General features: G+C 29.5%; 60 protein-coding genes and 3 pseudogenes (2 of these 63 running past the window's edge). 28 read left to right on the top strand and 35 right to left on the bottom strand.

The genetic code is table 11. The annotated features are described in order from the left end of the window. Positions 1 to 1,236: the 5' portion of an MFS transporter gene (locus tag L8X36_RS02905; RefSeq protein WP_263682515.1), read on the bottom strand. It extends 120 nt beyond the left edge of the window; 1,236 of the gene's 1,356 nt are visible here — the first part of the coding sequence; it begins with the start codon at positions 1,234 to 1,236; the stop codon falls past the left edge of the window. 130 nt (positions 1,237 to 1,366) lie between these two features. Between L8X36_RS02905 and polA the strand changes: the two genes are divergently transcribed. Genes polA through motB form a run of 3 tightly spaced genes read left to right on the top strand, consistent with a single transcriptional unit; the run spans position 1,367 to position 5,543 of the window. Then, entirely contained in the window at positions 1,367 to 4,006 is a 2,640-nt protein-coding gene (polA, locus tag L8X36_RS02900; RefSeq protein ID WP_263682428.1) for a DNA polymerase I, read from the top strand. A 12-nt stretch (positions 4,007 to 4,018) separates the two neighbouring features. Further along, a complete protein-coding gene (gene motA / locus L8X36_RS02895; RefSeq protein ID WP_039619177.1) occupies positions 4,019 to 4,792 on the top strand; it encodes a flagellar motor stator protein MotA in 774 nt (257 codons plus the stop codon). 10 nt (positions 4,793 to 4,802) lie between these two features. Continuing rightward, complete coding sequence (gene motB / locus L8X36_RS02890) at positions 4,803 to 5,543, top strand: flagellar motor protein MotB (protein WP_263663936.1); 741 nt, start codon at positions 4,803 to 4,805, stop codon at positions 5,541 to 5,543. An 8-nt stretch (positions 5,544 to 5,551) separates the two neighbouring features. Here motB and L8X36_RS02885 read toward each other — a convergent pair whose 3' ends face one another. The 6 genes from L8X36_RS02885 to L8X36_RS02860 form a co-directional block, all read right to left on the bottom strand. After that, entirely contained in the window at positions 5,552 to 6,535 is a 984-nt protein-coding gene (locus tag L8X36_RS02885; protein WP_263682427.1) for a beta-ketoacyl-ACP synthase III, read from the bottom strand. Further along, positions 6,522 to 7,511, bottom strand: a complete 990-nt coding sequence (gene plsX, locus L8X36_RS02880; RefSeq protein WP_263663938.1) for a phosphate acyltransferase PlsX — start codon at positions 7,509 to 7,511, stop codon at positions 6,522 to 6,524. Before plsX ends, L8X36_RS02885 begins: the two co-directional genes overlap by 14 nt. 5 nt (positions 7,512 to 7,516) lie before the next feature. Then, positions 7,517 to 7,663, bottom strand: coding sequence for a 50S ribosomal protein L32 (rpmF, locus tag L8X36_RS02875; RefSeq protein ID WP_012662034.1), 147 nt, complete (start codon positions 7,661 to 7,663; stop codon positions 7,517 to 7,519). 14 nt (positions 7,664 to 7,677) lie between these two features. Then, positions 7,678 to 8,031, bottom strand: coding sequence for a DUF177 domain-containing protein (locus L8X36_RS02870; protein WP_257396532.1), 354 nt, complete (start codon positions 8,029 to 8,031; stop codon positions 7,678 to 7,680). Continuing rightward, positions 8,031 to 8,444 carry a nucleoside-diphosphate kinase gene (gene ndk, locus L8X36_RS02865; RefSeq protein ID WP_173786824.1) on the bottom strand — a complete coding sequence of 138 codons (414 nt, stop codon included), beginning with the start codon at positions 8,442 to 8,444 and terminating at the stop codon, positions 8,031 to 8,033. The genes L8X36_RS02870 and ndk overlap by 1 nt, the downstream gene beginning before the upstream one ends. A 140-nt stretch (positions 8,445 to 8,584) precedes the next feature. Next, positions 8,585 to 8,869: a DUF362 domain-containing protein gene (locus L8X36_RS02860; RefSeq protein WP_173786825.1), complete on the bottom strand. Its 285-nt coding sequence runs from the start codon at positions 8,867 to 8,869 to the stop codon at positions 8,585 to 8,587. A gap of 184 nt (positions 8,870 to 9,053) precedes the next feature. Here L8X36_RS02860 and L8X36_RS02855 point away from each other — a divergent pair, with 184 nt between their 5' ends. Further along, on the top strand, positions 9,054 to 9,650 hold the full coding sequence (locus L8X36_RS02855) for a peroxiredoxin (protein WP_263682426.1): 597 nt from the start codon (positions 9,054 to 9,056) through the stop codon (positions 9,648 to 9,650). A gap of 176 nt (positions 9,651 to 9,826) precedes the next feature. Beyond that, on the top strand, positions 9,827 to 10,903 hold the full coding sequence (gene flhB, locus L8X36_RS02850) for a flagellar biosynthesis protein FlhB (protein WP_214125024.1): 1,077 nt from the start codon (positions 9,827 to 9,829) through the stop codon (positions 10,901 to 10,903). Here the strand turns inward: flhB and L8X36_RS02845 are convergent. Then, positions 10,895 to 11,674, bottom strand: a complete 780-nt coding sequence (locus L8X36_RS02845; protein ID WP_214118291.1) for a sulfite exporter TauE/SafE family protein — start codon at positions 11,672 to 11,674, stop codon at positions 10,895 to 10,897. The genes flhB and L8X36_RS02845 overlap by 9 nt on opposite strands. Before the next feature lie 111 nt (positions 11,675 to 11,785). Between L8X36_RS02845 and L8X36_RS02840 the strand changes: the two genes are divergently transcribed. From L8X36_RS02840 to L8X36_RS02785, 12 genes are read left to right on the top strand one after another with little or no spacing between them, the layout of a single operon-like run. Continuing rightward, a complete protein-coding gene (locus tag L8X36_RS02840; RefSeq protein ID WP_263682425.1) occupies positions 11,786 to 12,922 on the top strand; it encodes an N-acetyl sugar amidotransferase in 1,137 nt (378 codons plus the stop codon). After that, positions 12,919 to 13,530 (top strand): imidazole glycerol phosphate synthase subunit HisH, encoded by a 612-nt coding sequence (gene hisH, locus L8X36_RS02835; RefSeq protein ID WP_263682424.1) that lies wholly within the window; start codon positions 12,919 to 12,921, stop codon positions 13,528 to 13,530. Before L8X36_RS02840 ends, hisH begins: the two co-directional genes overlap by 4 nt. 1 nt (position 13,531) lies before the next feature. After that, positions 13,532 to 14,269 carry a HisA/HisF-related TIM barrel protein gene (locus L8X36_RS02830; protein WP_263682423.1) on the top strand — a complete coding sequence of 246 codons (738 nt, stop codon included), beginning with the start codon at positions 13,532 to 13,534 and terminating at the stop codon, positions 14,267 to 14,269. Beyond that, the gene (locus tag L8X36_RS02825) at positions 14,269 to 15,336 is read left to right on the top strand and encodes a DegT/DnrJ/EryC1/StrS family aminotransferase (protein WP_263682422.1); all 1,068 of its coding nucleotides are present in this window, start codon (positions 14,269 to 14,271) and stop codon (positions 15,334 to 15,336) included. Before L8X36_RS02830 ends, L8X36_RS02825 begins: the two co-directional genes overlap by 1 nt. Further along, the gene (locus L8X36_RS02820) at positions 15,314 to 15,454 is read left to right on the top strand and encodes a hypothetical protein (RefSeq protein ID WP_263682421.1); all 141 of its coding nucleotides are present in this window, start codon (positions 15,314 to 15,316) and stop codon (positions 15,452 to 15,454) included. The genes L8X36_RS02825 and L8X36_RS02820 overlap by 23 nt, the downstream gene beginning before the upstream one ends. A 5-nt stretch (positions 15,455 to 15,459) precedes the next feature. After that, on the top strand, positions 15,460 to 16,404 hold the full coding sequence (locus L8X36_RS02815; protein WP_263682420.1) for a hypothetical protein: 945 nt from the start codon (positions 15,460 to 15,462) through the stop codon (positions 16,402 to 16,404). An 11-nt stretch (positions 16,405 to 16,415) separates the two neighbouring features. Beyond that, the gene (locus tag L8X36_RS02810; protein WP_318530086.1) at positions 16,416 to 17,102 is read left to right on the top strand and encodes a CDP-alcohol phosphatidyltransferase family protein; all 687 of its coding nucleotides are present in this window, start codon (positions 16,416 to 16,418) and stop codon (positions 17,100 to 17,102) included. Further along, positions 17,090 to 18,100, top strand: coding sequence for a radical SAM/SPASM domain-containing protein (locus L8X36_RS02805; RefSeq protein ID WP_263682419.1), 1,011 nt, complete (start codon positions 17,090 to 17,092; stop codon positions 18,098 to 18,100). The genes L8X36_RS02810 and L8X36_RS02805 overlap by 13 nt, the downstream gene beginning before the upstream one ends. Positions 18,101 to 18,103: 3 nt before the next feature. Next, on the top strand, positions 18,104 to 19,411 hold the full coding sequence (gene aepX / locus L8X36_RS02800) for a phosphoenolpyruvate mutase (protein ID WP_263682418.1): 1,308 nt from the start codon (positions 18,104 to 18,106) through the stop codon (positions 19,409 to 19,411). Continuing rightward, positions 19,408 to 20,499: a phosphonopyruvate decarboxylase gene (gene aepY, locus L8X36_RS02795; RefSeq protein WP_263682417.1), complete on the top strand. Its 1,092-nt coding sequence runs from the start codon at positions 19,408 to 19,410 to the stop codon at positions 20,497 to 20,499. The genes aepX and aepY overlap by 4 nt, the downstream gene beginning before the upstream one ends. Beyond that, positions 20,484 to 21,002 carry an adenylyl-sulfate kinase gene (locus L8X36_RS02790; protein WP_263682416.1) on the top strand — a complete coding sequence of 173 codons (519 nt, stop codon included), beginning with the start codon at positions 20,484 to 20,486 and terminating at the stop codon, positions 21,000 to 21,002. The genes aepY and L8X36_RS02790 overlap by 16 nt, the downstream gene beginning before the upstream one ends. Next, the gene (locus L8X36_RS02785; RefSeq protein ID WP_263682415.1) at positions 20,995 to 21,660 is read left to right on the top strand and encodes a class I SAM-dependent methyltransferase; all 666 of its coding nucleotides are present in this window, start codon (positions 20,995 to 20,997) and stop codon (positions 21,658 to 21,660) included. The genes L8X36_RS02790 and L8X36_RS02785 overlap by 8 nt, the downstream gene beginning before the upstream one ends. Here the strand turns inward: L8X36_RS02785 and L8X36_RS08085 are convergent. The 7 genes and pseudogenes from L8X36_RS08085 to pseF form a co-directional block, all read right to left on the bottom strand. After that, positions 21,649 to 22,491, bottom strand: a pseudogene (locus L8X36_RS08085) (ATP-grasp domain-containing protein); the annotation flags it as partial. The gene L8X36_RS02785 and the pseudogene L8X36_RS08085 sit on opposite strands and share 12 nt — an antisense overlap. A gap of 327 nt (positions 22,492 to 22,818) precedes the next feature. Beyond that, positions 22,819 to 23,247, bottom strand: a pseudogene (pseH, locus tag L8X36_RS08080) (UDP-4-amino-4,6-dideoxy-N-acetyl-beta-L-altrosamine N-acetyltransferase); the annotation flags it as partial. Beyond that, positions 23,244 to 23,912 (bottom strand): PIG-L deacetylase family protein, encoded by a 669-nt coding sequence (locus L8X36_RS02775; protein ID WP_263682413.1) that lies wholly within the window; start codon positions 23,910 to 23,912, stop codon positions 23,244 to 23,246. The pseudogene pseH and the gene L8X36_RS02775, both read right to left, overlap by 4 nt. After that, positions 23,902 to 24,588 carry a methionyl-tRNA formyltransferase gene (locus L8X36_RS02770; RefSeq protein ID WP_263682412.1) on the bottom strand — a complete coding sequence of 229 codons (687 nt, stop codon included), beginning with the start codon at positions 24,586 to 24,588 and terminating at the stop codon, positions 23,902 to 23,904. Before L8X36_RS02770 ends, L8X36_RS02775 begins: the two co-directional genes overlap by 11 nt. After that, the gene (pseG, locus tag L8X36_RS02765; protein ID WP_263682411.1) at positions 24,585 to 25,409 is read right to left on the bottom strand and encodes a UDP-2,4-diacetamido-2,4,6-trideoxy-beta-L-altropyranose hydrolase; all 825 of its coding nucleotides are present in this window, start codon (positions 25,407 to 25,409) and stop codon (positions 24,585 to 24,587) included. Before pseG ends, L8X36_RS02770 begins: the two co-directional genes overlap by 4 nt. Then, a complete protein-coding gene (locus tag L8X36_RS02760; protein ID WP_263682410.1) occupies positions 25,406 to 27,307 on the bottom strand; it encodes a motility associated factor glycosyltransferase family protein in 1,902 nt (633 codons plus the stop codon). Before L8X36_RS02760 ends, pseG begins: the two co-directional genes overlap by 4 nt. 46 nt (positions 27,308 to 27,353) lie before the next feature. Beyond that, the gene (gene pseF / locus L8X36_RS02755; RefSeq protein WP_263682409.1) at positions 27,354 to 28,076 is read right to left on the bottom strand and encodes a pseudaminic acid cytidylyltransferase; all 723 of its coding nucleotides are present in this window, start codon (positions 28,074 to 28,076) and stop codon (positions 27,354 to 27,356) included. Positions 28,077 to 28,138: 62 nt separating this feature from the next. On the opposite strand from pseF, the gene L8X36_RS02750 reads away from it, so the two are divergent. Next, positions 28,139 to 29,377 (top strand): DUF2920 family protein, encoded by a 1,239-nt coding sequence (locus L8X36_RS02750; RefSeq protein WP_263682408.1) that lies wholly within the window; start codon positions 28,139 to 28,141, stop codon positions 29,375 to 29,377. A gap of 13 nt (positions 29,378 to 29,390) precedes the next feature. Here the strand turns inward: L8X36_RS02750 and L8X36_RS02745 are convergent, their stop codons facing one another. The 11 genes and pseudogenes from L8X36_RS02745 to dcd form a co-directional block, all read right to left on the bottom strand. Continuing rightward, positions 29,391 to 29,609: an acyl carrier protein gene (locus L8X36_RS02745; RefSeq protein WP_214100219.1), complete on the bottom strand. Its 219-nt coding sequence runs from the start codon at positions 29,607 to 29,609 to the stop codon at positions 29,391 to 29,393. Then, entirely contained in the window at positions 29,602 to 30,669 is a 1,068-nt protein-coding gene (locus L8X36_RS02740; RefSeq protein WP_263682407.1) for a beta-ketoacyl-ACP synthase III, read from the bottom strand. The genes L8X36_RS02745 and L8X36_RS02740 overlap by 8 nt, the downstream gene beginning before the upstream one ends. Next, positions 30,659 to 32,182 carry an HAD-IIIC family phosphatase gene (locus tag L8X36_RS02735; protein ID WP_263682406.1) on the bottom strand — a complete coding sequence of 508 codons (1,524 nt, stop codon included), beginning with the start codon at positions 32,180 to 32,182 and terminating at the stop codon, positions 30,659 to 30,661. Before L8X36_RS02735 ends, L8X36_RS02740 begins: the two co-directional genes overlap by 11 nt. Next, entirely contained in the window at positions 32,179 to 32,583 is a 405-nt protein-coding gene (locus tag L8X36_RS02730) for a VOC family protein (protein WP_263682405.1), read from the bottom strand. The genes L8X36_RS02735 and L8X36_RS02730 overlap by 4 nt, the downstream gene beginning before the upstream one ends. Further along, positions 32,580 to 33,470 carry a class I SAM-dependent methyltransferase gene (locus tag L8X36_RS02725; protein ID WP_263682404.1) on the bottom strand — a complete coding sequence of 297 codons (891 nt, stop codon included), beginning with the start codon at positions 33,468 to 33,470 and terminating at the stop codon, positions 32,580 to 32,582. Before L8X36_RS02725 ends, L8X36_RS02730 begins: the two co-directional genes overlap by 4 nt. Next, positions 33,457 to 33,693, bottom strand: coding sequence for an acyl carrier protein (locus L8X36_RS02720; RefSeq protein ID WP_263682403.1), 237 nt, complete (start codon positions 33,691 to 33,693; stop codon positions 33,457 to 33,459). Before L8X36_RS02720 ends, L8X36_RS02725 begins: the two co-directional genes overlap by 14 nt. Before the next feature lie 2 nt (positions 33,694 to 33,695). Further along, entirely contained in the window at positions 33,696 to 34,478 is a 783-nt protein-coding gene (locus tag L8X36_RS02715) for an AAC(3) family N-acetyltransferase (protein WP_263682402.1), read from the bottom strand. Then, positions 34,475 to 35,733: pseudogene (locus L8X36_RS02710) on the bottom strand (DUF4910 domain-containing protein). Before L8X36_RS02710 ends, L8X36_RS02715 begins: the two are co-directional and overlap by 4 nt. A gap of 4 nt (positions 35,734 to 35,737) precedes the next feature. Beyond that, a complete protein-coding gene (pseC, locus tag L8X36_RS02705; protein ID WP_263682401.1) occupies positions 35,738 to 36,868 on the bottom strand; it encodes a UDP-4-amino-4,6-dideoxy-N-acetyl-beta-L-altrosamine transaminase in 1,131 nt (376 codons plus the stop codon). Beyond that, positions 36,865 to 37,872 (bottom strand): UDP-N-acetylglucosamine 4,6-dehydratase (inverting), encoded by a 1,008-nt coding sequence (pseB, locus tag L8X36_RS02700; RefSeq protein WP_263682400.1) that lies wholly within the window; start codon positions 37,870 to 37,872, stop codon positions 36,865 to 36,867. Before pseB ends, pseC begins: the two co-directional genes overlap by 4 nt. Positions 37,873 to 37,922: 50 nt before the next feature. After that, the gene (dcd, locus tag L8X36_RS02695; protein ID WP_012661997.1) at positions 37,923 to 38,483 is read right to left on the bottom strand and encodes a dCTP deaminase; all 561 of its coding nucleotides are present in this window, start codon (positions 38,481 to 38,483) and stop codon (positions 37,923 to 37,925) included. Positions 38,484 to 38,613: 130 nt separating this feature from the next. Here dcd and accB point away from each other — a divergent pair, with 130 nt between their 5' ends. Both accB and L8X36_RS02685 read left to right on the top strand, forming a co-directional pair. Next, entirely contained in the window at positions 38,614 to 39,063 is a 450-nt protein-coding gene (gene accB / locus L8X36_RS02690) for an acetyl-CoA carboxylase biotin carboxyl carrier protein (protein ID WP_039626958.1), read from the top strand. A gap of 1 nt (position 39,064) precedes the next feature. Continuing rightward, positions 39,065 to 40,396 (top strand): acetyl-CoA carboxylase biotin carboxylase subunit, encoded by a 1,332-nt coding sequence (locus tag L8X36_RS02685; protein WP_087685488.1) that lies wholly within the window; start codon positions 39,065 to 39,067, stop codon positions 40,394 to 40,396. Between the two features lie 18 nt (positions 40,397 to 40,414). Here the strand turns inward: L8X36_RS02685 and L8X36_RS02680 are convergent, their stop codons facing one another. Further along, positions 40,415 to 41,242 carry a peptidylprolyl isomerase gene (locus L8X36_RS02680; RefSeq protein WP_263682399.1) on the bottom strand — a complete coding sequence of 276 codons (828 nt, stop codon included), beginning with the start codon at positions 41,240 to 41,242 and terminating at the stop codon, positions 40,415 to 40,417. Between the two features lie 64 nt (positions 41,243 to 41,306). Here L8X36_RS02680 and gltX point away from each other — a divergent pair, with 64 nt between their 5' ends. The 4 genes from gltX to gdhA all read left to right on the top strand — a co-directional run bounded on the left by gltX (position 41,307) and on the right by gdhA (position 46,227). Next, entirely contained in the window at positions 41,307 to 42,698 is a 1,392-nt protein-coding gene (gltX, locus tag L8X36_RS02675; RefSeq protein WP_263682398.1) for a glutamate--tRNA ligase, read from the top strand. Continuing rightward, a complete protein-coding gene (locus L8X36_RS02670; RefSeq protein WP_263682397.1) occupies positions 42,698 to 43,933 on the top strand; it encodes a malic enzyme-like NAD(P)-binding protein in 1,236 nt (411 codons plus the stop codon). Before gltX ends, L8X36_RS02670 begins: the two co-directional genes overlap by 1 nt. Positions 43,934 to 44,181: 248 nt before the next feature. Next, a complete protein-coding gene (locus tag L8X36_RS02665) occupies positions 44,182 to 44,847 on the top strand; it encodes an MqnA/MqnD/SBP family protein (RefSeq protein ID WP_263682396.1) in 666 nt (221 codons plus the stop codon). A 12-nt stretch (positions 44,848 to 44,859) separates the two neighbouring features. Next, positions 44,860 to 46,227 carry an NADP-specific glutamate dehydrogenase gene (gene gdhA, locus L8X36_RS02660; protein WP_263663405.1) on the top strand — a complete coding sequence of 456 codons (1,368 nt, stop codon included), beginning with the start codon at positions 44,860 to 44,862 and terminating at the stop codon, positions 46,225 to 46,227. Positions 46,228 to 46,249: 22 nt separating this feature from the next. Here the strand turns inward: gdhA and L8X36_RS02655 are convergent, their stop codons facing one another. Genes L8X36_RS02655 through selA form a run of 4 tightly spaced genes read right to left on the bottom strand, consistent with a single transcriptional unit; the run spans position 46,250 to position 50,658 of the window. Beyond that, a complete protein-coding gene (locus L8X36_RS02655; RefSeq protein ID WP_126341070.1) occupies positions 46,250 to 46,777 on the bottom strand; it encodes a hypothetical protein in 528 nt (175 codons plus the stop codon). Next, positions 46,764 to 47,477, bottom strand: a complete 714-nt coding sequence (locus L8X36_RS02650; RefSeq protein WP_074692860.1) for a thioredoxin fold domain-containing protein — start codon at positions 47,475 to 47,477, stop codon at positions 46,764 to 46,766. Before L8X36_RS02650 ends, L8X36_RS02655 begins: the two co-directional genes overlap by 14 nt. 51 nt (positions 47,478 to 47,528) lie before the next feature. Further along, on the bottom strand, positions 47,529 to 49,334 hold the full coding sequence (gene selB, locus L8X36_RS02645) for a selenocysteine-specific translation elongation factor (protein ID WP_263682395.1): 1,806 nt from the start codon (positions 49,332 to 49,334) through the stop codon (positions 47,529 to 47,531). Continuing rightward, a complete protein-coding gene (selA, locus tag L8X36_RS02640) occupies positions 49,327 to 50,658 on the bottom strand; it encodes an L-seryl-tRNA(Sec) selenium transferase (RefSeq protein ID WP_263682394.1) in 1,332 nt (443 codons plus the stop codon). Before selA ends, selB begins: the two co-directional genes overlap by 8 nt. A gap of 88 nt (positions 50,659 to 50,746) precedes the next feature. On the opposite strand from selA, the gene L8X36_RS02635 reads away from it, so the two are divergent. After that, positions 50,747 to 52,399: a 4Fe-4S dicluster domain-containing protein gene (locus tag L8X36_RS02635; protein ID WP_263682393.1), complete on the top strand. Its 1,653-nt coding sequence runs from the start codon at positions 50,747 to 50,749 to the stop codon at positions 52,397 to 52,399. 10 nt (positions 52,400 to 52,409) lie between these two features. Here the strand turns inward: L8X36_RS02635 and L8X36_RS02630 are convergent, their stop codons facing one another. From L8X36_RS02630 to modA, 4 genes are all read right to left on the bottom strand, one after another. After that, positions 52,410 to 52,724, bottom strand: a complete 315-nt coding sequence (locus tag L8X36_RS02630; protein WP_147574684.1) for a DMT family transporter — start codon at positions 52,722 to 52,724, stop codon at positions 52,410 to 52,412. A gap of 190 nt (positions 52,725 to 52,914) precedes the next feature. Continuing rightward, on the bottom strand, positions 52,915 to 53,769 hold the full coding sequence (locus L8X36_RS02625; RefSeq protein ID WP_263682392.1) for a sulfate/molybdate ABC transporter ATP-binding protein: 855 nt from the start codon (positions 53,767 to 53,769) through the stop codon (positions 52,915 to 52,917). Beyond that, positions 53,763 to 54,152 (bottom strand): hypothetical protein, encoded by a 390-nt coding sequence (locus L8X36_RS02620; RefSeq protein WP_263660178.1) that lies wholly within the window; start codon positions 54,150 to 54,152, stop codon positions 53,763 to 53,765. The genes L8X36_RS02625 and L8X36_RS02620 overlap by 7 nt, the downstream gene beginning before the upstream one ends. After that, on the bottom strand, positions 54,149 to 54,895 hold the full coding sequence (gene modA, locus L8X36_RS02615; protein ID WP_263660179.1) for a molybdate ABC transporter substrate-binding protein: 747 nt from the start codon (positions 54,893 to 54,895) through the stop codon (positions 54,149 to 54,151). The genes L8X36_RS02620 and modA overlap by 4 nt, the downstream gene beginning before the upstream one ends. A 219-nt stretch (positions 54,896 to 55,114) precedes the next feature. Between modA and L8X36_RS02610 the strand changes: the two genes are divergently transcribed. The 3 genes in view from L8X36_RS02610 to L8X36_RS02600 are tightly spaced (at most 9 nt apart) and all read left to right on the top strand, a layout consistent with a single transcriptional unit that may run on beyond the window. Beyond that, complete coding sequence (locus tag L8X36_RS02610; protein ID WP_263682391.1) at positions 55,115 to 55,801, top strand: VacJ family lipoprotein; 687 nt, start codon at positions 55,115 to 55,117, stop codon at positions 55,799 to 55,801. A gap of 9 nt (positions 55,802 to 55,810) precedes the next feature. Continuing rightward, on the top strand, positions 55,811 to 56,380 hold the full coding sequence (locus tag L8X36_RS02605; protein ID WP_047208573.1) for an ABC transporter substrate-binding protein: 570 nt from the start codon (positions 55,811 to 55,813) through the stop codon (positions 56,378 to 56,380). Then, positions 56,380 to 56,829, top strand: the 5' portion of a protein-coding gene (locus L8X36_RS02600) for an efflux RND transporter permease subunit (protein ID WP_263682390.1). The gene runs 2,016 nt beyond the window's last position; only the first 450 of its 2,466 coding nucleotides appear in the window; the start codon lies at positions 56,380 to 56,382; the stop codon falls past the right edge of the window. Before L8X36_RS02605 ends, L8X36_RS02600 begins: the two co-directional genes overlap by 1 nt.

Below are 56,829 nucleotides of genomic sequence, written 5' to 3'. Positions count from 1 at the left end.
ATAATAAGCAAGCAAAGCTGAAGCTATCATAGGAGCAGTACCCCCTGAAAGTATAGAGCCAAATTCTTTTGCTAGCGCCATTTTGGTATAGCGATTTTTTGCTCCAAAAAGTTCTACACCCCACGCAGCTTGCACACCAAAAATCCCTAAAGATGCCAAAGACATACCTACGATGATAGTTAAAATTACAATAATTTCATTTTTACTATCAAGTAGCATAAAAGCAGGGAAGGCATAAAGCATTAAAAGTAAGCAAAAGGTTCTATAAGTAATACGTCTTCCAAATTTATCACTTAAATATCCTGCTAAAGGTATAACTAAAAATCCCACCAAAGAAGCGATAACAACAGCAGTTGTGGCTACTGATTTATCAAGAAGTAAAATTTTAGTTACATAGCCTACTATAAAGCCTTGTGCGAGATAAGATGGCCCATTTTCTCCTATTCTTATACCCACCATAGTCCAAAATGCACGACTTTTTTGCCAAAAAGTTCTTTCATCTTTTTTCATATGTACTTCATTTTCATGACGAATTTTTAGCATTAATTCTTTTTGTTTTTCAAAAACAGGAGTTTCTTTTACATTTAAACGCATATAAACAGCAAAAAGTGCTATAAAAATACTTCCTATAAAAGGAATTCTCCATCCCCATTCTTTAAAACTAGAATCATCCATGCTTGTAACTAAAAGCCACACAAAAGCTGCAAGCAAGGTTCCGCTATTTGATCCAAGAGCGATGATGGAAGAGATTAAACCTCTATGTTTGCTAGGAGCGTATTCTCCAAGCATGACAGTCCCACCTGAAAGCTCAGCACCTGCGCCAAAGCCTTGCATAAAACGCAAAATAACCAAACATATAGGAGCCCAAATTCCAATTACTGCATAACTTGGTATAAAACCAATTAAAGTAGTTGAAATACCCATTAATGCAATGGTGCTCATCAATACATTTTTTCTTCCGTATTTATCTCCTAAATATCCAAAAAATAAAGCTCCAATAGGTCTAGCAATAAAACCTATACCATAAGTAACAAAACTAAGCAATAATGCTATAACAGGAGTTTGCTCAGGAAAGAAAACTTCTGAAAAAACAGTAGCTGCAGCTAAGCCATAAAGTGCAAAATCTGCATATTCCATAGCAGTTCCTAGCCAACACGAAAACACAGCCTTTTTAAAGGCCTTTTTTCCTTGTGGAGTTTGAAAATTTTCATCCGCGATTGATTTTGTTTGCAAGATTAAACCTTTATTTGAAATTTCAAAATGATAATTTTATCTAAAATGCTTAAAATGGAAATTTAATACTTTTTACCGACTTTTAAATAATTTTGGGCGATAATTATTGTTATTTTTTATATATAGGAAAAAAATGAAAACTTTAACGATAATTGATACTTTTGGCTTTTTCTTTAGACTTTTTTATGCTTTAAAGGGTTTGAAAAATTCAAAAGGCGAAGCTAGTAATATGATTAGCGGTTTTGCTAATTTTATTTATAGTTTGAAAAATGATCATCCTAGTGATATGATTATTTTTGCTCTTGATAGTAAAGGAAAAACTTTTAGAAGTGAAATTGATCCAAATTATAAAATCAACCGCACTCCACCTCCACCTGATTTATTAGCTCAAATTCCAATTTGCATTCAAATGATAGAAAAAATGGGTTTTTCAAGTTTTTCTTGCGAAGGATATGAGGCTGATGATATCATCGCATCTTTGGTTAAAGAGTGTGAAAATAAGGATATTTTTATAAGAATTATTACTCAAGATAAAGATTTGTATCAACTTATAAAAGATGATAAAGTTAGTATTTATAGTCCTATTTCAAAAAATGATTATAATGAAGCAGGGTGTTTAGAAAAATATGGGGTAAAACCTAGCCAAATAAGAGATTTTTTAGCTCTATGTGGAGATAGCTCAGATAATATCCCAGGGGTAAAAGGAATTGGTGCTAAGGGAGCTAAGAATTTACTTGATGAGTTTGAAAGCATTGAGGGAATCTATGAAAACTTAACACTAGTGCGTAATGAAAGAAGTCGTAATTTATTGCTTGAGGGCAAAGAAAATGCCTTTTTAAGCAAAAAACTTGCTTCTTTGTATGAAAATTTAGATGTAAAAGATATGCTTTTAAATTGTAAGTATCCAAAAGATGAGCCCTTGCTTAAGATTATGGATATTTTGGAGCATTATGAATTAAATGCTTTATTAAAAAAACTACGTACTAATCCTACTAATAAAGATAAAAATTTAGGATTTAATGCAAGATTAATTTTAGATGAGAAAGAATTATTTGAAATTTTAGAAAAAATTGATGATCAAAGCATTGTTGCTTTTGACACTGAAACTACGGGCTTAGATACTAAAGAAGCAAAGATAGTAGGGTTTAGTTTTTGTTTTCATGAAAGTGAAGCTTTTTATGTGCCACTTGCACATGATTATTTAGGTGTTTGTAAGCAAATTTCTATGCAAGTAGCTAAAAAGGGTATAGAAAAAATCTATCAAAGCATGGTTATAGGTCATAATCTTAAATATGATTTTGAGATTATAAAAAACAATTTTAATTTACTTCCTCCAAAAAACTATGCTGATACTATGATACTTGCATGGCTTAAAGAGCCAAGTTTGCGTGTAAATATGGATGATTTAGCAAAAAGATTGTTTGATTATGAGACTTTGCATTTTGAAGACTTGGTAAAAAAAGGAGAAAGCTTTGCAGGGGTGGATATAGAAAAAGCTTGTAAATATGCAGCCGAGGATGCTTATGTTGCTTTAAGATTTTATTTGTATTTTTTAAAAAATTTAGAAAAGCCTTTGTTTGAGCTTGCGCAAAAAAGTGAGTTTGAATTTATCAAAGTGCTTATTATGATGGAAAATAATGGCATTAAACTTGATACTCAAAAGCTTGAAAGCCTAATGCAAAGTTTTAATCAAGATATAAAAATACTTAGTGAAAAAATATATGATTTAGCAGGTGAAAAATTTAATATTAATTCTCCAAAACAAGTAGGGGATATTTTATTTGAAAAACTAAAGCTACCAAGTGGTAAAAAAAGCAAAACAGGATATTCTACTGATGAAAAGGTTTTAAATGCTATTTTAGATGAACATCCGATTGTGAGAGAAATTTTAGCTTATAGAGAGCTTGCTAAATTAGTTTCCACTTATTGTGAACCTTTGTTGAAATTAGCTAAAAAAGATGAAAACTCAAGAATTTATTCAAGCTTTTTACAAACAGGAACAGCCACGGGACGCCTTTCATCAAAAGATCCAAATTTGCAAAATATCCCTGCGCATGGTCAATATGCTAAAGATTATAAATCTTGTTTTGTAGCAAAAGAAGGATTTAGTTTTATCTCGCTTGATTATTCACAAATTGAGCTTAGAATGCTAGCGCATTTTAGTGAAGATGAGAAATTATTAGAAGCGTTTTCAAACAATGAGGATATTCATGCAAAAACTGCTATTATGATTTTTAACCGTAGTGATTATGAGACAAGAAGTATTGCTAAAAGTATAAATTTTGGTCTTATTTATGGTATGGGTTATAAGACTTTGAGTCAAAATTTAAAAATAGAAGCAAAGTTGGCTAAAGAATATATTGAAAAATATTTTGAGAATTTTACTAGTATAAAAACTTATTTTGAAAAGGTAAAAAATGAAGCTAAGCAAAATGGTTTTATAAAGACTTTACTAGGCCGTAAGCGTTATTTTGACTTTGAAAATGCAAAGCCTATGCATGTGGCAATGTATGAAAGAGAGAGCATTAACTCTACACTTCAAGGTTCTGCTGCCGATATAATAAAACTTGCAATGATAGAAATTGCAAAAGATTTAGATGAGAATAAACGCTTGATTTTACAAATCCATGATGAGCTTATTTTTGAAGTAAAAGATGAACTTTGTGAGGAATTTGCAAAAAATGCTAGTGATATTATGGAAAATATTGTAAAATTAAAAGTTAAATTAAAAACTTCATCAAGTATTGCCAAAAATTGGGGCGCATTAAAATAAGGAGAATAATTAATGGATCTTTCAACCATACTTGGGATGGTATTAGCTGTTGTTAGTATTTCTGTGGGGGATATTTTAGAGGGTGGTAACCCTTTGCATGTTTTGCATTTAAGTTCATTTTTGATCGTGGTTCCAACTGCGGCTTTTTGTGCGATGACAGCAACTCATAAAAAATTTGTTAAAGCAGCTTATAAAGAATTAAAACTTGCCTTTAAAGGTGCGGGGGTAAATTTAAGTCAAAGGATAGCTGAGCTTGTAGAATACTCTATCATAGCAAGAAGAGATGGGCTTTTGGCTTTAGAGTCAAAAACTAATGAAATTGATAATGAGTTTTTAAAAGAAACCATGATGATGATGGTTGATGGTAAGAGCGTAGAAGAGATTAAAGAAAGTATGGAAATCCAAATAGAGGAAATGGAAGAATATTACAAAGAAACGGCAGAATACTGGATCCGTTTTGGTGAGACTTGTCCTACTATGGGACTTGTTGGTGCGGTTATGGGACTTATGCTTGCTTTGCAACTTTTAGATGATCCTCAAGCTATGGCAGCAGGTATTGCAGGAGCATTTACTGCAACGGTAACTGGGATTTTTGGTGCTTATGCTTTATTTGGACCTTGGGGTCATAAAATCAAAGCTAATGCTCATGAGCTCATTAAAGAAAGGATAGTGATCTCACATGCTATAGTAAGTATTGCAGAGGGAGCTAACCCTAGAGATTTAGAGGCTAAATTGTTTAATTACCTTGGACAAGGTGAGCCTAGAATTTCTCAATTTGATAAGTAAGAGTTAAAAAATGGGAAAAAAACATAAATGTCCAGAATGTCCAGCAGGTGAAAAATGGGCTGTGCCTTATGCAGACTTTTTAAGTTTGCTTTTGGCGCTTTTTATTGCTCTTTGGGCGATTTCTGAAAGTAACCCCGCTAAAACTGAGGCTTTAAAAACTGAATTTGTTAAAATTTTTGAATTTACTGCTTCAAATCCTTTAGAAAAAGAAAGTGAAGTGCATAATAAATACAGTGCACCATCTAATGCAAATGTTGAAGAGCTTGAAAAGCTTAAAAAATTAAGTATCACCCAACAAGAAAATATAGAAAAATTAAAAGCAGCATTAGATCAAAGAGAAAATAATATCGTTTTAAATTTGCCTGCAAGGGTTGAATTTGCTAGGGGTAGTACACAAATTGATTCAGCTGATGTGCAAGATTTTCTAAAACGTATTAGCGAAGTTTTAAAAAGAATGCCAAAACAAGCTCAAATAGAACTTAGAGGTTATACTGATGCAAGTGATAAAGATCCTAAAAGAAATTTTGATTTAGCAAGTAAAAGAGCTCAAGTTGTGGCTGATTATTTGATTACTAGAGGAATTAATCCAGCTCAACTTATAGTGGTTAGTTTTGGTGAAAATTATCCTTTGAGTGCAAACAAAGAAGATGAAATAAACAATAGAGTTGAATTTTATATCCGCGTAGATTCTTCAGATAATCAAACTAGAAAGTCAGTGTTAGATCAAATTGGAGCTTTTAATAACAAATAAGTTTTTACTTATTTGTTATTTTCTCCACCAAAACGAAATAATGCTGAACCCCAAGTGAAACCACCACCAAAAGCATCAAGCAATATTAAAGAACCTTGTTTTAAACGACCTTGTTCGTAAGCATCATTCATTGCCATAGGAATTGAAGCAGCTGAGGTATTGCCATATTTTTGGACAGTAACTACGCATTGTTCATCTGTAAAATTTAATTTTTCTTGTACGGCTTTGATAATTCTTAAATTAGCTTGATGAGGTATAAAAAGATCAATTTCTTCACTTTTTATATTGTTTTTTGCAAGAATTTCAATAACATCATTACTTAGAGTATTCACCGCGATTTTAAATACCTCATTTCCTTTCATTTGCATGGAAAGTGGAGAGCAGATACTGCTTTTTTGAGCTCTTTGAGTCATTAATAAATCTCCAAATTCCCCATCGCTTGCAGTATGAGTGTCTATAATAGGAAAATTATCATCTAAAGATACAATTCCAGCCCCAGCTCCATCGCCAAATAGCACGCAAATGCTTCTATCAGTATAATCCATAATAGAACTAATTTTTTCAGCTCCTATGATTAATACATTTTTTTTAGTACCACTTTCAACCATAGATTTTGCAAGCTCTAAAAGATAAATAAATCCTGAGCATGCGGCAGAAATATCAAAAGCGGTGATATTTTTTAAGCCCAAATTATGAGCGATTTTACATGCAGTTGATGGCATGGTAAAATAATCAGGGCTTAAAGTAGCTACGATGATCGCATCTATATCTTGAGGATTTAAATTAGCTCTTTGTATGGCTTTAATAGCTGCTTTAGTACCAAGATCGCTTGTATTCTCATCATCATTTGCTATGTGTCTTTGTTCTATACCAGTTCTTCTTAATATCCATTCATTACTAGTTTGAACCATTTTTTCTAAGTCAAAATTACTCAGAGTTTTTGTAGGGATATAAGAAGCTATACTTTTTAAGGAAGCTTTAGTTGATTTCATAATTAGAAAGTTCTTTTTCTATAGTTTGATTTATATTTGATTGTGTGAAATTTAATGCTTGAAAAATAGCATTTTTTATAGCTTTTGGACCACTTTTTCCATGACTTATAATGACACATTCTTTTACACCCAAAAGCGGAGCTCCACCGTATTCTTCATAGTCAATATGAGTTTTTAGTTCATTAAAAGCTGGTTTTGCTAAAAGATAGCCTAGTTTTGCTAAAAAAGATTTTTGAATTTCTTGTTTTAGAAGCTTTGTGATAACACTTGCTACACCTTCTCCTGTTTTAAGCAAAATATTCCCATTAAATCCATCACATACTAATACATCTATAGTACCATTAAAGATATCTCTACCTTCGGCATTTCCGACAAAATTTGGAAGTTGTTTTAAGAGTTGATGAGTTTCTTTGGTAAGCTCATTTCCCTTACATTCTTCTTCGCCATTTGATAGTAAAGCAACTCTAGGTTTGGCAATTTTTAAAATCTCTTTAGCATAGGCTTCACCCATAATAGCAAATTGAAATAAATGCTCACTTTTACAATCAACATTTGCTCCAACATCTAGTACAAGTGTTCTTGAATGGATATTTGGCATTAAAGTAGCAATTGCAGGTCTAGCAATATTTGCTAATCTTCCAAGCCTTAATGTAGCTAAACTCATAGTAGCTCCACTATGCCCAGCAGAAACAACAGCTTTTGCTTTTTGATTTCTTACTAAATCAATGGCTTTGTAAATAGTACTATCTTTTCTTTTTAGTGCATCTGTGGAATTTTCATCCATAGCAAACACATCAAAAGCTTCTTCGTATTCTATGTATGAGTTTAATTCTTGAGGAATCAAGGTTTTTAGTTTTTGAGGATCCCCTACCAAGATAGCTTTAAATTCACGCTCTTTTAGAGCTTGAATCACACCTTCTATGATAGGTTTTTCCCCAAAATCACCACCCATTGCATCAATAGCAATGCTTGTCATCGTTATTAATATTCCTTAGTTACTGGATTTACACGGTGAGGCATTTTATAGCTACCATCTTTGTCTTTTATAGGCATAGGTAAGGTAACTTTATAATGAGTTCTGCGTTTTGCTGCACGAGTTTTACTCACTCTTCTCTTAGGTACTGCCATTTTTTACTCCTTTATTAATTTAAACATTTATTACAATAAAAATAATCACTTAAATAAGATTGTAACTCACTTGTGGCAAGTTCTATTAAATCTATATGAGAGTCAAAAAACTCCATAGTATCACTTAAAGTATTATTTTCATCTTTAAAAATTCCATCGCTTGCAAAAAGCTCTATATTTTGATCGATTTCAAGCTCTATTTCATCGCCACATCGATCGCAGTTTCTATAAGTAAATCCTTTGAAATTAGCTTTTATTTTTGCTAATTTTGGATTAACTTTTGTAATAGTTCCTTCAAAAACTATATTATCAAGATCTAGCTTAAAAGGATAAGCCACAGAGCTAAGTTTTGCAAAGGCAATTTTCATTATAAAATTTCAGTTTTTGAAAAGAAAAATTCTATTTCAATTTTTGCATTTTCTAAGCTATCACTTCCATGAACTGCATTTGCATCAATACTATCTGCAAAATCTGCTCTAATAGTACCAGGAGCTGCTTCTTTTGGATTTGTAGCACCCATTAATTCTCTGTTTTTTAACACTGCATTTTCGCCTTCTAAAACAGAAACCACAACCGGACCGCTGATCATAAATTCAACTAAATCTTTAAAAAAAGGTCTGTCTTTGTGTACAGCATAAAATTCTTGCGCTTCTTTTTCTGAAAGCTGTATTTTTTTTGTTGCTGCTATTCTTAGACCATTGTTTTCAAAGCGTGTTAAAATTTGACCAATAACACCTTTTTTTACTGCATCAGGTTTAATAATAGAAAGTGTTTTTTCCAAAATCGTCCCCTTAATTTAAATAAGTTTTATATTTATAAAAGAGCTAATTATACCAAAAAATGCTTTAAATTTATATAAAAGTTTAGAGTTATTGAAGGGTTTGTAAGTAACTTGAAATCAAGATACTTACATTAAATTTATTAAGCAAATACTGGAGTTGAACCGTCTCTTAAATCACTACCGATGTTATCACGACTTGGTTGACCACCTACTACATCACTCCATACAATACAACCATCAGTTGGGCAAGCACTTGCACAGGCTGGTTGATCATTGTGTCCTACACATTCAACACATTTATCTGCATAAACATAATATCTGTCTTCGCCCTCAGGATTATTTGCATCATCTACGATAGCACTTACTGGGCATTCATCTATACAAGAACCACATGCTATACAAATATCAGTAATTTTAACTGCCATTTTTTACTCCTTAATATTAATGTTGAATGCAAGATTATCAAAATTGTGTTAATTTTATTCTTAAAATCTATTAATTTTGATAATAAAATTAAATTATGGATAATTTTACACAATTAATAAATTTTTAAATTTACAAATGATATTATTTTGTTACAAATAAAATTTATTAATTAGGAGATAAAAAATGATAGTTACTAAAAAAGCTATTGATTTTACAGCACCAGCTGTATTAGGAAATAACCAAATAGTTGAAGATTTTAATCTTTATAAAAATATAGGACCAAAAGGCACGGTAGTATTTTTCTATCCAAAAGACTTTACTTTTGTTTGCCCATCTGAAATCATTGCTTTTGATAAAAGATATCAAGATTTTAAAGATAGAGGTATTGAAGTAATCGGCGTATCTTGCGATAATGAATTTTCTCACTTTGCATGGAAAAATATGCCAGTAAATCAAGGTGGTATAGGTCAAGTTAAATTTCCTTTAGTAGCTGACTTAACTAAACAAATCGCTAGAAATTTTGATGTTTTATTTGAAGAGGCAGTTGCTTTAAGAGGTTCTTTCTTACTTGATGCTGATGGAACAATTCGTCATGCAGTGATCAATGACTTACCACTTGGAAGAAACATTGATGAGATGATTAGAATGGTTGATACTATGTTATTTACTAATGAACATGGTGAAGTTTGCCCAGCTGGCTGGAACAAAGGTGATGAAGGTATGAAAGCTGACCCTAAAGGTGTTGCTGATTATCTAAGCAAAAACGAAAGTAAACTATAAAAACTAAAAGCCTGCTTATGTAGGCTTTTAATATTTTATTTATTCTACTCATTTATTTTTATATTTAATACTTTTAAAATTTAAAATCAAAATTTTTAACAAATAAAATAGTTTAAATTTGTTGATACTTGTGGATTAAATGCTATAATTTTGCTTTAAAAATTTAAAGGTTTTTTATGGCTGCTGATGATCAAGAAAAAACAGAAGAACCCACGTCCAAGAAAATAGAAGATGCTCGTAAAGAGGGTAATGTTCCAAAAAGCCAAGATGCATCTGCTGTGGCTGTACTTGTTATAGCTGTGGTCGTGGTGTTGTTTATGCTACCTTTTATAGGTGAGAGAATTAGTGGTTTATATAGGTTTTATCAAAGCTTTATAGGTATAGAACTTGATTTAAAAATCTTGCAAAAAATTATTATAAAAACTATGATAGAAATGTTTATTATGGTTTTACCTATTACTTTAACGATTATGGTTGCAGGCGTGCTTGGGAATTTAATGCAATTTGGTTTTATTTTTACCACCAAGCCTATCACTCCAAATTTTAACAAAATTAACCCTATTAATGGTCTTAAAAATCTTTTTTCTTTGAAAAAAATCATTGAAGCTTTAAAAATTACTCTTAAAGTTGGAGTGGTTTTTGGAATAGCCTTTGTTTTTTTATTACAATTTATGAAAGAACTTCCTAGAGTGGAGCTTTATACGATTTATCCACAACTTTTATGGCTTAGGGATAAGGCTATTATACTTGCGGCTATTGTGATTATAGCTTTTTTGATTATTGGACTTTTAGATGTGCTTTTGGTAAGGTATCAGTACTTTAAAAATTTGCGTATGAGCAAACAAGAAATCAAAGATGAATACAAACAAAGCGAAGGAGATCCTTTGGTAAAAGGAAGAATTCGTCGTTTGCAAATGGAAGCAGCAAGACGCAGAATGGTGCAAGATGTCGCTAGTGCTGATGTGGTGATTACTAACCCTACTCACTATGCGGTTGCTTTGCGTTATGATAGCTCTAAGGAAGCTGCACCAAAAGTTTTAGCTAAAGGAGTGGACTTTTTAGCTTTGCGTATAAAAGATATGGCATATGAATATAATGTGATGATTTATGAAAATCCTCCTTTAGCAAGAGAACTTTATAAAGCATGTGAGGTAAATGATCTTATCCCACCAGAGCTTTTTAAAGCAGTGGCGGAAGTTTTAAGCTTTGTCTATACTTCTAATAGACAAAAATTTGCTGATAGATTAAAATAAATTTAGCTTTTTAATCAAGCTTATAATAGTCATAGTTATAGAAAGAGTGTAGATGCCCAAAAGTGCTATGCGGTGGGATTTAAGGTTGATTTTTTCCATGATTTTAATACCAAGATAAACCCCTAGCATAGAACTAAGTCCTACTAAGCTTCCATTTTGCAAGACTTCTTTATCAATGATGTCATTATATACAAAAGAACTAATTCCTGAAATGGAAGCAAAAATCACAAAAAACAAACTAAGTGGTACTACTTTTTTAGTATCATAGCCTAAAAAATAAGCTAGAATAGGGGTGATTAAAAGCCCACCGCCAATCCCTAAAGATATAGCAAAAATTCCTGTAAATACGCCACAAATTAGCAAAATAGAATTTTTTAAGATATTAGAGTGGTTAATGTTTCCAATGGTGCTTTTTTGATTAAAAGCAAATTTTAAAAAGAATACAATACTCACGCATAGAAAAATACTTGTTAAGGTTATATCTGAAAAATACGAGAGTAAAAGCCCGCTAAACATCGCACCTAAAAAGCCTCCAAAGCCTATGATAAGTCCATCTTTTAAGATTAAATTTTTCTTTTTATAGTTTAAATAGGAACCAAAAATAGAAGCAAAAATCATTTGTACAACAGAAATTGCAACAGCATGATGAGAGCTAAGTCCTAAAGTAAGCATGAAAGGAACGATAATCATACCACCACCTATGCCAAAAACCCCTGAAGCCATACCTGAAAAAATTCCTATAATCATATAAGGAAGTAAAGTTAAATCCATAATTTATAAACCTTTAAATAAAAAATATTGTAACAAAATAAAATTTATTTATCTTTAGAAAATATAATCATAGTCGATTTACGATGACTATAAAGATTTTTTGGAGTTAATATGAAATTTTGTAAAAAATGCGTTATGCCAGATACTAAGCCTGATTTGCATTTTAATGATGAGGGAATTTGTGATGCGTGTTGCTCGCAAGAAGCTAAAAATCATGAGATAAATTGGCAAGAGCGTGAAAAAGAATTTCTAGAACTCGTTAAAAAATATAAAAAACATCCTGTGTATGATTGTGTGATAGGAGTAAGTGGTGGTAAGGATTCTACCTTTCAAGTTTTAAAATGTCTTGAACTTGGACTCAATCCTTTGTGTGTTTGTTTTGAACCAAGTATTCCTACTAAAATAGGTAAAAAGAATTTAAAAAATTTAAATAATCTTGGTGTTGATTTAATCCATATCAAAAGAAATCCTTTGGTGTATAAAAAATTAGCCCGCGAAGCTTTTATAAGAACGGGTGATAATGAATGGCAAAACCATTTGGGGATTTTTACATGTGTTCCAAAAGTAGCTGTTGCTTTTGACATTCCTTTGATTATTTGGGGGGAAAGTCCGCAGATTGAATATGGTGGGCCAGCTAGTTCTAAAGAAAAAAATACTTTAGGTAGAGAGTGGCTTGAAGAATTTGGCGGACTTTTGGGTAATAGAATTTCTGATATGATTGGTGTTGATGGTATTAGAGAAAAGGATTTATATTTTTATACTTATCCAAGTGATGAAGAGCTTCAAAGAGTAGGAGTTACAGGGTTATTTTTGGGATATTATTTTAAATGGGATTATAAGTATAATTTAAAATTAGCCCAAGAAAATGGTTTTAAAACTAGTACAAAACCAGTTGAAACTACTTATGAGAATTTTGAAAATTTAGATTGTTATTCAAATCATGTGCATGATTATTTAAAATACTGCAAATATGGTTTTGGAAGAGCTACAGATAATGCGTGTTTGGATATAAGACTTGGCTATATTAGCCGTGAAGAGGGTGTGAGACTTGTAAATAAATATGATGGAAAGCCACCTAAAAAGGCTATTAAGAAGTATTTGGAATTTAGTGGTTTTAGTGAAAAAGAATTTGAAAAAATTGTAGATTCTTTTACTAATAAAAAGATATTTAAACGCGATGAAAATGGTAAATTCTTAAGAGATAGTGATGGGTCGTTGATAAAAAAAGATGAGTTTATTTTGAAATGATTTGTATTGTTGATTATCATCTTGGAAATTTTAAATCTGTTTTAAAAGCTTTTGAAAAACTTAATCAAGAAGTGATTATAAGTTCTAAAAAAGAAGATATAAAAAATGCTTCTAAATTAGTTTTGCCAGGCGTTGGATCTTTTAAACAAGGTATGGAAAATTTAAAAAAACTTGCACTAGATGAGCTTTTAAAAGAATGTGTTTTAAAAGATAAAAAGCCTATTTTGGGGATTTGCCTTGGTATGCAACTTTTTGCTAGTAAGGGATATGAGGGCGGAGAGTGTGAAGGGCTTGATTTTATAAAAGCAAAGGTTTTGAAATTTGATTTAAGTAAAGAAAAATTATTGCACAGTGGTTGGGATGATTTACAGTTTAGTGATAAAAAAAGCAAGCTTTTTGATGGAATTTTAGAAAAAAGTGATTTTTATTTTGTGCATTCTTATTATGTAGAGTGTTTAGAGAGAGTGGAGACTTCTTTTTGTGAGTATGAAAAACCTTTTTGTGTAAGTTTTGAAAAAGATAATATTTTTGCTGTGCAATTTCACCCTGAAAAAAGCCAAAATGTAGGTTTGAAACTTTTGGAAAATTTTGCAAATTTAAAGGTCTAGCATGCTTAAAACAAGAATCATACCTTGTGTGTTATTAAAAGATCATCAGCTTGTAAAAAGTATCAATTTTTCTTCTTTTAGGACTATAGGACATGTGGTAAGCACAGCTAGGATATATAATGCTAGAAATGTTGATGAGCTTATAGTTTTGGATATTAATAAAAACGGTGTTATAGATTTTGAAAGCTTAGAAGATATAGCTAATGAATGTTTTATGCCTTTAACTATTGGAGGTGGGATTAGAACTTTAGAAGATATTAGAAAAGTGTTAGATATAGGTGCTGATAAAATTAGTATTAATTCTATGGCTTTGCAAAACCCAGGTTTTGTCAAAAATGTAGCAAATGCTTTTGGAAGTTCTTGTGTAGTATGCTCGATTGATGTAAAAAAAGACAAAAATAAATTTAAAGTTTTTAATAATGAAATTTTAGATATTGATCCATTAGAACTTGCATTAAAATATGAGTATTTCGGAGCAGGGGAGATACTTTTAACAAGTGTTGATAAAGAAGGAAGTTCTTTGGGGTATGATTGGGAATTACTAGAGTATTTCAAAGGTAAATTAAAAATTCCACTTATTATCAATGGAGGACTTTCTAATCCTCAAGATGGGGTAAAAGCTATACAACTTGGTGCAAATGCATTAGCAGGTGCTTTTATATTTCATTTTAGTCAATATACTCCAAATGATATTAAAAATGAGCTTTTGAAAAATAATATCCCCGTGAGGATTTTTTGATGATTAAAAAATTAGAAAACAAGTTAGTTGGTAAATTTAAAGCAAAAGAATGTTTGTATACTTACTCTGGAACTAGTGCGTTATATGTTAGCTTTTTATATGCAAAATCATTAGGTAGAACAAAAATTTTGATTCCAAACATCATATGTCCTCAGGTAGTTATAGCAGCTATTAGGGCAGGATTAGAGTATGAGTTTTGTGATATTAATTTAGATGATTATGTAATGGACTTAAATAGCATAAAACAAATTTATAAAATTAATAATTTTGATATATTGTTACTAGCTCATGTTTATGGACATATTTGTAGTAATGATATTATTAGCTTTTGCAAATTTCATAATATATTTATTATTGAAGATTGTGCTCAAACATATAAATTTAACCCACTTTGTGATTTATCTATATTTAGCTTTGGTCATACAAAATTTTTAGATAATGATTTTATGGGGGGGGGGATATTAAGTATGAATGACCTGAGTAAGCTAAGATACATTAATAATACTCTTGCTAATCCTGTTTTTGAAGATTTGGATCATAATATACAAGAATATCGCAAAGAATTTTATAACTTAGACAAGTCAAATGATAATTATTTTACTAAATTTCAAGAGTTATTGTTGAAATATACAAAATTTTATAAAGTAGAGCGGTATAATTTTGTTTTATATAAGAAATTAGATCAACTAGAGCATATATGTAAAAATAGAATTAAAAAGATGCAAATATACAAGCAAGAAATGATTCATGATTTAATTATTCATCCAAAATTGTCACATGATAGTATTGCATGGAGGTATACCTTTAGATTTTTGGGTAATAGAGAAAAATTATTAGTAAATTTAAGAAAAAATAATATTGATTGTAGTTCTTGGTATATAGGATGTAATAAAATTTTTAAAAAAAAGGTATTGAAAAATAGTAGTATTTTGGAAAATCAAATAGTAAATTTATGGCTTGATGAAAAAACTAGTATGGAAAAAATTCAAGACAATATAAAAACAATAGTAAAAATAATTCACAAACTTTCTACAAAGGGAGATAATGAGTATGTATTTTTTAGATAAAGAAGAAGCAAAAAGAGTTTTTTCTATGTTTAGCAGTATAGAAATAAATACTCTAGAAATATATCATGAAAATAATAATATTTGTGATAGTGATTATGTAGTGGTTTTAGAAAAATGAAGACAATGTTAATATATACCAATGGAGGTTTTAAAATAGGACTTGGACATGTGATGAGAACTTTGTTATTGGCTTCAAAGATACAAAATTCTTTTAATATTCAGTTTGTTAGCTTAAATAACGATGATTTCATTTCAGGTCATAAGCTTATTGAAGATTCTTTGTTTAAATTAATTTTAATTGATGGAACTAAGAATCTTTTTGCTATTAAATCTGATTATTTATTGTGCGATGATTGTATGGTTGATGAAGAGTTTTTCAAAGATTGTAAAAAATATTTTAAAAAAATTATATGCATTGATGATGAGTGTGTATTAAAATACTATAATGTTGATGTTTTAATTAATCCAAATCCCTATGCAAAGGAACTAGCTTACAAAGTAAATACTGCAACAAAATTTTTATTTAATTATAAATTTTTACGAGATGAATTTTATACCAAAAAACCAATCAAAATTCGTAAAAATATAAATAATATTTTATTAACATTGGGTGGAAGTGATGATAAAAATCTAACTTATGAGATTATTTGTTCTATTTTGCCTTTTATAGAAAAACATAATATTAATTTAAACGTTGTTCTGGGCGGAGCATTTAAATATAAAACTGAATTATTAAAAATCCAGCATAGTAAATTAATTTTTTTTGAAAATCCAGTAATGTCTGATTTGATGATGAAAAATGATATGGGTATTTGCGCATGTGGGCAAACTGTATATGAGTTTTTATTCTTAAAAATTCCAATTATTGGTTTGGTTTTGAGTGAGGATCAAAAAAGGCTTGCTGAGTATGGAAGAGATAGGCGGTTGTTTTATTACGCTAAAAGTATTAAAGATATCAATTTATTTTTAGAAAATAGTAATTATAATAACAGACTTAGTATGCAACAAAGAATGAAAACGTACAAAAATTATAATAAGTTAGAAACAATAGCAAACGAATTGTTTTAAGTTGAAGAATTATGGATAGATTAAAAATAAAAAAACACCACCGGCTAGAAGGCAAAAGTATGTATATAATAGAGTATATATATAGGATAATAGTTATAAGCAGATTTTTACCTTTATTGGCCAAGATGAATGTGCATCCTGTAGCAATTACTTTTTTAAATACTTTGTTATTTCCCTTTATTTTATACTGTTTATTTTTTCAAAATTTTATATTAGCAGCACTGTTAATACAATGTTACGCTTTGATTGACCATACAGATGGTATGCTTGCAAGGTATACAAACAAAAGAACTTATATAGGTTCAAGGCTAGACCGACTGAATGATAATATTTTTTTTAATGCTATTTTTATCGTTTTAACTTTCTCAATGAATTTTTCATTGTTTTTTTTAATTTTGGTTCTTTGTTGTATGAATATCCATAATTTTTTTGGTATGTTTTATTTTTCTAGTAGGTTAAGGAGATTGAAAAAAATTCGAAGGTTTGGGATCAAAAAGTGGTTACTTGAGAGAAATTTTATTTTAGGAATGGACTGCTCATTGATGCTTTTTTTAGTGAGTGTTTTCTTGCTTTTTGGTAAAATTAAAATGATGTTTTGCGTTGTAGCATTTTTGTATGTTCTTGATTTGATTTATAGGTTAATAGAACTAAAAATTAATGAAAAAATAGAAAAAGAGGTAATAGAATGTCAGAAATAAAAACAGAATCAACTTCAGCAGGCAGAGTGGTTAATAATTCGAAAAAAGATATTGATGCTATTTTTGTTGAAAAATACGGAAGCAAATGGACTGAATATAGAAAAAAATGGAATGATGCATCTAATTATATTTTTCAAGATTTCCCTTTATTTGTAAGGTTCGAAAATCAATTTAAATGTAATGCTAGGTGTATTATGTGTGTACATGGACATGCAGATTTAAGAAATGATTATAAATATAAAGGGTATTTGCCTTTTGAAGTATTTAAAAGATTGGTAGATGAATGTGATGAACATCAGTGTCCTTCTGTTGGTGTTTCCCAAACAAATGAGCCTTTATTGGATCCTGATATTATCGAAAGATTGCAGTATGTTAGCAGTAAAAAAAATATAATTGATATTCATTTTAATACCAACGCTTCTTTGTTAACAGAAGAGGTGTCAAGAAAATTACTCGACACAAATATTACTAGAATGAATTTTAGTATAGATGCTTACACAGAAGAAACATATAATAAAATAAGACTTGGTTTGAATTTTAAAAATGTTATAAAAAACATAGAAAATTTTATAAATTTAAGAGAAAAATTAAATGTAAAGTTGCCCATTATAAGAGTAAGTTTTTTATTACAGGAAATAAACAAACATGAGCTGGAGGATTTTAAGCGCTATTGGGTAGATAAGGTAGATTATGTTTCAATTCAACGCTATGTCCCAATATCACCTTTTGATGATGATAGAAGTTTGGCTATTTCTGAATCTCCAATTTCTGGAAAACAAAAATGCTCTTATCCTTTTGAGTCGTTATTTATACATGGAGATGGATTAGTAGTTCCATGCGCAAGTCATCGTGCAAAGCATATATCTGTTGGAAATATTAACAATAATAGTATTTATGAAATATGGCATAGTGAAAAAATGAATGAGCTTCGAATGGCACATAAGAATGGTTGTTTAAAGTCAACAAAACTCTGTGACACTTGTTTGTTTAAAGGATAAAATTTGAAGAAAAAAATAGTTTATGTTCCAATGGCTGCTGATATTATACACCCAGGTCATTTAAACATCATTAAAGAGGCTTCTAAATTAGGGTATGTAATCGTCGGGCTTTTTTCTGATAAAGCTATTTCTAGTTACAAAAGAATTCCTTTGATGAGTTATGAGCAACGAAAAATGATTTTACAATCAATTAAAGGCGTTGATGAGGTGGTGTTGCAAGATCAGAAAGATTATGATATAAATTTACTAAAATATAGACCTGATTTTCTTGTTCATGGAGATGATTGGAGAAGCGGTCCTTTAAATTCTTCGCGTCAAAGAGCTATTGAATTAATGAAAACTTGGGGTGGTAAGGTTGTAGAACCTAAATATACGCAAGATATTTCTTCAAGTCTTTTGATTAAACAAATTAAAGAAACAGGTATACTCCCGCACGAAAGGTTAGGATCTTTAAGAAGGGCACTAGGAGTTAAGAGTCTTATTAAAGGTATAGAAGCACACAGTGGTTTGAGTGCAATGATTATTGAAGAGCTTACAGCAAAAGATAAATATGGCAATAAGCAATCTTTTGATTTTTTATGGCTAAGCTCTTTAACAGATTCTAGTTCAAAAGGAAAACCAGATAATGAATTTGTTGATTTGACTTCTAGAATAACTACAGTTAATGATATATTAGAGGTTTGTACAAAGCCTATTATTTACGATGGAGATACAGGATCGCAAATTCCGCATTTTGTGTTAACAGTTAAAAGATTAGAGCGACTTGGTGTAAGTGCAGTTGTTATTGAGGATAAAATTGGATTAAAACAGAATTCATTATGTGAATCTGATTTAAGACATACACAAGATACAATAGAGAATTTTTGCCTAAAAATAAAAAAGGGAAAGCAGGCTCAATTAAGTAAAGATTTTATGATTATAGCAAGAATAGAAAGTTTAATCTTGCAAAAAGGAATGGATGATGCTCTGGTTAGAGCTCGTGCATATATCAAGGCTGGTGCTGATGCTATTATGATACATTCTAGACAAAAAGATGGGCATGAAATTTTAGAGTTTTGCGATAAATATAAGCAATTTACTGATAAAAAACCTTTGATGGTTGTACCTACAAATTATCCCTCATTAAGTGAGAGTGACCTTGAAAAAGCTGGTGTAAATTTAGTTGTGTATGCAAACCAGTTGTTAAGATCGGCATATTCTTCCATGAAAGCAACTGCTACATCAATATTGCAAAATGGAAGAAGTTTGGAGGCTGATGAGCAGTATATTTCAGCATTAGACTTAATTAAACTAATAAAAGGAAATCAATGATTGATTCTTTAGAATTTGCTCATATTCTAAAGAGCCAATTTTCTTTTTTCGCTGGCGTTCCAGATAGTCTTTTAAAGCCGATTAATAACGCTTTGGAAGAAATTCTTCCAAAAGAACAGTTTTTTATCACGTCTAATGAGGGGCAAGCTATAGCCTTTGCTAGTGCGTATTATTTAGCAACAAAACAAATTGCATGTGTATATATGCAAAATTCCGGATTGGGAAATGCTATAAATCCGATTTTATCGCTTGCAGATCCTGAGGTTTATGCTATTCCGATGGTGCTGTTTATTGGTTTACGTGGGGGCAAGGATGATGAGCCACAACATGCAAAACAAGGAAAGGTAACTAAGGATATCCTTGATGCTTGTAAAATAGAAAATCATATTTTAGATAAAGATATTGCCATAGCAAAACAACAAATTTATAATGCAGTAAAAAAAAGTAAAAATGAAGCAAAAATTATAGCTTTTTTAATCGAGAAAAATACATTTAGCACTTATCATTTAAAACGCAAAACAAATACATATAAAATTATTAGAGAGCATGCTATTTCTTTGGTGCATGATGTATTTGCTGACGCAAAAATAGTCGCAACGACTGGATTTATTTCAAGAGAGTGTTATGAGTTGCGTGAAATAAAAAATCAAAAGCATTATAATGATTTTTTAGTTGTAGGATCTATGGGATATGCTAGTTCTTTAGCTTATATTTTATCAAAATATAGCCAAAAAAAAGTTGTATGTTTAGATGGTGATGGGGCTTTTATAATGCATATGGGTTCTATATTAAATTTTAAAGGTTCAAATTTCTTGCATATAGTTTTAAATAATGAAATCCATGATAGTGTAGGTGGTCAAAGTACAAATGCAAAAAATGCTTCATTTGTTAAATTAGCTAAATCATGTGGTTATGATTATTGCTTTAGTATTTCTAATATAAGCCAGCTAAAAAGAAAACTTAAAGAAATCAAAGAGCTTAAAGGTTTGATTTTTTTAGAGATCAAAGTCAAGCAGTATACAAGAAGTGACCTTGGGAGACCTAAGAATATATTGCGGTTAAAGGAAGATTTTTGCAAGGAGTTTTAGTTTTTATTACAGGATTGAGTGGGAGTGGAAAAACTACATTAGCTTATGCCTTGCAGGAATATCTTCAAAAAGAATATCATAAAAAATCGATTGTCTTAGATGGAGATGAATTGAGGGCTTGTGTTGAAAATTTTGAATATACCAAGAATTCTCGATTAAAAATGGCGAAATACTATATCAAACTGTCTCAAATTTTATATAAGCAAAATTTTATTGTTATACTTTCAACCATATCTATGTTTGATGAAATTAGAGATTATAATAGACAGAATTTTGCAAGATATTTGGAAATATTTCTTGATGTTTCTTTGGATATTAGAAAACAAAGAGATAGTAAAAATTTTTTCAAACAAAAAATAACAAATATCGCAGGTGTGGATCAGACTTTGGAGTTTCCAAAAACTAGCGATATAGTGCTAAAAGATAATTTTCAAATCCAAACCAATGTAAAAACAATAGCAAATATCATTGACAAACTCTCTATAAAGGAAAATAATGAATAATCAAGAAAAATGGTCGCAACTTCATGGAGATAGTAAGCATCATCCAATCTATCCTCATGAAATGTATGTAAAATGCGTATTTAAAAATTTTAAAAAAGGTTCTAAAATTTTGGATCTTGGTTGTGGTGCAGGTAGACATGTAAAATTCTTAGCAGAAAATAACTATATTACATATGGTTGTGATTATTCAAACAATGGAGTTGCGTATACAAAAAAATTACTAAATCATTATGGTTTAACGGCTCAAGTTGAACTAGCTAGTGTGAATAAACTTCCTTATGAAAATGAAATCTTTGATGGAATTTTATGTTGGGGCGTGTTATATTATAATGACCAGCAAATTATAGAAAAAGCAGCTCAAGAAATTTATAGGGTTTTAAAAAAAGAAGGAAAAGCTTTTATTTTAACCCGCAATTTAAATGATTATAGATATAAATACGGAATAAAAAGTGAAAATAAATATCGTATAATTATTCAAGAAAACAACCCAAAACGCTCAGCTTATGCTGAAAATGGAATGAATATGTATTTTTTTGATGAAGAAGAAGTAAAAAGAGTTTTTTCTATGTTTAAAAACATAGAAATAAACACCTTAGAAGTATATCATGAAAATAATACCATTTGTGATAGTGATTATGTAGTGGTTTTAGAAAAATGAAGCATTGATATAATCATCTGGATTTTCATTTTTAGGAATTTTAATGTAATAATAACCTTTAGAGTCTAGCAGCGAAGATGAATATTGAAATTCTGTTGAATTGTCTATTAGTACATGGTCTTTAACTATCATATCAGGTTTGTTTTGTTTTAAAAATTGATAAAATTGAAAATCTTGTTTGGTAAAAATCATTTTTACTAGGCAATAATAGTGTTTATTAATTTTGCAAAGCTGTAGGTTTTGTTTGAGAATGCTTTGTAAAATTAAAGCGTTATAGTCTAATCCTATGGAATGTTGTATTAGTACATTCCTCCAACCTCCAGCTCTACTAGCAATTTCAATTATTTTTACATTATTATTATTTAGTTTTAGCTCTATATGACATGCTCCATATTCAATTTTAAAAGCTTTTAAGGTTTTTAGTATGGTTTTTTTGATGAATTTTTCATCTTCTTTGGAAAGTCTAGCTGGAACAAGATGTTGGGTTTCTAGAAAGTCATCTTTGTTTTCATCATCTCGTAGATATTCTTCTGTGATAGCTAGAATTTGATGCTTTCCGTTAGAGGTGATGGTTTCTACACTATATTGTGATCCTTCCACTACTTCTTCTACTAAGACTATTTTGTTATAAGAAATTTTTTTTGCATTGATGTAAGCTTGTGTAAGTTCTTGTGTATTGTGTACTTTTACTACTCCTCTGCCAGCACTTCTATCGCTAGGTTTTACAACTAGGGGAAATTTGAGTTTGATGGTTTTTAGTTCATCAATGCTGTATATCTTTTCGTATTTTGCGGTTGGAATATGATGTTTTTTAAAAATATCTTTCATTCTTGATTTATCGGTGGTATTGAGTGCGACCTCGTAGGAGTTTAATCCTAAATTTAAATGCTCGCCCACATAGCAAGAGGTTATATTGCCTAATTCTGTTGCTACTGTACCTATACCTATGATATTGTATTGGCGAGCTAGTTTTAAAATTTTTTCTTTTTCGTGGATACTTATAAGGTGAAAGACATCTGCTTCTTTTTTTAAAAAACACTGCTTGTCATAATCAAACAAGTGTGTTATAAAGTATTTTTTTACTTCATATAAAAAATCTGCTTGAAGACTTCCACCACCTATCACAAAAAAATGTCTTTTGGTTTTAGCATCGTTATCAAGATAGTAAAATCCATCTTTATCTTTGATGATTTTAAATCCATGTCTTAGGTATAAATTTAGAGCTTTTATATTTTCTTTAAAAACACAAGCATTTAGGGTTTGAACTTTTAAAACATTAAAAGTATAGTTTTTAACTTCTTGCATTAAAAGTTCACCTGCGCCTTTTTGAATACCATAAAGCCCAAATTCACATGAATGGTTGGTTATATTGATAAAATATATTACTCCTATTTTTATACCGTCTTTTAATAATAAAAAATATTGTTGTTTGTTATTTTCTTTGAGTTTTTGTAAAAATAACTGATGTTCTTCTAGGCTAATATGTTGTGTTTTCATAAATTTAGAAACACGTGAAGAATTTCTTATATGAAAAATTTCTTTTTCTTCTTCTTTGCTAAGCTCTGTAAAATTTTTATAAGTAATCATTTTATTACCTTGATGCTTTTAAATGCTTCAGCATACTGAAGTCCAACTTTCATTCCTTGGTATTGTGCATTTATTTTTATTCCTTCTAAACTTCTTGGATGGGGATATTGTTTTAGTTCTGATTGGTAAAAAGACATAGCTTGTAGTTTTAGGTCTAATGATGAGCTGATATCAAAAAAAACATCGGGTTGAAAGCTTAATGGATAGTTCCATTCTGTGCTAGATAAAATTTCAAAACTATAAATTTCTTTAACGCTTTCTTCTGGTAGAGATCTTGTAGCAGTGATTGTTGCTTTGTATGTAATTTGATGATCTATATTGAGATCTTTTTCATAATGTGTAAAAATTATATTTGGTTTAATTTCATTTTTAATTTCTTCGATACTTTTGACTATTTCTAATAATGGTATTTTGTCAAAAGCATTATCAGGAAAAAACTTTCTAAAAACTTTTTTGATACCTAAAAAATTATTTGCTTTCAATAACTCATCTTCTAAAATTTCTTGTTCATTTTTGTTATTGGTTGATCTGCTTGTCTTGCCTTCTCCAAGTATTAAAGTATAAGCCTCATATCCTTTTTGAATGTATCTTGCTATAGTTCCAAAGCATCCTAAAACCTCATCATCTGGATGAGCTGCTATTATTAATATTTTTTTATTTTTCATAAAATATTACCTCTGCTTTTATTTTATTGTTGTATTTTTTTGCGTTTTGAAAAATCATTTTTATATTTTCAAATTCCAAAAAAGCTTTTGGATAATCAATAGCATCAAGCATGCGTATAAAATCGTATATTTTTATCAAATTTGGGTTTTCAAGTGTATTGATATTACTTTGTTCTTTTGTTCTTCTTTTGAAAACTACTACTTTTCCTTTTTGCGTGTGAGGGTTGATTTTTGTATGTAAAATTTTTGGTATCAATTTAAAGAATATGATTTTTGAAATTTTTTCATAAATTTGTTGTGCATTTGAAATTTTAAAACTAATATTATGTTTTAAATATATTTCTCCACCATCCAATACATCGCAAGCTTTTAAAGCGCAAATTTTACTCTTATATATCCCTCTTATGATTAAATTTTGTAAAGGTGAGCCTCCTCTTCCAAATGGTAAATTTCCAAGGTGGAAAATAATACATCGATAGTTATTGTAAATTTCTTGAGGTATATAGAAAGACCAATGCGGGAAGAATATGTAATCTGGATTTATTTTTGTTATTTTTTCTAAAGTAAGATCATCTTTTTTTGTTATGAGATAAAAAGTGTATGTTTTATATAATTCTTTTATTTTGTAGAAATTATTGATATTATGTTGTCTAAGAGTAGCAATAATTATTTTCATGTGAAATTCTCCACTTCATAACCTTTTTTAGCAAGCCAAGTTGCAATTTTTTCTTGATTTTTAGCATAAGCTATGGCTTTAAAATTTGCTTTTAAAATCAAAGCTTCATTGACTAATGAGCTTGCGCTAATGATGAGTTTTTTACTTTCATTCATTAATCTAGCAAGGCTAGGATGGTCTATTAGAATTTGTATATTAGGGTTTTTTTGGCTTAATTTTTGAAGTAAGTTTAGATGAGAATTTGCTTTTGTGGTAGCTATGATGACAGTTTTATTTTTATTAAGCTTGTTTGCTATATCAAAAGAAATATTTTTTGGATCGCTTCCCCCTATACAGATAAAATAATCATAAATTTTCTCTCTTTTTATCTTGCTTTCTTGACAAAACTCATCGCGTATTAGAGCATAGGAAAAACCACATCTTAATTCACAATACTTTGGCACTAAATTTTCATAATCACTTTCTTTAGCATAAGCATTGACATTTAACAATATGTCGCAAAAATGTTCTTTTATCTCATCATCAAAGCTAAGAATTTTAATTCCTGTTTCTAATTTAATGAGTTTTTCATCATCTGCAGTGATCTCATAATGATCAATGATTAAAAGATCAAATTTTTCCTTTTTGATGAGATTGATGAGTTCGTATATGCTAGCACTTGTTAGCTCATATACAGGATAAGGAATTTCATCTATTAAAGAGCCTTTTAGTGGTAAACAAGCAAAAGATACATCTTGGTATTGTTTAGCTAGTAAAAGATCTCTTTTGATATGTCCGTGTCCTATAGCGCTAGAACTATCGCTTCTAAAAAGAACTTTCATTTGATTTTATGACCATATCCTCTTTTTATAATAGCTTCTTGTAAAGGAATTACACCTCTATGTAGGGCTTGTTCGTGAGCTTTGATATGGGCAATAATTAACTCAAGCCAATCAATATGTTCTTTAATCCATAAGAGTGATTTATTATGTATATCATCTTCGTTAATAGGATTAAGAACATAAATTTTAGCCAGGTTAAATTCAAACTGAGCAAGCAATGGGCTTAAAGTTTCATGCAACTCTTTCATATCTTTTAGTTCTTCTATATATAGTTTGATTTCATCTATTTTTTTGAACGTATTTTCTATATTTTCTTTGGAGTGGGTATTTTGATAAGACCATTTTAAATGAGACAGATGATCTTTAATGGTATTGTTTAAAGTATGACAATTTGAAATACTTTTTTTTATTTTTACATATGCTTTAAGCATGAGTTCGATTTGTTTGTTTAAGGTTGGTTTTTCTAAAGGCGCAAAAGGTTTATCTAGTTCTTTCGTTAATAGCTCTTCACATGTTTCTTTAAAAGGTTTTTCTATAGCATTTTTGATTCTAGCTCCACCTTCTGTGCAGTTATATGTGGTTACTCCAAAATGTTTAAAAAAAACAATATCGCTTTCGAAATTTTGTCTAAATAAAGTCCATGCAGCTGAACTTTGCACAACTCCTTCCCCTCCATAAGCTTCACATTCATATTTTCCAAAATCTCTTTTATATGGTTTTTTAGTTATATAACTATCTGTAAGATAAGTATAATCACTAGAATGAGATACTCCAGTTTCGCTATAGGCTAAATCTTGCCCAATTAAAATAATATTTTTATGACTCAAATCAAACGCAAGATTTGAGGCCATATTTGCCACACTCCAACCTGTTCCAAGATAACCATAAGTGTGTAATTGCGTAAAATAAATAAATTTAGCATCAGTGGGAGAAATTAACATGTAGTTTCTGTTGTTATTTTCTAGATGTTGTATTGTTTTTGGATGAGTGTATGATTTTAGGGCAAAAATAATATTCTTATCAAAATCACCAAAGTTATTATTAAAATATTCACTTGTAGCTAATATTCTTTCTAGTGATAATACATAATCAGGTTTAATGTTGTGTTTGGCTAGTATAGGATAAGCGCTATCGGCGCAAAATATTGTTGCTTTGTTGATATATTTCTTTAGTAAAGGAAGTTGCTTAGAAAGACTAGGGCCGGTAGAGACAATTATGGCTGTATCACTTAAGTTTTTTCTTTTTTTTAAAAGTTCTTTATAATTTGGATGAGTTAACATTTTAGGAAGATTATAGGTAAATTGTTCTATACCTTGAAGTGCATCAAGTGGTAAATTTCCATATTTTAATACAGCTTTTTTTAAGTATTCTAGCATGTTGTTGTTGACTTTTAGTATGTCATCATGATATCTTTCATAGTAATCAGAATGTAATTCTAAAAAATAAGTTCTTGCAAAATTGAGCATAGGTTGTTGGCTGCACATTAGTTCATAATCTATCGTGTTTAGGCAATTGATATCAGCGATTACTAGTCTAGCTTCTTGTAATTCTTTGCTAAAATCTATTATGCTAAAGGCCGTGTGGATGATCTCTAAGTCTTTTTCAAAAACTATAATCACTTTATGGTGAGGATTTTGCAAAAGAGCTTTATATAAAATTCCGTTACCAAAACCAAAAAAATACAATACAGGATATAAATGATATTTTTCATTGTAATTTTTTAACATAATATTTAATTCATCTAAAGGATTTTTGTAAATTAAGGTATTATCTTGAGTATTTAAAAAATTAATATCTAAACTATCATTACTTTGAATAACTTGATATTTATTTTTTTTAATTGTTGATAAGGTTTGCCCTAGTTTGGTTTTTATACTTTTAATATTTTTTTGTAACATCTTTGTTCCTTATATTGCATAAATAATTATTATACTTTAAAATAACTTATATTTCATGATAGATTTTGAGATGTGCTTTGTTTGTATTGTGAAATTTATAAAGCATTTTAGCAAATTCTAAGTCTTCAAAGGTATCAATATCACAAATTTTATTTCTAGGTAGTAAAAAAGCTTTAGAGTGAGGTTTAAACATAAAATTTTTTTCTAGCCATGCTTCTTTTTTGCCAAAGTAAAATGCACCACCATCGTGATAAGCTTTAGTAAGATCTTGTGAGCGTTTGTGATAATTTGACTCATCAAACATATAAACTTTGTTTTGTTCATTAAGGTAAAAACCTCTTTGTATAGGGTATTCAAATTCACAAGCTGAAAATAAAAATTTGCACTCATCTTGAATAAATTGCTTAAAAGCTTTTTGTAAGATAAACTCATCTATAAGTGGTGCAGTAGCATATAAACAACATACATTTTCATAGATTTTATCTTGCATTTCTAGGGTAATGATAGCATCTTGGATTACAGCGGTTGAGCTTGCATAATCATCACTTAATTCTTTTTTACGCACAAAAGGAGCTTTAGCTCCGTATTTTAAAGCTACTTTGATGATCTCATCATCGTCGCTTGAGATAATCACATCATCAAAAATACCCGAATTTAAAGCACTTTCTATGCTATAAGCAATCAAAGGTTTTCCTAAAAAATCAATGATATTTTTTCTAGGAATTCTTTTTGAACCACCACGCGCTGGGATAATACAAAGATTTTTCATAAACTCTCTTTAATTTTTATAAAAAATAAGTATAATTAAATTTTAATTTTAAAAGGCTTAACATGCTTAAAAATGAAACTTATTTCATAGACTCTTGCGATGATGTAGAATTAAATATAAAAAGAGAAAGTAAATTAGAATTTAAATTAACTTATGATGATAGCAAAGAAATAGAGGCTATTGTTTGTATTATAAGTGGCATTGGTGGGGATATAAAAGATGATTTATATATAAGTGATTATTGTGCTAGAAATTATAATGTAGCAGTTTTAAATGTAAATTATCATTGCATAGGAAATCGTCCTCAAACTGGGGCTAAGATTTATCTTGATGATATTGATAGACTTATATTTGACACAAGTTTAAAGGCTATTGGTATAGAAATTCCTTATGATATATCAAAACTTAATTCTTTTGAAGAATTTCATCCTGCTATGGATTATCTTGATAAAGAAATTCAAAAAAATAAAAATAATTGGGAGATTGATAGGAATTATTATTTAGATTTAAGTGCAAGTTTACAGCCTACAAAGAATGAATATCAAAATTTTGGTATCATGCAAGCAACAGATATACTAAATGCTCTTTTATATATTAGAAAAAATTTCGCTTTTAAAGCTATGGGGGGGGGTATAAAGCATATTTTAGTTGGAGCATCTCATGGAGGATATTTAGCAAATTTATGTGCAAAATTAGCTCCTTGGCTTGTTGATGTTGTGGTGGATAATTCTTCCCATGTTAGCCTTACTGATTTATGGAGGGTTATAGGTTTTGGCAAAGAAGTTGATTTTACCGAGTATTATTCAGTTGCGACTTTTAATTTCTTTCAAAATATAAGATTATGCTGTTGTGATAAAACATTTTGGACTACAAATAAACAATCACATTATTATTTTTCACTTGCTAGAAAACTAATTAGAGAAACATTAAATAAAGATCATCTAAATATACAAGCAAAATATCCAAATCCGAAATACATTGCTTATCATTCTAAATTTGATGAATGGGTGTCTTTAGAAGAAAAAGAAGAATACGTTGATACTTTAAAAAAACATGGATTTGATGTTGAATTTATAAAAGTTATAGATGAAAAACAAATAGATGGTAAGTTTATTAAAAATCTAACTCATGGTATGGGTATACCTATGAAACTACTTATAAAAAAGCATTTACCACAAATTCTACAAGAATCTTTAAAAGATAAAACTTGTAAAAAAGAAATCTCATATAAATGTGATGATTTAATATATACCTTTAAAGAGGAAAATGAGCAGATTGCTTTAAGCGTGGAAAGGGTTTAAACAAATATTTTGTTTAAACACCAGCTAAAGCTAAAAGATCACTTACTTTTTCACATTTTTTAAGATCATCACCGCTAATTTGCTTGCCAAGTGAGTTTTTAAATAATACCATGATAGATACAAAAGCTAAGCTATCCCATTCATCAATATCATCTAAAATCATATCTTCTTTTAGTGTTTCATCCATATGCATAGCTTCGCTAATAGCTTCTAGTAATTCTTCTTTAGTCATTTTTTTCTCCTTTATAAATTGAAATTGTATCAGTTTTAAAGTTTTTATCAAAATTGATATAAGCACTCCCCCAGGCATATCCAGCGCCAAAAGCACTTAAAATGGCATTAAAATCATTTTTTTGTATTTCACAAAGTAAAGCAGGTAAAGAGCAAGCACTCAAATTAGCATATTTTGACATCAAAAAATTTGGTGTTTTAGAGTTATCAATACCCAAGTCATTTATAATAGAATCAACTAAAAATTGATTGGATTGATGCAATAAAAAATAATCCACTTCATCTTTACTTTTTTCACAAAAATCAAGCATTTCTTTTATGCTTTGGCTCTCAAGATTAAGTGCTTGGTTAAAAATTTCAGCCCCATCCATATAAAGATTATCTAGGTTTCTATGCTCATTAGTTTGAAATATTTCTTTATTAGAGCTTTTACTCTCATCAAGTTTAACAAAAGCTCTATTAGGTATGATGAGTTTGTCAAAACCTTCTCCATCAGAATAAAGCTTAAAAAACGATTTTTCATTTGCACAGCTTATGAGTGTTGCACTTACTCCATCGCCAAAGATTGGAGCTAAATTTGCATTCAAAGGGTTTATGGTTTTGCTTAAAGTATCACCACAAATTAATAAAATATTTTTTGCATTTTGATTTTCTAAAAAAGAAAAAGCTATAAATAAGCCATATAAATACCCCGAACACGCTTGATTTACATCAAAAACTATGGTTTGAGGCTTTAAATTTAATCGTTTGTGAAGATAGTTTGCACATGATGGCATAAAAAAATCAGGAGTTTGTGTAACAAAAATCACCATATCAAGCTCATTTTTATCAAAATCAAGCATTTTAAATAAATTTATACTTGCTTCATAGGCTAAATCTGTTGTGCTAATATTTTCATCAGCGATAAATCTTTCTTGTGTGCCTGAAATTTTTTTCATTCTTTTTAGCATTTTGACATCATTTTGAAAAACATCTTCTAAACAATCATCTATATTTATGCATTTATTAGGCACGCAAACGCTTATGCCTGCTATTTTGGCCTTATTAAAACTAGCTTTCAATTATAAGTCCTTCGTAATTTATCATTTCTTTTTGGATTAGAGCAAAATTTTCTTTTATATTTGCATTTAAACTATATAAAAATTCTAAAAATGGCATATTTCTTTCGCCCTTTTGAAAGTATAAAATACATTCTTTTGTATTAAAATGCAGGTGTAATAATTCTATAGCCTTATATAGCATAATTTTTTCAAGCTTTCTTCCTAAGGCTCTACAACTTATACAAAGATCTTTTATGATTAAATTTGTTTCATCTTTATAAGCTACAAAAATTGCTATAATACCACTATCGCTTAATTTATCACTCATGCTTATAGTCAAAATAGTATGTTTTTGCATAAATTCTTCACACTCTTTTAAGCTTAATCTTGAGTAATTTGATATAAATTGATTAGTTTTATTAAGTAGTTGTGAAATTCTTTCAAGTTCATTCGCATGGTTGATATGAAATTTCAAACAAATTTGTAATTTTTCAAAATACTCTTTAGGGTTAAGCTTGCTAAGCTCTTGTCTTTGTAAATTTGCTTTAATATCAGCACTTCTTAATTCATCTTCCTTGCTAAAGCTTGTTTTTAAAAGTCTAGGATAGAGCTTTAAACTATAAGCACTATTTTCATCAGCTAGTAAGGTGTTAATATGAAGGTGTGATACATTTTCAATTTCGGCTATATTATCATCAATAAACAACACACTATCAAAAGCTATATTAAAAAATTTTACAATTTCTTTGATATTTTCGTCTTTACTTTTCCAATTGGCCTTGATCATACTAAAATCATCAAGTTGTAATAAAAAGTCTTTTCTTTGTGAAAAAAGTTTTTTTACATCTTCTTCTTCATTTTTTGAAGCGATGGCGAGTAAAAAACCTTGATTTTTTAAATTTAAAAGCTCACTTTGCAAGGCTTTATGATTGCTAGATAAAGTAAGATTTTCAATGCCATCTTCGCCTAAAATTCCTTGGTATAAGGTATTATCAAGATCTATGATGATTGCTTTTAAAGTTGGTTGTAAGAAGCTAGGTAGGATTTTTAGTCCTAGAAATTGGGCTAATTTTAAACAAGCTTTATTACTAAGTCTGCTTGCATTTATTTCAAAATTACTATCATCTATGATGAGATTTTCATCTAAAAAGGGCTTTAGTATTTTGCAAATACTATATTCTTTTAAGCTTGTATTACCAAGTAAAAGTGTGATGATAGGAGCGTTGCTAATGCTTGATAGTTCTTGTATTTTTTCTTTGATAAAATCATCTACATTTTTTTTATAATTGTTTAAATCTATAAATATGATGTTTAAATCTACTTTTTGAAAATTATCATAACTTAAACTATCATCATAAGAGCTTATTTTAAATTCAGCCTTTAATTTACTAAAGGCTAAAAATGCATTTAGTATGCTTGAAATCACTTCAAAAGAGTGATTTCTAAAAACATTAATAGCAATTTTTTTATAATGATTTTCCTTGCTAAGTTTTATGAGATCATTTCTTTTTAAACTTGGTGAAAAAAGATTCATTTTAGCTCTACCAATTCTATCAATAAATTATTACTCATCATCACAAAGCAAAGTTTTGCAAAATAACTTGCTTTCATTATATCAACAACTATCAAACCATCATTTAAAAGTAAAGATAAATCTTGCTCTATATTTTTGCTTTCATAAGCTATATGATACATTTTAGTTTTATTTTTCAAATAGCTATCTAATACACCTTTTTCATTTAGATTTGACAAAAGTTCAAAGCGATATTGAGGAAGTAAGTTGTTTTTTGGAATAATAAATTCCCCTTTTACTCCCTGTTGTTCGTCTATAAATTCAGCTTCTTTAATAAAACCTAGCTTTTCAAATATTTTTCTTTCTTTTTCTAAAGATTTACATGCTACACCTATATGGTGGATTGGTAAATTTAAATTCATTTTTCAAATACCACAGCCATAGTTATAGCATTTTTAAATTTTAAAGCTTTTTCTAAAGAATAGTCATTTGCCATAAAACATTCATATTGTTTTATTTTTAAATTTGCTTCTTTTGCCATTTCAAAAATTTCATTTGGATGTGTAAATAAGTATATATGATCAATTGCAGGTGCGTTGATAGGTATGGTTGCGAAAATTTCACCTTCATCACTTAATAAGTCTTTTGCTCTTTTTAAAAATTCTAAAGGTTGCTCAACATGTTCTAAAACTTCTCCAATTACTATTAAATCAGCCTTTTTGTGAAATTGAAATTGAAAAAAATCTTTACATAAAAATTCACAATTATTAATTAAATTTTTAACTTGATTTTCCACCATATTTTTTGTCAATTCACAACTAGTAGGGGACAAATCTAAACCTAAATAATAATTAAATTTTAAACTTTTAACAGCTTTAGTAAAAAATTCTCCATGTCCTGGACCTATTTCAAAATAATTACCATGTTTGCTTTTTGATTGAAGATAATTTTCAAAATACTTTCTAACTTTTATATGAGCAATCCAAATATAAGATGAAAGTGCAAGCCCTATCATGTATTTTTTCATATAAGTTTCATTAAAATAGACTTTATCTTTTACTTCTTCAAAACTTTTATATCTGTATGAGTTATTTTCTATGAAATATTTTGTTTCTTCTAAAGTGTCATTAAGTATAGTTAAATAGCATTCGCACTGCTCTTGTAAAGAAATATTATTTTGAAGATAATATGTAATGAGATTTTCAAATTCTATTTTATCTTCATTTGTTATACTGATTTTATTTAAATATTTTGCGTGAATTGGATTTTTTATAGCTATTAACTCAAATAAGTTTTTAATATTTTTCATTTTTTACCTTTGATTTGATAGCTTGCAAAAGCTCATTTTGTGATTTTAGCTGACTTAATTCATCTTTGCTAAATTTGATTTCAAATTCTTCTTCTAAACTCATGATTATATCAATATGGTTTAAAGAAGTCCAATTTTTACAATTTTGCATGTTTAAATTTGAGTTTTCATCAACTTTTGCTTCTAGTATATTTTCTAAAATTTCATAAAATTTATTTTCCATGATTAATCCTGCAATATAAAAATATTTTTATCTTCATCAAGAGCATTTTTTATCGCTTCTTTATATTCTTTTGTATGAAATAAACATATAGTTGCACCACCAAAATTTTCGTATATAAAATTTTTTGTTTTTTTAGTAATATAGTTTATATTATCGACATTTGGTAAAGATTTTTTATCTAAATGTCTAACATAAAATTTTATTTTTTTATCATGCATTCTGTTTTGCTCATCTATTATTTTTCCGTAAAAATCTTTAAAATATCTGTAATCTACTTGATATTCTTCTTCGATATAATGAGTTAGAGTGTGTCCTGTAGTGCTTCCAAAAAGTATATATTTCCCACCTTCTTGTGTTAAAACATCATATACACAATTTTCTCCAAAACAACTTGTAGTGTCTTTTAAAAACAATTCTTCTTTAGCTCCTTTTATAACAAAAGAAAATATAGGATCATTGGTGCGTTTTACTCCTACTTGTTTGCGAAAATATTCATTTAAAGCACCCATTTTTGTAGGAGAATTTAATTTATCATAAACTTCATTTTTGCAAAAACTATAGGTAAATGTAGGCATGATTAAAGTACCTTCTTTATCTATAACTTCAAAAAAACAATCTAATATAGTTTGTAAAAATTCATTTCTAGGAAGTAAGGGTGTGCCAAAATTAAAAAGTTCAGTATGTACACACAAAATATCGCCTTTTTTGATGCCAAGTTTTTTAAAAGCTTCTATTAAGTCAATATTAGAGTATTTTTTATCATTATGTTCTAAGAAATATTTCATTTTATTAATCCGTGAAATTTTAATTTTTCTATTAAATCTTTTAATTTATAAGCTTGTATATTTAGTTTTGAGGCTATATCTAAAACATCATTCTTTCCATCACAATATGCTAAAAAATTACATGATATTGGTATATCATTGGTTGAAGAAGTATTGATAGTATGATATAAATCTCTTTTGCCTAAATTGGGTTCACAAAATACGGTATTTTGATAATTTTCATTTACTTCTAAATTCATGATGATTTCTTGCATGGCTTTTAAGCCACCTTGCAAGCCTTCTTCGTTTATAAAGCTTAGATCATCTTTGCTTGTGTGATATTGTTTATAATCACCAAATCTACTTCTACATATACAAACAACGGGTAAATTTACTAAAGGCGAGCAATATTGCCTCTCATCAGATCCTCTATCTAAGAAGTTAAATTCTTTAAAATTTTGTTTATTTTTCAAAGTATGTAAAGCAACTTTATCAGCTAAGGTATTTTCATATGGAGAATGTACTAAAGAATAAGCATTATCATCACCTATACAAGATAGTACAAAGCCAGCTTTTGTATATTTTTGCAAATGTTTTAAATGTTTGTTTATATAAACTATACTTCCTATGGTTTCAGGAATTATTACAAAACGATAATTGTATTTTCTTTCTTTTTGACTTAATAGCCATTTAGCTAAAAATGTAGCTACTATTGGCCCACTTAATTCGTTATTTGCCATAGATGGATGACAAAGATAAGCAGAGATTAAAATTTCGTCTTTACAATTTTGAGTACTTGGTATTATAAAATCAGCATAATTTAAAACACCATCAAAATGTTTTGCATCTATAAATACTTTATAATTACCATTTTTTAATTTTTTTCTATCTTTGTGTTTTATGCAAAATCCCCAGCATCTTTTATAATAGCTAGTTACATAAGGTATGGCATCTTCATAATCTTCTATAGAATATAAATGATTTTGTAATTCCTGCAAAGAAATTTCAGTATCAATGCCTTCACTATAATTTAATACATGTAAATTATTTTGCTTAAAATCGCAAATTTTCTCTCCATCTGGAGTGATGATATAAGCATCGTTTATCTCCCATTCAGCAGGTACTTCCCAGTCAAATACCTTACTTCCGCTTGCTATAGAGTGAATTTTAATATACCCCCCCCCATAGCTTCATCAAGTATTTTCAAGCTTTGTCTAAAGCCTTTCCCAGTGATACTTCTACATATAGGAAAAAGCTCACAAGCTAGCTCATACATACTTTTACTCACAACAAGCCTTTTTAGTTTCTTCTAAAATCTTAAATAAACTATCTTTAATAAATTGTGCTTCTTCTAAACTCATTTCTTGATGAGCAGGTATGCTAAGTTCAGCTTTATAAAAATTATCCGCATTTTCTAAAAATAAATTTCCATATAAATTTTTATAAAAACTAAATTCATAAGTAGGCTTATAATGCACCTGTACGCCTATGCCTAAATTTAATAATTTTTCAAAAATAATCTCTTTTTGGCAATAAAATTCAGGAAAAAGCAAAATAGGGTATAAATGTCTTGAGCTTTTTTTATAATCTTTGATTTTTATAGTGCTAAAATAAGGATTTTTTTCAAATTCTTTATCATAAAAACTTGTGATGAATTCTCTTTTTTCTAGCATATTATCAAGTTTTTTAAGTTGATTTATACCCAAAGCACAAGCTACATCACTTAAACGATAATTATAACCTAGTTCAATCATATCACTATCCCAAAGTCTTTTTTTGACTATGCCGTGACTTCTTAAAAGCTTGATTTTTGAGATTAATTCCTTATCATTGCTAACGACTGCACCACCCTCAAAGGTTGTGATAGGTTTAACCGGATGAAAAGAAAATATGCTCAAATCTGCCATAGAACCTACTTTTTGATCTTTATAAATAGCACCTAGGGCATGACTTGCATCATCTATTAGTGGGATATTATATTGTTTGGCTAAGGCTAGGATTTCATCCATTTCTACACTATTTCCTGCAAAATCAACCACACAAATTGCCCCTATATTAGAGCTATCTTGGCTTAATCTTAAAGCAAGTTTTTTCTCATCAATATTTCCATCACTTTTTACATCTATAAACTCAATCCTAGCACCTGCCATTAAAGCAGCATTTGCAGTTGCAGCAAAGGTAATGGGAGTTGTTAAGACAATTTTATCTTTTACATTTAAAGATAAATACGCAAGGTGCAAAGCAGAAGTAGCTGAATTTAACACACAAGCATATTTTACACCCACATATTCACAAAGGGCTTGTTCAAATTCTTCAACCTTTTTTCCACCGGTTAAAAAATCATCTTTTAAAGCTTCGCAAACTACTTGTATGTCTTGTTCGTCGATATTTTGATGAGAATAAGTTATCATTTTTCAAGCTCTGTATGATTTATTATATTTAAAAGCTCTTCTTGGCTAATCCATGATGGATTATTATCTGAACTATAAGAAAAACCATTAGAAACTTTTTTGCCCTTTTGCCCTTTTGCATTTATGCTAAAATCAATATTAATATTATTAAATTGAATACTTGGACTAATGGCATAATAATTTTCAAATTCATAAGTTAGATGACTATCATCACTTGAAATCATAATTTCATGTAGTTTTTCACCTGCTCTTATACCTATGATTTTATGAGCTAAATTAGGAGCCATAGTTTTAGCTAAATCTACAATTTTCATAGAAGGAATTTTTGGCACGAAAATTTCCCCTCCATGCATATAAGCAAAATTATTCAGCACGAAATTAACCCCATCTTCTAAAGATATCCAAAATCTTGTCATTCTCTCATCTGTGATAGGAAGTTCTTTAGCGCCTTCATTGATTAGCTTTTTAAAAAATGGTATAACAGAGCCTCTTGAGCCCACTACATTGCCATATCTTGTAACGCTAAATTTGGTATGAGAATTTCCTGCGATGTTATTTGCTGCTACAAAAAGCTTATCGCTTGCAAGCTTTGTAGCTCCGTATAAATTAATAGGATTGCATGCTTTATCGGTTGAAAGGGCGATACATTTTTCTACATTATTTTCTAAACACGCATCGATTACATTTTGTGCTCCATGGATATTAGTTTTTATACATTCCATTGGATTATATTCTGCAATTGGCACATGTTTCATAGCAGCTGCATGAATGACAAAGTCAACATCTTTCATTGCTATATTTAATCTTTCTTTATCTCTTACATCGCCTATAAAATAACGCATACAATTATCATTAAATTCTCTTGCCATTTCAAATTGTTTGAGTTCATCGCGTGAATAAATGATGATTTTTTTAGGTTTGTATTTTTGAAGTAAAGTTTTAGTATAAGTTTTTCCAAAACTTCCTGTACCACCGGTGATTAAAATGCTTTTTCCATTAAACATATTTATTTTCCTATTGCTTGACTAATTTTTTATATCGGCTGAAAATAAAATTATTTTAAAATTCTTGGTAAGGTTATGCCTGTTTGGGCTTGGTATTTGCCTTTTTTATCAGCATATGTTACATCACAAGGCTCATCTCCTTGTAAAAATAAAACTTGAGCTATACCTTCATTAGCATAAATTTTAGCAGGTAGGGGGGTTGTGTTTGAAATTTCTATAGTGATATGTCCTTCAAAACCTGGCTCAAAAGGAGTTACATTTACTATAATGCCACATCTTGCATAAGTGCTTTTGCCAAGACAAATCGCTAAAACATCATTTGGCATTTTAAAATACTCAACCGTTCTTGCAAGCGCGAAAGAATTTGCAGGTACTATACATACATCACCTACAAAATCTACTACATTTTCTTCTACAAAATTTTTAGGATCTACAACAGTGGAATTTACATTAGTAAAAATCTTAAATTCTCTTCCAACTCTTATATCATATCCATAGCTTGAAAGCCCATAACTAACTATACCTTTACCTATATTTGCTTCACAAAATGGCTCTATCATATTGTGCTCTAATGCCATTTTTTTGATCCAATTATCTGCTTTTAAGCCCATTTTTGTCCTTTATAATTAAAGTGAATTTTTAAATTATATCTTAAAATAAAAGTAAAAAATAAATAATTGAAGTTATTTTTAGTATTTTTATATATAATTATAAATTAAGTCTTATAAATAAGGAGAATATATGACAAAAGAAGAAATCAAAGAACTAATGCAACTTTTTGCAGAAGCAAATATAAGCAAGATTAAAATAAAAGAACAAGACGGATTTGAAATAGAACTTGAAAGAGATATGTGTTGTGAATTACCAGCTCCAGCTCCTGTTGCTCCAGCTCCACAACCAATTAACGTAAATGTAGTTAATGAAACCAAAGCAAGCTCAAACTCTTCTAATAAACCAACTATCAACAGTCCTATGGTAGGTACTTTCTATCAAGCTCCAAGCCCAGGTGCAGCACCTTTTGCTAAAGCAGGACAAACTATTAAAAAAGGAAGTACTATAGCAATCATTGAAGCGATGAAAATCATGAATGAAATCGAAGCTGAATATGATTGTAGAATAGTAGAAGTTTTAGTTGCAGATGGTCAGCCTGTAGAATTTGGCATGCCTTTATTTGTGGTGGAGAAATTATAAAATGGAAATTAAAAAAGTTTTAATAGCAAATCGTGGAGAAATTGCATTAAGAGCTTTAAGAACTGTAAAAGAAATGGGAAAAAAAGCAATTTGTGTGTATTCTACTGCAGATAAAGATGCTTTGTATTTAAAATACGCTGATGCAAGTATTTGTATAGGAAATGCTAGAAGTTCAGAAAGTTATTTAAATATCCCAGCTATTATTAGTGCGGCTGAAATTAGCGAAGCGGATGCGATTTTTCCAGGATATGGATTTTTAAGTGAAAATCAAAATTTTGTTGAAATTTGTGCAAAACACAACATCAAATTCATAGGCCCTTCAGTAGCTGCTATGGCACTAATGAGTGATAAAAGTAAAGCAAAACAAGTAATGCAAAGAGCAGGCGTACCTGTAATCCCAGGAAGCGATGGAGCTTTAGGTGGGGTTGAAGCGGCAAAAAAACTTGCCAAAGAAATCGGCTATCCTGTGATTTTAAAAGCAGCAGCAGGCGGTGGTGGCCGTGGTATGCGTGTAGTTGAAGATGAAAAAGATTTGGAAAAAGCTTATTGGTCAGCAGAAAGTGAAGCTATGAGTGCTTTTGGTGATGGTACTATGTATATGGAAAAATACATCCAAAATCCACGTCATATAGAAGTACAAATCATAGGAGATAGCTTTGGTAACGTGATACATTTGGGTGAGAGAGATTGCTCTATGCAAAGACGCCATCAAAAGCTTATAGAAGAATCTCCTGCAATTTTACTAGATGAAAAAACAAGAGCAAGACTTCATGAAACAGCAGTTAAAGCTGCTAAGGCTATTGATTATGAGGGTGCGGGAACTTTTGAGTTTTTAGTGGATAAAAATTTAGATTTTTATTTTATCGAGATGAATACGCGCTTGCAAGTTGAGCATTGTGTGAGTGAGATGGTAAGTGGGGTAGATATTATCGAGCTTATGATTAAAGTAGCAGAAGGGTATCCTTTACCAAAGCAAGAAGAAATTAAACTTAAAGGCCATTCTATAGAATGTAGAATCACTGCTGAAGATTCCAAAACTTTCTTACCTTGCCCAGGTAAAATCACAAAATACGTAGCTCCAGCAGGACGCAATGTAAGAATGGAAAGTCATTGTTATCAAGATTATAGCGTGCCTCCTTATTATGATTCTATGATTGGAAAATTAGTTGTTTGGGGAGAAGATAGGAACACAGCTATTTCTAAAATGAAAATAGCCTTGCAAGAGCTTATTGTAGGTGGGATAAAAACAACAAAAGATTTTCATTTAGCGATGATGGATAATGCAGATTTTATCAATAATAATTATGATACAAATTATCTTTCAAGACATTAATTTAAGATAGGTTTTAACCTATCTTAATTCTTCTATATGAGCATTTGCTCTTATTTTATCAAGATGATTTTTTAAGGCTTGTTCTTTTTGAGTTAGAGTATAGACATTGCTAACTTGATCTTTGATTAAGTCAAATTCGATAGGATTTTTACCATATTTTTCTTTTACAAAATATACTATATAAGCATTTTCACCATTTAATACTGGAGTAAATTCTCCTATTTTTGTATTGTTTAATAAAGCAAGTAATCTTGGATCTAAACTAGCTGCGTTTAAACTAATGGCTTTTGATTTAATTTGAGAATTTTTATACATAGGATTTTGTGCAAGCTGTTGTAAAAGTTCAGGATTAGTAGAATTATAAACAACTAAGTCTATATTTGAAAAAGTGCTAAATTTATCAAGATTGCTTTCATAAAAATGTTTTAGTGTTTCATCATCGATATTGATTTTTGCATTTTGCATTATGCTTCTATAAAGCTTTTCTCTTTCAAGATCTTTTCTAACCTTATTTTTAAAAACTTCAAAACTTAAACCATCTTTTTCTATCTTTGATTGCAAACCATTAATGTCGGTTTTATTGCCTTTTGCTATTTGGGCTAATTTTTCATTAAGCTCAAAAGTACTTACATAAATTCCTAACTTTTTAGCTTCACTTTGTTGAACTTTATCATCTACTAAAAATGCTATAGCCTTTTGTTTATCATTAGTTTTTAATTCTTTCATGGTTTGTTCTATATCATAAAGAGTAATAGGTTGATTTTCTACTACCATTGCTACGCCACCAAGGGTTTGAGCATATAAAATATTTGCAGCAAAACAACAAGATATTAAAAATTTTCTCATATAAAACCTTTATTTAAGTGTAAATATAGCATTATAACAATAAAAATTTAAAAAAGGTAAAAATATGCAAGAAATCACAACGCGTTTTGCTCCTTCTCCAACAGGATATTTGCACATAGGAGGGCTTAGAACGGCTTTATATAATTATCTTTATGCAAGAAAAAATAAGGGTAAATTTTTATTGCGTATTGAAGATACGGATTTAAAAAGAAATTCACAAGAAGCTACACAAGCTATTATAGAAGCATTTAAATGGTGTGGGCTTGATTATGATGGGACGATTGAGTATCAATCCCAAAGATTTGAAATTTATAAAAAATACATTCAAAAATTATTAGATGAGGGTAAGGCTTATTATTGTTATATGAGCAAAGAAGAGCTTGATGAGTTAAGAGCTAAGCAAGAGGCAGCCAAAGAGCGCCCAAAATACGATGGTAGATATAGAGATTTTAAAGGAACTCCCCCAAGTGGTATTGAGCCTGTGGTGCGTATAAAAGCACCACAAAGTGGAGAGATTAAATTTATAGATGGTATTAAAGGCGAGGTTAGTTTTAAGGCTGAAGATATTTTAGATGATTTTGTAATTGCAAGAAGCGATGGCAGCCCAATTTATAATTTAACTGTTGTAATTGATGATGCGCTAATGGGTGTGAGTGATGTTATAAGAGGGGATGATCATTTATCAAATACCCCAAAACAAATCGTTCTTTATGAGGCACTAGGCTTTAAAATTCCTAAATTTTATCATGTGGCTATGATACATGGTGAAGATGGTAAAAAACTTTCTAAGCGTCATGGAGCAACTGATGTGATGGAGTATAAAAATATGGGGATTTTACCTCAAGCCCTGCTAAATTTCTTAGTGCGTCTTGGTTGGAGTCATGGCGATGATGAGATTTTTTCTTTAGAAAGCATGCAAGAGCTTTTTGATCCAAATCATATTAATAAAAGTGCTTCTTGCTATAATTTTAAAAAGCTAGAATGGCTTAATGCTCATTATATTAAAACTTTACCTTTTGAAGAAATCAATAGACAATTAAAAGATTTAGGTTTTGATTTAAGTCAGTATGAAAAAGCGGGATTTTTACTAGATATGTTAAGAGAGAGAGCTAAAACCTTGCATGATATCATTAATGGGGCTAAAGTGTTACTAAATGACCCAAAAGAATACGATCAAAAGGCTGTAGATAAATTTCTTAATGTAACAAATTTAACTTATTTGGAAAAATACGCTATGGTTTTAAATGAGCAAAAAAATGCTTGCGAATTTGAAGAATTAACTAATCAATTCTTAGAAGAAAATAATCTTAAGTTAAAAGATCTAGCTCAAGCCATACGCATTGCACTCACTGGAATCTCGGTAAGTCCTAGTATATTTGAAGTATTAGAATTTTTAGGAGTGCAAAAAGCTAAGCTTAGAATAGAAAATTTACTAACTTACATGAAGGGGAAATAATGAATTTAAAAGAAGAGGCTTTAGAATACCACTTAGGGGGTAAAGTAGATATTGTTGCTAGAAAGCCTATGGATAGTGCGCATGATTTATCTTTAGCTTATTCTCCAGGGGTTGCTGAACCTTGTGTTGAGATAGCAAAAGATGAAACTTTGGCTTATAAATACACTAATAAAGCTAATTTAGTTGCCATAGTAAGTGATGGTAGTGCGGTTTTGGGACTTGGCAATATAGGAGCAAGTGCAAGTAAGCCTGTGATGGAAGGAAAGGCTTGTTTGTTTAAAAAATTTGCTAATGTTAATGCTTATGATTTAGAAATTAATGCTCATAGTGTAGATGAAATTGTTACCTTTTGTAAAGCTATAGCACCTACTTTTGGAGGGATTAATTTAGAAGATATATCTGCGCCAAAATGCTTTGAAATAGAAGCTGCTTTACAAGATCTTGGAATTCCTGTAATGCATGATGATCAACACGGTACAGCGATCATTTCTACAGCAGGATTAATGAATGCTATGGAAATTAGTGGTAAAAAATTTGAAGATATTAAAGTAGTAGTAAGTGGTGCAGGTGCAGCGGGTATTGCAAGTGCTAAAATGTATAGAAATTTAGGGGTTAAAAATATCGTTTTAGTAGATAGCAAAGGTGTGATTAATACTCAAAGAGATGATTTAAATAAATACAAACTAGAATTTGTGAGCGATACTAAAGATAGCACTTTAAGAGAGGCTTTAAAGGGTGCTGATGTGTTTTTGGGTTTGAGTGCACCTAAGATTTTAGATGATGAGATGATTTTAAGTATGGCTAAAGATCCTGTGATTTTTGCATTAGCTAATCCTGTGCCTGAAGTAATGCCTGAAGATGTTAAAAGGGTTAGAAATGATGCTATAGTTGGAACAGGTAGAAGTGATTATCCAAATCAAATTAACAATGTTTTAGGTTTTCCTTTTATTTTTAGAGGAGCCTTAGATGTAAAAGCGACTAAAATCACTGAAAATATGAAAGTAGCTGCTGCTAAAGCTTTGGCTGATTTAGCTAAGCTTGAGGTAACTGATGAGGTAAAACAAGCTTATGGAGTAGAAGAGCTTAGCTTTGGTAGAGATTATGTGATACCAAAACCATTTGATAGCAGGGTAAAAGCTGTAGTTAGTGCTGCTGTGGCAAAAGCTGCAGTTGAAGATGGAGTGGCTTTAGTAAAAGAATTTGACTATCAAAAATATCTAGTAAGCTTACAATAGTTTTTATAGATTAAGTTTTATTTAAAATATTTTTTTGAATAAAACTTAATTTTTATTTTCAATCTTTCAATTTGACTTTTCTATTATTTTAATTTTTTACTTAATAATCTAAGATTACAAAATAATTTTTTACAATAAATGTTAAATTTTGATATAAATTTTAGTATTGATTATATTTTTAATTAAATTAATTTATATTTAAGATATTTTTTTATAGGATACTAATACTTAATCATAGAAAGGCTAAGATGGTTTTTGGAAAGATAGATTATCTTAATTTACTCCCTTTGCATATCTATCTTAAAAAAACAGCTTTTCCTAGCTATGTTAAGCAAACTACAGAATACAAAAAAGGGGTTCCTAGTAAGCTAAATCGCCATTTGTATTTTAGACGCATTGACGCAGCGATTATTTCAAGTATTGAAAGTCGTAGAAAAAAATACAAAACCTTAAATGTGGGAATTTGCGCAAGCAAAAAGGTAAAAAGCGTTTTAGTAAAAAAACATTCTCAAAGCAAAGAAGATGCAAGTTCTGCAACTTCTAATGCTCTTGCAAAAGTTTTAAAGCAAAAAGGGGAGGTTATCATCGGTGATAAGGCTTTAAAACTTTATTTGCAAAATCCAAAAGATTATATTGATTTGTGTGAATTATGGTATAAAAAGACAAAACTTCCTTTTGTTTTTGCACGTTTTTCTTGTGTTAAAAATTTTTCTATTTATAAAAAAATGATGAAAAATTTCACAAAAAGTAAAATTTTCATCCCACAATATATTTTGCTAGATTATTCTAAATCAAGAAATCTTTCTCAAAAGGAAATTAGCGCATACTTAAAGCTAATTTATTACAAAATAGGAACAAAGGAGCAAATGGCGCTAAAAAAATTTTTAGCTAAAACAAACAGCAAGATACTATAAAAAGGACAATTTATGAGTATGGCTAAACAATATATCAACGAAACTTTAGAAAAAATTCAAACAATTTCCCCAAGACAACCTATCTTTTTTCAAGCAGCAACTGAGGTATTAAATTCTTTAGAACCTTTACTTGAATCTAACAAAACTTATCAAGATCATGCAATATTAGAGCGTATTGTAATGCCTGAAAAAACAACTATATTTAGAGTTGTATATATCAATGATGCAGGTAAAGCTCAAACACATTTTGGCTATAGAGTGCAGTTTAATTCTAGTTTAGGTCCTTATAAAGGTGGACTTAGATTTCATCCTAGTGTAAATTTGGATGTTTTAAAATTTTTAGGTTTTGAGCAAATTTTTAAAAATTCTTTAACAGGGTTGATGATAGGCGGTGCTAAAGGTGGAGCAAATTTTGACCCTAAGGGTAAAAGTGAAGCAGAAATTATGCGTTTTTGTCAAGCTTTTATGGCTGAACTTTCAAAAATCATAGGTGCAAGCACTGATGTGCCAGCGGGTGATATAGGGGTTGGTGCTAGGGAAATTGGATATATGTTTGGAGCTTATAAGAAAATTAGCTCTAATTTTGATGGAACTTTAACGGGAAAGAAAATTCCATGGGGTGGAAGTTTAGCAAGAACAGAAGCAACAGGATATGGCTGCGTGTATTTTACTCAAGAAATGCTAGCAAAATATAGCAATGCATTAGAAGGAAAAGAGTGTGCAGTCTCAGGTAGTGGAAATGTGGCAATTTATACCATAGAAAAATTACACCAACTTGGCGCAAAAGCAATCACAATAAGCGATAGTGATGGATTTGTTTATGATAAAGATGGAATAGATTTAGATTTATTAAAAGAAATTAAAGAAGTAAAAAGAGCTAGAGTGAGTGATTATGCAGCGCTTAAAAAAGGTGCAATTTTTACTCCAAAAAGTGCGTATAAACAAGGTTGTAATGGAGTATGGAGTATACCTTGTGATATAGCTTTTCCAAGTGCTACGCAAAATGAGTTAAATTTAGAAGATATTAAAACCTTATATCACAATGGTTGTCGTATGGTAGCAGAGGGAGCTAATATGCCAAGCACACTTGAAGCGATTGATTTTATGCTAAATCAAAAAGACTTTTTATTTGCTCCAGCTAAGGCTGCAAATGCAGGCGGGGTAGCGACTTCTCAACTTGAAATGCAACAAAACGCAAGTATGTGTCAATGGAGTTTTGATGAAGTTGATGCAAAATTGCATAAGATTATGAAAAATATTTTTGAAAACTCATACGAGTGTGCAAAAGCTTATAATCATGAAGGAAATTTAGTAGTAGGTTCAAACATAGCAGGCTTTAAAAAAGTAGCTGATGCGATGATTGATCATGGTTATATTTAAAAAGATGGCTTAAATGCCATCTTTAATGCATATAAAAAAAGCTTGTTATTTGATTAGCAATTTTTTCTTCTAAAGATTCTTTGGCTCTATCTATATTGCTAAGATAAGCAGTTCTTGCTAAAAGCGAGGTGCTTTGAGTAGAGTTTTTGGAGCTAATTTGTAAATTAACTTGCAAAAGATAATAATTTTCTACTTCCATTTCAAAAACATCATCTATTTTATCAAAGTCATTATAAAAAAATCTCGCATTAGAAGCAATTAGTCTTTGTGCGTAAGAAAATTTCTTAAAATCTACTATATTGAGATAGATTTTATAATCACTTTGAGTATTATCTAAAACCAATCCCAAATTTTGTAATTTTTGAGTGAGTTTGGCTTCTAAATTTGTGTTTAATTTTGAAGGATTATTGATGTGTAAAGAAAAACTTTGATTTTTATTAGCATGTAGGAAAATACCCTCATTATTTGTTTGGATAAAAGTTTGCATAGGGCCTGTGCAAGCACTTAAAAACAGTGCAAGCACAAGCAAGAAAAGATTATTTTTGAGCATCGATTATGGTTGGTACGGCACGAAGACCAAGTTTAGAGTATTTTGCAAAAGTTTCTCTTACTGCTTTAACTTCAGCTTCACTAGGCTTTTTATAATCTTTTATATCTTTATCATAGTATTTTTTCATGATAGCGATTTTTTGTGCATCATCTTTAGCATTTTTGCTTTCTTTATAGATTAATGCAGATTTTTCAAATGCGCTTGTATCATGGATAGGGGTTAAGATAAATTTAACTTGATGAGTTTTTAGTGTTTCTTCTATTTTATCTAAATGCATTCTACAGTATGGACATTCAGGATCGCTAAAAACATAAAGCAAAGGTTTATTTTTATCACCTAAAGAAACAAACATTTTTTCTTTTTTAAGTTCTACTAGAGCTTTTTTTGAAAATTCAGCTTGTTGTTTTTCCATGAGTTTTGCTTGATAAACTTGAGAATAAAACTCACCTTTTTTTACATCAATTACTTCGGTTGTGATGATATTATCTTGAGTGAAAACGATTTCTTGGAAATTTTTACCACTAATTTCAAAATTAACTATCACGGCTTCAAAGTTAGTATCAGGAATTTTTTCTCTACTAGAAACACTAATATTTGCATTTGATAAATTTGGATTTTTCTTAAAAAAATTAATAATTTCTTCATTACTTGCAGCAAATAAAGAGCTAGCAAGAGTCAAAAGAGCTAGAGATTTTTTCATTTTTTTCCTTTAATTTAAATTTTTATCATTATAAAATGTAAATTTTAACACTTAGACTTTTAGCATTCTTTTTTCCTCGATTTTTATCACTTGAGGATAGTTTTTATCAAGGTATTCTAAGTAAGCTATGGCGTATTTTCTTGAAATTTGAAAATGATTTTTTACAAAAGCGACATCTAAATGATAATTTTGTAAAAGCTTTAAAAACTCTTGCATTAGATTTTCAAGGGCATTTTTTTCTATAAAAAGATTATGCGCTAATCTTTTGACTTTGTTTTCTTTGGTGAGTTTTTTTAAGATAAGATCTCCATTTTTCCTATCAAGCTCTAAATATTCATAAAGATTGTAAGGTGCGGTAGGTTTTATACCTTCTTTTTTTAAAATTTCATAAAGCTCACAATGAGCCTTTTCTTGCAATTTTTCAAAATTTTGTCCTTTTAAAAACCATATGCCGTCTTTAAAATCTAATTTTTCTTGCATTTGCTTGAGTACATAAGCACAAAAGCTCTCACTCGCCCAGCTAAGCCTTAAGGCGATAGAATGAGGCGAGATTAAAGCATAAGGATTTTTAGAGAAAATAAAATCAATAAATTCTTTCAAAGTTTGCATAGCATTTAAATCATATACATTTAAAGCCTGCTCATCAACAAAAACATGATCTAAGCTTTTTGCTAAGTTTAAAGCTTGTTCATGAGTGAGTTTAAAGCGTTGATAGCTTGAAAGCAAGCCAAAGCCAAGTTTGTGAGTTTGTTTTAAAAACTCAAATACTTTTTTAAAATCTTTTTGTTCTAAAAGTGTTAAATACTTAGCTTTTATATCTTTTTTTAAAGGCTCGCTTACCGCATTTAACACCACGCCACCACTTTTAATACGCCCATTTTCAAGCAAGATAAATTTATCATCAAAACACAAAGGTAGGCTTTTATCAAACTCTAAGCTAATATAAGTTTTATCTTCAAATTCTTTGATTACACTAATTTTTGCATTAAGCTTTTTTGAGCCACTACAAAATTCTAAAATGCTTCCGTGTTTAATCTCTGTATTAAAAACAACCCCATCGATACTTTTAAAGCTTTTAAAAACACCTTTTTTACTTAATACATAGCCTTTTTTTAACTCATGATAATCACAATTTAAACTCAAAGCAACTCTATTATAAGCTTTTGCTTCTAAAACATTTTCTTCATGAATTTGTATATTTTTTACAATGATATCTTTTTGATTTTCAAGGCAAAATATTTTTTCATTTTTGCTGATTTTTCCTTCATTTAAGTTTCCTGTTACTACCGTTCCTATACCTTTTAGAGAAAAAACTCTATCAATGTAGTATCTAAAAATCAAATTTTCATCATTTTCTTTAGGCTTTAAACTAAGCAGATAGTTTTTTAAATTTAATATACTTTGCTCATCATAAATACTAGTTGGAAAAACTTTTAAGATATTGATTTTAAAAGCTTTTAATTCTTTTAAAAGCTCTGCTTGCTTTTGCGATAAATCCTTGCATAAATCAACCTTACTCAAAATAAGCACCACATCTTTTACGCCTAAAAATTCCAAAACCCTTAAATGCTCTATACTTTGAGCCTTTAAACCCTCATTTATATCTATGACAAACATACATACTCTAAAGCCAAAAGCACCACTTATCATAGTTTTAATTAAACTTTCATGTCCAGGCACATCAATAAAAGCAATATTTAAATTTTCACTTTTTAAATTTGAAAAGCTAAGATTAATCGTAATGCCTTTTTCTTGCTCTTCTTTTAAATTATCACCTTCAAAACCATTTAAAGCTTTAATAAGTGAAGTTTTACCATGATCAATATGTCCAGCAGTGCCTATGATAATACTATGCATGAAATACCTCTTTGATAGCGTGGATTAAACGGTTTAAATCTTTTTCTAAAATACTTCTAAAATCTAGCACAACATACCCATTTTCAACACGGCCAATCACACCTTTTTTTCTAAATTTTTCTTGTAAAAGCAAAGCTTTTTCATTAAAACTTAGCACAAAAGTATCTAAACTTTTATCAGGCATAGAGCCACCGCCTACTAAACTTTTAGAAGTTTTTAATTCACATTTTATAGGAATTTTTTCTTTGACAAAAAGAGCCTTTTTTTCTATGGTTTTTAAATCATCATTTAAAAGTTTTAGTGTGGGGATTTTTTCATATTCTTTTTCTAGGTATGCTTTGGTAGTTTCATTTAAAAAAGCTAAAGTGATTTTATCAACCCTTAGCATTCTTAGAAGTTGATTTTTCTTTAGTTGTTGAATGTATTTTTTCTTTCCAAGTATAATGCCTGCTTGAGTAGAACCAAAAAGCTTGTCACCACTAAAACTTAAAATATCACAATGTTTTAAAAGCTCTTTTACACTTGGCTCATTTTTACTAAGTTGTTTATTAATCTTTTCACACCAGCCAGCACCCAAATCATAATAAGATATGAGTTTTTTCTTTTTTGTCAAAGCATGAATTTCATCTAAACTTACTTCTTCAAAAAATCCTTTAAAAGCAAAATTAGAACGATGAGTTTTTAAAATCATCTTAGTATTTTCATTGATAGCTTTTTCATAATCATATAAATGAGTTTTATTAGTCGTGCCTATTTCTTTTAGCTTAACACCAGCTGCTAGCATAACTTCAGGAATTCTAAAATTTCCTCCAATCTCAACCAGCTCACTTCTTGAAGTAATAACTTCTTTATTTTTTGCTAAGGTGTTTAAGATCAAAAATACAGCCGAAGCGTTATTATTAACAACCAAGCAATCTTCACAATCAAATAATATTTTTAAATTCGCACTAAGTGCGTCATACCTTGAGCCTCTTTTGCCACTTTGCATGTTAAACTCTAAATTTGAATAAGAGCAGATGATTTCTTTAGTTCTTTCAAAAATACTCTCATCAATAATGCTACGACCAAGATTGGTATGTATGATAACTCCAGTAGCATTGATCAAACTTTGACTTTGCATATTTAAAAACTTATCAATGCTTTGAGTAATTTTACTTAGTAAATCTTGCAAGCTAAAATTTAAATTTTCATTTTTACTTAGTTCTTTTTTACAATTTGAAACAACTATTTTTGCAAAATGAGATCTTAAATACAAAGGGTAATTAGCCAAGTTTTCATCGTTTATAAGTGCGTTTATGGGAGGAAAATTTCTAAATTTGTTCATCTTAAACCTTAAGAATAAATTAGTAAAATTATAACTTTTTTATAATGAAATTTATATAATAAGATTAAAAAATTTAAAAGAGAGTGTTATGAAAGATTTTGTATTTTTAGAAAATGAAGATTTAATTCCCCTAAGTGATAATATTAGCATAGTTCAAAAAGCCTGTAATGAAGAAGTTTTTATAGGAAATTCAAAGCTTTTAAACCCTGAAGTTTATGCGCCTGAGATTAATTTTTATCTTAAAAATTCACAAGATGATGTGCTTAAAAAAGCCAAAACTATTGAGTCCTTATATAAGATTAGATCTAAAGTTTATGATTTGGGACTTGATTTAGAATACACCAAAGAAGTGGGTAAAAATGTAATTATTGTAAGCAATGAGGATCAAAATGAGCTTATAGAAAGTTTAAAAAAACAAGAATACAAGGTTTTAAAACTAAGTAATGAGCAATGCTTGGGTGTTTTAGGTTGCGTGGGCGAGCTTTGCGTGATAGCTTTAAAAGATAATGAGCAAGTAGAGATTGATTGTGATTTTTTCTTATATGATGTAAAAAAAGAAAGTTTTGATCAACAAAGCGGTTGTTATGATTTAACTACTTTAGGTCAAGAAGAACTTATAAAACTTTTAAATTCTAATTCTCCAAAATATAAATTTAGAAATTATATTAGTTATGATGATAGCATTTGTCAATACTATGAAAGAAGAAGTATTCATTGTGGAAAATGTGCTGAAATTTGTCCTAGTGTGGCTATTTTAAAAGATGATGAGCAAAGAAAATTAGAATTTTCTCATGTGGATTGTTTAAGCTGTGGTGATTGTGTAGGAATTTGTCCTAGTGGGGCACTTGATTATGCACCTATGCCACGCAATAGCTTTTATGAAATTTTAAAATTTTATGAAGATAAAATTATTTTAATCATCCCTGAAAAAATGTCTATAGAAAATTTAAATATCACTTTAAAAGAAGATGTAATGCCTTTTATGATTAAAGGTGAAAACTATCTTGATCAAGCACATTTTTTAGCTATGCTTCAAACAAGTGGTGCGAGTGTGGTTTTTTATAGCGATGGCTTATCACAAGGTGCTTTAGAAGTGATAGCTTTGATGAATGAAATTTTTCAAAGAAAATTTAAACAAAATGCAATTTTTCTAGCTAAAGATGAAAAAGAACTTTTGGAGGCTATAAATCAAGCACATTTTATAGAAAATCTTAAATTTATATCTTATAATCCTGCGCTTTTAAAAAGAGAAGATTTTGCTATAAGATTAAGAGAGCTTATAAAGGAAGAAAATTTAGGCAATATCCCAAGTAAAGAATGGATACGCTATGGAAAAATCACTATCAATACAGATACCTGTACCTTATGTCTTTCTTGTGTGGGAGCTTGTAATGTAGGAGCTTTAGTGGCTGATGCTAAGGATAATTCTTTGAAATTTAATGCAAGCTTATGTACTACCTGTGGATATTGTGAGGCAAGTTGTGCTGAAAAAGATACTTTAATGCTTCAAAGAAGTGGGATAGATTTAGAAAAAGAGTATTTTTCTTTTATGGTTTTAGCTCAAGATGAACTTTTTGCTTGTGTAGAATGTGGGAAAGAATTTGCTACTAAAAAGGCCATTGAAAAAATCGCTAGCATTATGAAGCCAAGATTTATGGGTGATGAAGCTAAGATAAAAACACTATATTGCTGTGCTGAATGTAAAGCAAAAGTAATGATACAAAGTATGAATGTGCTTTAAGCCAAAAGGCTTAAGCACTAAGTTTTAATCCCACTACTCCAGTGATGATTAAAATAATAAAAATGATTTTATTAATGGTTATTGCTTCTTTAAAGATTAAAAATCCCACCACGCTAACAAGTGCCAAACCACAACCTGCCCAAGTTGCATAAGCTATGCTTAAATCAATTTTTTTCAAAGCATAAAACAAACCTGCTAAAGAAAATGAAAAAAACACCGCAAAAACGATTAAATAAAGATTATTTTTACTTATGCTTGCATACTTCATCGAGCTTGTTGCAATTACTTCAAAAATTATGCTAATTGCTAATACTAACCAATGCATTTTATATCCTTTTAAATTAATTAAAAATGAAACTACAAAAGGATAAAAGGTGGAGCTATGGCGTAGAAAAAATAACCATATGCAGTTTTTATCTTCCATTTTGTCCATAAGCTAGTATAAAATTTTAAGATAAAAAATCCATAAGTCATTTATAACCCTGTAATAATTTATCTTATTTTAGCATTGTTTTTTATATCTTAGTTAAATTTAGCGCAAAAGCTTTTTGGCTCAAAAGTACTTCATCATTTTCTTTAAAATCTTTAGCTTCTAAAGGGCTTAGTGCTACTTGGCTGATTTGATTACCTATGGCAAGTATGGCTATAAATATGCTATCTTGCTTTTGTAGTTTTAAAATGCGTGCTTTTATGGCAAATTTTTGTGAGCCTTGCGTCTTTAAAAAAACTTCATTAGGCGAGCCTTCTTTGATGATAGTTCCATTTTCTAAAATGATGACTTTATTAGCCAGTTTATAAACTTCACTTACATCATGACTGATTAAAATAGTAGTGATTTTATAAGTTTTATGTATATTTAAAAGATAATCATGTAAATGCAGTTTTATCTCATTATCTAAGGCGCTAAATGGCTCATCTAAAAGTAAAAGTTTGGGTTTTTGCATAATGGCTCTTGCTAAAGCTACGCGTTGTTTTTGTCCTCCACTTAGTTCTAAAATATGACTTTTTTTGTGTTTGCTTAAATCTAAAAGTTCTAAAAGTTCATTAGCAAATTTTAGATCTTTTTTGGCAAAAAGTAAGTTTTGCTCTACATTCATATTTTCAAATAAAGCATAATCTTGAAAAACAAAGCCAAGTTTTCTTTTTTGTGGACTTAGAAAGTTTTTATCATCAAAAAATACAGTATTATTAAAAGTGCAAATTCCTTGTGCTTTTTCAAAACCTGCTAAAATTCTCAAAAGCGTAGTTTTACCACTACCACTTTTTCCAAAAATAGCACAAAATTCTCCTTCTTTAACTTCAAATTTAACCTTAAGTTTAAATTCTTTTTCTTTATTTTTAAAGATTTTTTCAAAGTCAAGTTTTAGCATAAATACTCTTTGATAAATAAAGCGCTAGGATGTACATAAGCAAATACAAAATCATTTTTTTGATAGTCTTGCTCTAAAAACTCATGGGTGCTAATTTGAGCTTCGAAAGTGCAAATTTCATTTTCTAATCTTATGATAGTGATGATTTGTCCTTGAAAAATATCAATGATTTTTGCATAAAAGGTATTTAAAAATGAGTTTTCTAAATTTTTTTTACTAAGTAAGCATTCGCTACTTTTAAAAGCAAGTAAAACTTCTTGATCAATGCTTGCTTTTTCATCAAGTTCTAAAGCAAGCATATATAATTTATGTTTATTTATAAGAAATTCTACCCAGTTTATATTTTCATGATTTTTTATAGTATTTATTTTAGCTTTAATCATGGGATATTATAGCCATAAGCTTTGAAAATTTCCTTAGCCTTTTTGCTTAAAATAAAATCATAAAATTTCTTAGCTTTGGCATTATCTTTACCATAAGAAGTGATGATAATACCTTGATTGATTGGCTCATAAAGTTTTGGATTGATTAAAATATAATTTTTTCCTTCTTGGAGTTTATAAGATTTTAGTGTATCTTCATATAAAGCACTTGCTGCTATAAAACCCACATCGGCTGCTTTTAGTGTTTGAGTAAGTGCTTCTCCTATGGATTTTGCTTCGATAATTTTAGCTTTTGTTTGCTCATAAATTTTAGCATTTTGTAAAGTTTCTATACTAGCTTGACCATAAGGAGCAGCTTTGGGATTAGCTATGGTGATGATTTTGACTTTTTCTTCTTTAAGTGTGTCTAAGCCTTTGCTTAAATCCATTCTAACACTGAGTAAAGCTAAAGCTCCTTGAGCATAAATAACAGGTTTTGTACTAGCAAAATTATCATCATACAAGCTTTGTGCAAATTTCATATTTGCAGCCATAAATATATCAAATGGCGCTCCATTTTTGATTTGTGAAACTAAATTTCCACTAGCGCCTAAGCTTACATTGATACTAATATCAGGGTTTTCTTTTTGAAATTCTTTTTGCAAGGCTTTAAAAGCATAAGCTACATTTGCAGCTGCAGCGATATTTACATCAGCGCCATAGCCAAAAATACACAAAAAAAGCAGGGTGAAAATTTTTTTCATTTTTTATCCTTTTAGTAGTAAATTTTGAAAAAATTATAGCTTATTTTTAAAAGCAAAAATAAATTTGTATTTTTTGCATATTTTCTAAGACTTATTTTATAGGTAAATAAAAATTTTTAATCTTTTTAAAGAATATTTTAAAAGCATTTTAATGTAAAAATTTATTTTAATTTTTGTATAATTTACGATTTCAATTTGTGAAATTTTAAAAGGAAAAACTTGTTAAAATACATACTAAGTTTGTGTTTATTTTTTAATACTTTGATTTTAGCCAATGACTTTGAAGATTTTGAACAAGAATATCAAAAAAAAGAAGTCAAAGATAGCTTTTACAGCTATAATAAAGCTATAAGTAAATTTAATTATGATCTTTATACTTATTTTTTAAGACCGGTTGCACTTTCTTACAAAAGTGTTACTCCAAGTTTTATAAGAACAGGGGTAAAAAATGCTTTTGATACCACAAGATCACCTTTTAGATTTATCAATCACCTTTTAAGTTTAGAATTTAGAAAAGCTGGCGAGGAATTTGGAAGATTTTGTGTGAATGTGATTTTTGGATTTGGTTTGTTAGATAGTGCGAGCAAAACTCCTTTAAAAAGTTATGAGGCTGATTTTGGAACGACTTTGGGCAAATGGGGAGTAGGTAGTGGACCACACCTAGTGCTTCCACTTTTAGGTCCTTATAATGTAAGAGATGCTTTAGCTTTACCTGTAAATTGGTTTATGGTGCCTGAGGGATATATTGAGAGTCTTTGGGTTGGAGCAGGCGTAAATGCTGCATTAAAATTAAATGAATTAAGTTTTGAGTATGAAAAAATAGATGATATTTACCAAAATAGTGTAGATTATTATACTTTTATACGCGATGCGTATGAACAAAGACGCCAAGAACTCATCAAATAAGGAGAATAAATGAAAAAAATCATAGTTTTACTTTTTAGTGTAGTATTTGCATTCGCTTTAAATTTGCAAGATATTTCTAAAACTATGCAAGAAAAAATTGATGAGAGCTTAAAAATTTTAGATCAAAATAAAAATGATAAAGCTAAAGCGGCGGAAAAAATCTTTGCTTTATTTGATGGTGTTTTTGATTATGAGCTTATGGCCAAACTTAGTCTTTCTACAAGATATGAAAAATTAAGTGAAAATGAAAAAAATGAATTTAACAAAGCTTTTGAAAAAAACCTTAAAAAAAGTTTCACAGATAAGCTTGCTTTGTATGATTCTCAAAAATTAAAAGTGATTAATTTAGAAGAAAAAAACAAAAGAGCTTTTTTGAAAACTTCTATGATAGTAGATGGCAAAGAAAATTTTGTAATTTTTAAATTTTATGATAAAAATAATGATTGGCAAATTTATGATGTAGATATTTTTGGCATAAGTATCATACAAACTTATCGCTCACAATTTAAAGATGTCTTGCAAAATGGCGATTTTAAAACCTTGCTTGAAAAGCTTTCTAGTGTTGATTTTTCTAAATAATGCTAAGTAAAATTTTAAAAATCTTTCTTAATTTCCCAAAGCTAACTTTGGGAATTACTTTAATCTTTTGTATATTTTTTAGTTTTTTTGCTAAAAATTTAAGTGTTGATGCAAGTGCTGAAAGCTTGCTTTTAGAGCATGATGAGGGTTTGAAACTATATAGAGAAGTTTCAGCACGTTATGGCAATGATAATTTTTTAATGCTTGCTTTTGCTCCTAAAGATAAAGATATTTTTGCTAAAGAAAATTTAGAAACTATAAAAAATTTAACTCTTGATTTAGAAAAAATCAATGGTGTGCAAAAGGTATTTTCTATCGCCAATGCGCCTTTACTTGCAAGTTCTAAAGGTAAAGAATTAAAAGAGCTTATCCAAAATATACCTAATATTTTTAGTCAAGATGTGGATATTAATCTAGCTAAAAAAGAAATTTTAAACCAACCCTTTTAT

This window comes from Campylobacter sp. CNRCH_2014_0184h, from assembly GCF_025772985.1.
Classification (GTDB): Bacteria; Campylobacterota; Campylobacteria; order Campylobacterales; family Campylobacteraceae; genus Campylobacter_D.
This window is presented reverse-complemented; position numbering and strand designations above follow the sequence as displayed.

Bases quoted from the DNA above. Each gene is read 5' to 3' on its own strand.
- plsX (WP_263663938.1), bottom strand. From the start codon at position 7,511: ATGACAAGCATTGCTATTGATGCAATGGGTGGTGATTTTGGGGAAAAA.
- motB (WP_263663936.1), top strand. From the start codon at position 4,803: ATGGGAAAAAAACATAAATGTCCAGAATGTCCAGCAGGTGAAAAATGG.
- L8X36_RS02720 (WP_263682403.1), bottom strand. From the start codon at position 33,693: ATGGAAAATAAATTTTATGAAATTTTAGAAAATATACTAGAAGCAAAA.
- L8X36_RS02785 (WP_263682415.1), top strand. From the start codon at position 20,995: ATGAATAATCAAGAAAAATGGTCGCAACTTCATGGAGATAGTAAGCAT.
- L8X36_RS02730 (WP_263682405.1), bottom strand. From the start codon at position 32,583: ATGAATTTAAATTTACCAATCCACCATATAGGTGTAGCATGTAAATCT.
- rpmF (WP_012662034.1), bottom strand. From the start codon at position 7,663: ATGGCAGTACCTAAGAGAAGAGTGAGTAAAACTCGTGCAGCAAAACGC.
- L8X36_RS02820 (WP_263682421.1), top strand. From the start codon at position 15,314: ATGAGTATGTATTTTTTAGATAAAGAAGAAGCAAAAAGAGTTTTTTCT.
- L8X36_RS02815 (WP_263682420.1), top strand. From the start codon at position 15,460: ATGTTAATATATACCAATGGAGGTTTTAAAATAGGACTTGGACATGTG.
- accB (WP_039626958.1), top strand. From the start codon at position 38,614: ATGACAAAAGAAGAAATCAAAGAACTAATGCAACTTTTTGCAGAAGCA.
- L8X36_RS02655 (WP_126341070.1), bottom strand. From the start codon at position 46,777: ATGCTCAAAAATAATCTTTTCTTGCTTGTGCTTGCACTGTTTTTAAGT.
- L8X36_RS02630 (WP_147574684.1), bottom strand. From the start codon at position 52,724: ATGCATTGGTTAGTATTAGCAATTAGCATAATTTTTGAAGTAATTGCA.
- flhB (WP_214125024.1), top strand. From the start codon at position 9,827: ATGGCTGCTGATGATCAAGAAAAAACAGAAGAACCCACGTCCAAGAAA.
- gltX (WP_263682398.1), top strand. From the start codon at position 41,307: ATGCAAGAAATCACAACGCGTTTTGCTCCTTCTCCAACAGGATATTTG.
- pseB (WP_263682400.1), bottom strand. From the start codon at position 37,872: ATGTTTAATGGAAAAAGCATTTTAATCACCGGTGGTACAGGAAGTTTT.
- L8X36_RS02745 (WP_214100219.1), bottom strand. From the start codon at position 29,609: ATGACTAAAGAAGAATTACTAGAAGCTATTAGCGAAGCTATGCATATG.
- pseC (WP_263682401.1), bottom strand. From the start codon at position 36,868: ATGATAACTTATTCTCATCAAAATATCGACGAACAAGACATACAAGTA.
- L8X36_RS02735 (WP_263682406.1), bottom strand. From the start codon at position 32,182: ATGAATCTTTTTTCACCAAGTTTAAAAAGAAATGATCTCATAAAACTT.
- L8X36_RS02840 (WP_263682425.1), top strand. From the start codon at position 11,786: ATGAAATTTTGTAAAAAATGCGTTATGCCAGATACTAAGCCTGATTTG.
- L8X36_RS02810 (WP_318530086.1), top strand. From the start codon at position 16,416: ATGGATAGATTAAAAATAAAAAAACACCACCGGCTAGAAGGCAAAAGT.
- L8X36_RS02830 (WP_263682423.1), top strand. From the start codon at position 13,532: ATGCTTAAAACAAGAATCATACCTTGTGTGTTATTAAAAGATCATCAG.
- L8X36_RS02680 (WP_263682399.1), bottom strand. From the start codon at position 41,242: ATGAGAAAATTTTTAATATCTTGTTGTTTTGCTGCAAATATTTTATAT.
- L8X36_RS02770 (WP_263682412.1), bottom strand. From the start codon at position 24,588: ATGAAAATAATTATTGCTACTCTTAGACAACATAATATCAATAATTTC.
- L8X36_RS02825 (WP_263682422.1), top strand. From the start codon at position 14,269: ATGATTAAAAAATTAGAAAACAAGTTAGTTGGTAAATTTAAAGCAAAA.
- dcd (WP_012661997.1), bottom strand. From the start codon at position 38,483: ATGGGCTTAAAAGCAGATAATTGGATCAAAAAAATGGCATTAGAGCAC.
- L8X36_RS02775 (WP_263682413.1), bottom strand. From the start codon at position 23,912: ATGAAAAATAAAAAAATATTAATAATAGCAGCTCATCCAGATGATGAG.
- modA (WP_263660179.1), bottom strand. From the start codon at position 54,895: ATGAAAAAAATTTTCACCCTGCTTTTTTTGTGTATTTTTGGCTATGGC.
- L8X36_RS02870 (WP_257396532.1), bottom strand. From the start codon at position 8,031: ATGAAAATTGCCTTTGCAAAACTTAGCTCTGTGGCTTATCCTTTTAAG.
- pseG (WP_263682411.1), bottom strand. From the start codon at position 25,409: ATGAAAGTTCTTTTTAGAAGCGATAGTTCTAGCGCTATAGGACACGGA.
- gdhA (WP_263663405.1), top strand. From the start codon at position 44,860: ATGAGTATGGCTAAACAATATATCAACGAAACTTTAGAAAAAATTCAA.
- L8X36_RS02715 (WP_263682402.1), bottom strand. From the start codon at position 34,478: ATGAAATATTTCTTAGAACATAATGATAAAAAATACTCTAATATTGAC.
- L8X36_RS02635 (WP_263682393.1), top strand. From the start codon at position 50,747: ATGAAAGATTTTGTATTTTTAGAAAATGAAGATTTAATTCCCCTAAGT.
- L8X36_RS02725 (WP_263682404.1), bottom strand. From the start codon at position 33,470: ATGAAAAATATTAAAAACTTATTTGAGTTAATAGCTATAAAAAATCCA.
- pseF (WP_263682409.1), bottom strand. From the start codon at position 28,076: ATGAAAAATCTTTGTATTATCCCAGCGCGTGGTGGTTCAAAAAGAATT.
- hisH (WP_263682424.1), top strand. From the start codon at position 12,919: ATGATTTGTATTGTTGATTATCATCTTGGAAATTTTAAATCTGTTTTA.
- selB (WP_263682395.1), bottom strand. From the start codon at position 49,334: ATGCATAGTATTATCATAGGCACTGCTGGACATATTGATCATGGTAAA.
- L8X36_RS02845 (WP_214118291.1), bottom strand. From the start codon at position 11,674: ATGGATTTAACTTTACTTCCTTATATGATTATAGGAATTTTTTCAGGT.
- L8X36_RS02855 (WP_263682426.1), top strand. From the start codon at position 9,054: ATGATAGTTACTAAAAAAGCTATTGATTTTACAGCACCAGCTGTATTA.
- L8X36_RS02670 (WP_263682397.1), top strand. From the start codon at position 42,698: ATGAATTTAAAAGAAGAGGCTTTAGAATACCACTTAGGGGGTAAAGTA.
- L8X36_RS02685 (WP_087685488.1), top strand. From the start codon at position 39,065: ATGGAAATTAAAAAAGTTTTAATAGCAAATCGTGGAGAAATTGCATTA.
- polA (WP_263682428.1), top strand. From the start codon at position 1,367: ATGAAAACTTTAACGATAATTGATACTTTTGGCTTTTTCTTTAGACTT.
- L8X36_RS02885 (WP_263682427.1), bottom strand. From the start codon at position 6,535: ATGAAATCAACTAAAGCTTCCTTAAAAAGTATAGCTTCTTATATCCCT.
- L8X36_RS02650 (WP_074692860.1), bottom strand. From the start codon at position 47,477: ATGAAAAAATCTCTAGCTCTTTTGACTCTTGCTAGCTCTTTATTTGCT.
- L8X36_RS02620 (WP_263660178.1), bottom strand. From the start codon at position 54,152: ATGATTAAAGCTAAAATAAATACTATAAAAAATCATGAAAATATAAAC.
- motA (WP_039619177.1), top strand. From the start codon at position 4,019: ATGGATCTTTCAACCATACTTGGGATGGTATTAGCTGTTGTTAGTATT.
- L8X36_RS02605 (WP_047208573.1), top strand. From the start codon at position 55,811: ATGAAAAAAATCATAGTTTTACTTTTTAGTGTAGTATTTGCATTCGCT.
- L8X36_RS02665 (WP_263682396.1), top strand. From the start codon at position 44,182: ATGGTTTTTGGAAAGATAGATTATCTTAATTTACTCCCTTTGCATATC.
- aepY (WP_263682417.1), top strand. From the start codon at position 19,408: ATGATTGATTCTTTAGAATTTGCTCATATTCTAAAGAGCCAATTTTCT.
- L8X36_RS02860 (WP_173786825.1), bottom strand. From the start codon at position 8,869: ATGGCAGTTAAAATTACTGATATTTGTATAGCATGTGGTTCTTGTATA.
- L8X36_RS02750 (WP_263682408.1), top strand. From the start codon at position 28,139: ATGCTTAAAAATGAAACTTATTTCATAGACTCTTGCGATGATGTAGAA.
- L8X36_RS02805 (WP_263682419.1), top strand. From the start codon at position 17,090: ATGTCAGAAATAAAAACAGAATCAACTTCAGCAGGCAGAGTGGTTAAT.
- selA (WP_263682394.1), bottom strand. From the start codon at position 50,658: ATGAACAAATTTAGAAATTTTCCTCCCATAAACGCACTTATAAACGAT.
- L8X36_RS02625 (WP_263682392.1), bottom strand. From the start codon at position 53,769: ATGCTAAAACTTGACTTTGAAAAAATCTTTAAAAATAAAGAAAAAGAA.
- L8X36_RS02760 (WP_263682410.1), bottom strand. From the start codon at position 27,307: ATGTTACAAAAAAATATTAAAAGTATAAAAACCAAACTAGGGCAAACC.